Raw genomic sequence first — 57,671 nt, forward strand, 5'->3', positions numbered from 1 at the left:
ATGAGTGATAACAATGAGTTAGCACATCCGTTTGATGTGACCAACACGGATACAGGGAGGACTTATCAACTGAGTCCAAACTCTTCGAAATCGGTCCAACCCATTGCTTTACTGCGCTTAAGTGTTTTTACCCCGGTGGGAACTAAAGAGAAGCGATTCAGAAATTTTGAGGTTGATGCTTCTGATGAGTTGTCGAGCATGGAACTGGCCCGGTCAGAAGGATACGATGACATCCGGATCACTGGCCTTAAGCTTTCGATGTCCACGGACTTCAAGTGTTGGCTTGGGTGCATTATGGCGTTCAGTAAATATGGATTCGCCTCCGAGAAAATAACATTGTCGTTCAATGAGTTTGCAAAAATGTGTGGTATCAGTTCTACAAATATCAACAAGCGAACCCGTTCACGATTTCAGGAAGCGCTGGCAAACCTCGCGTCCGTTGTTATTTCTTTCCGTGATTCTAAAACTGAACGCTTCACTGTCACACACCTTGTGCAGAAAGCTATGATTGACCCTAAGAAGGACACAGTAGAGCTCGTGGGTGATCCCTCGATGTGGGAGCTTTACCGGTATGATCATAAAACCCTATTAAGCTTACAGGTACTGTCGGTTCTCGCCAAAAAAGAAGCTGCACAGAGCCTGTACATCTATTTTGAGGCAATGCCTGCCGGAACGTTATTCGTTAACATGAAGCGTTTGCGTGAGCGGCTTCTTTTGACGACTCCAGTACGTACTCAAAACCAGATCATCAGAAAGGCTATGCTGGAGTTAAAATCAATAGGATACCTTGAATATCAAGAGGTTAAGAAAGGTAGAGATATTCAGTTCCAGATTTTTAAGAGAAGTCCAAAGCTTGCTCTGGCAAAACAAAGCTGATCCTCTGGTTCAGTTCGCAGAAAAGTAACTTTGGATGTAATGAGGCGTACGGGCATTCATCCAAATGCTTTTTTGGACGCCTCTGCTGATATGAATACCCTTCCCTGCTTCCCTGCTTCCCTGCTTCCCTGCTTCCCTGCTTCCTTTCTTACTTTTGCTTAAGCACCCTGGGAATTTTGAGCATTCGATCGAATGCTTTATTTAACTAATTTTCACTGAGTTAGATAACGAATACTAAGCAATTGATTTTGAATGATTTAATCAGAAGTCATTCATCCAGATGCCTTTAGATAAAACTACCCATCAACGTTTGTGCATAGTGGCTATACGTGAAAAATCCCTGTCCTTCTCATGTCACACTGAGATTTGCACAGAAAATTAAAGCCTGTAATTGTCTGGGACATGATTAGAACAGAGGCGTTTTGATAAATATCCAGTTCAAAACAGAGGTCCCATAAGTAAACATAACCTCATGAAAATAAAAGCAAATCGTTTAAAAATCCCATAGTGGTGGTGAAAAGCATTTGCTTCAATGGGGGGAGAAAAGTGACCTTTGTGAAAAGCACTTGCTTCAATGGCGACAGAAAAGTGCCTTTTGTATAAAAGCATTTGCTTGAATGAGTTTGTGTAAGGTGCCTACGTTGGAAACCCCTGGCATGAATGAGGCGGGAAGATGCCTTTAGCTGAAAAGCATTTGCATGAATGGGACAGTAAAAAGGTGCCTTTAGCTGAAAGCATTTGCATGAATGGGGCCGCAAACGGTGGCATTGGTCGAAAAGCATTTGCATGAATGGTGCAGCAAACGGGGCATTGGTCGAAAAGCATTTGCATGAATGGGATAGTAAAAGGTGCTTTTGGTTGACAGGCATTTGCATGAATGGCGCCGTAACGGTGTCTTTGACCGGAAAGCATTTGGATGAATCGACCTGAAAAGGTGCCTTTGGACTGAAAGTACCTCTCTTAATGGGATTCGATAGCTGAATTTCACCAAAAAGCATTTACATGAATGGAATAGTAAAAGTTGCCCTTGGTCGAAAAGCAACTGCATGAATGAGCCCGGAAAAGGTTCCTTTGGTCGAAAAGCATTTGCATGAATGGGTTTCGGATATGTGTCTTTGCTACAAAGGCATTTGCATGAATGAGGCTGGAAAAGGCGCATTGTTTGAAAAGCATTTGCATGAATGGGGCGACACACAGGATGTGGCTGAAAAGCACTTGTATCAATGGGAAAAGTGACTTTTTTAGAATGACATCCTTACACAGAGCTTTCTCAAATATCGGACTGGATGGTTATCACAAAAATGGTGAAGAGATAGACGATGAACTTCTTCCCTATAAAGAAAAAATAACCTGCCTCACCTTCTTCAATCCGATATACACACGGTATTCACATGTGACATTCATAGGCTAAAAAAACACCAGGCGCAATTAAGGGAAAAAAAGGGTGGTTAACAGAAAAATGAAAGAAAAATAAAAAGTATTATGCAAATGCGTTTACGTGAACTCAAATCAACACGGAGTAATTATGGAACTGACATTGAATACTAACGTTGAAAGAGAACAAACTAACGCTTTTGCATTTCTGAAGTCTAAACATGCAAAAGTGCCTTTGTTTATTCTCCTGTTTTTAGCAAGTTGCGGTTTAGCGTACGCGGGTTCCGACGACGGAGCCTTCGGCGATATCTGGGCCTACATGAGCGAAGCATTAACTGGTGCGCCGGGTAAAATCATCGCTTGCGGCATGTTGTTCTCCGTAGCTTATTTCGGCGTTGTAAAACCTAACCTTGGTTTGGCGCTGGTTTCAGCATTAATGATGCTGATTATGGCAAACGGTGAAAAAATTATCAGCACGTTCCTGGATGCTGGTATCCCGCTGTGATTTGTTAGAACAATAACGATGAGGGGGATATTCCCCCTCTCTGGAGTTTTTATGACAAGTCAGTACGAGGTACCTCCACATACCTATCGTTTCCCTTACAGAATTAATATGCCTTTGTTGATTCTATTCTGGGATGCAAAGCAATTGGGTATAACATTCGTGACTATCGCGAGTGGTAATATTTTTGATTTCTTTATAACTTCTGTAGTTGTTGCGGTTGTGTTTTGGTTTGCATATAAAAAAGCAGCTGAAGAAGGAGTTAGAGGAAAACTCAAACACAAACTGTGGTGGTTCGGCTTGTTTCCAGGGAAATCAGTGTTTAGTAGTCGTTACTTTACCGATCCATTTATCAGAAACCTCTATTCTTGATGGAGCTAAGAATGAAACTTCTCAGCAAGCTTAAAATTCCATTCATTAAAAGTGCCAGTAATGGCGATTTTGATAAAAAGGACGAGACTTCGCAAAATGGAGGCGAAGACTCAAAAGGACGCTTTCGGGATTCTAAAGCTCGCTTTAGTAAAGAGATTGAAGCTTCTGAAATTGGAATTACTTATAGTGCATTGATTAAACGTGACGAAAAACTCTTACGTGTGAATTCAATTGCTATATTAGTCATCGCAGTTTTAGTGGTAAAAAATCAATTTCTTACCGATCCTGTGACTATTGTGCTTCCGCCTAATATGACGGAAGAAGTTAAAGTTGTGGGAAATAAAGCCTCAGAGTCATATAAAACTCAATGGGCCTTATTCTTCAGTACTTTAATTGGGAACATAAACCCAACAAACATAGGCTTTGTAACAACAACCATATTGGATGCGCTTTCTCCGGATTTACAGGCGAAAACCCGTGAGTCATTACAGCAGCAGACCAATATTATGCAAGCTCGTGGTGTTGAACAGTCATTTAAACCGATCGATATGTATTATGACACCAAAAATGACATGGTCTATGTCTGGGGAACGAAATCAACGCGTTTGATTAATGTTCCGGACAAAACAGAATCATCAAAATGGACGTTTGAATGGGTGCTGGGTATGAAAAACGGACGACCACGCATAGCCTATGTAAATCAGTATTCTGGTACACCAAATATTAAGAAAATTACAATCAACGGCAAAGAACAACTGGCAACACTCGATAATCCCCCGCCGTCTACAGGTAACTAATTATGACTTCTAAAAAGGGCTTTCGCTGTCACGCGATTACAGCAATGATCTTGCTGGCAACTTCGAATGTAGTCTTTGCTGAAGACTATCAGTTACCGGCGACAGTAAATAACCCGGTTGTTATGCCTGTCGGGGCAGATGAATTTCAGAATGGTGTGAAAAATGCGATTATTAAAGAATCTGGCACCGGCCCCGCGCCTGAGACGTCACAAGCAACAAAACCGACCACTGAACTACCAAGTCTTTCACCTGCAAGTAGTGCCTCCCCAGCTGTCAATGAGATAACTGGCGCATTGTCAAAAAACCCTACGCTTGTCGGTTATCAGCAACAGGTTAAATCCGGAAATTTTGATAGTTACGGAAGACCGGCAGGGAAAGAGCCTCAACAAAATGCACAAAGCACCGGGGCCCCTTCAAAAGCAGATGAGTTATATGTAGAGGCTCGTAATCGCTACAAAGAAGTGCAGCGAGTAAACGTCCCACCGGGTGGGAATATTGTACTGCCAGTTTCACGGGGTCTGCAAAACAGAATTTCAACTTCATTTAAAAACGCATCTGTAAGTACTTCAACGCCAGGTGATGAAGCCAGTATTTTCGTTAACGGCGGCGATGTATTTATTTCAACAAACACGGATAAGCCAATTGGAATAATGCTTTCAGAAGATTCAGTGCCTGAATCGACTTATAACCTGACACTGGTTCCACTGGATGTTCCTGGTGCAATGATTTCGGTCACAACTTCTTTGAGCCCGACAATGCAGGCGAAACGTGAGACATCTTTGGATAAACATAATTATGATGAGATGCTGGCACGATCCCAGTCAGAAGAGTTGGCACCATCTGACCCTCGTCAGGATGACCATAAACAGCGGATCATTGATTTACTGACTCCGGTTGCGCTAGGTGAGGTTCCTTCTGGTTTTAGTTTACAAGAAGACCGCTTGTCACGTATACCGAGCTCAGAGCAGTCCCCGTGTAATTTCAATATGTATTCAAAGTTAGGGCAAAGACTTGTGGGATCTAGGGAATTGATAGATGTCATTCTTGTTAAAAATGACAAGCCTTACGGACAAGTTGTCGCTGATCAGCAATGTATAACTGAAGGAGTAATTGCAAGTGCTTTGTTCGATAAAGCATTTCTTCAGCCTGGAGAGGAAACCGAGCTTTACATTGTGCGGGATAAATTATTTAAAGAGCGCCAGACTCGTGTAACCACACGACCAAGCCTGATTAAAAGATAAAATGAGAAAAGCTACTTTTCTTACAGGGGTCTCATTTGGACTAGTCGTTTTTTTGGGTACCAGTTATTACTACCAAACTGAGTACATTCCAAAAGGAACAGTGAATATAGTTCCCGATGACCACCGACCGGGTGAGACAGTTGACGATGCGTTTGAAGAACATACGATAATTATAAGCGACCCTACCCTTGCGCAAAAATTCGTTGGAAGCTCAACCGAGTTTGAAAGTCGGCGCGGAGTTAAGGAAATTAAAGAAGTTGGTTCGCTTAATAATGGTAAGGATTTTGCCCCTGTTGAATCCGATAATTCAGGATTGAATTTTAAAGATAAATGGCCCAGGGCGGGTGAACCTTATATCGTGCCTCAGATGACAGAAAACGAACGAAATTTGAAAGTTAAGCGCTTCCAGCAACCAAAGAGTGGAGTTAATAATGGACATTAAAAATGCCTGGGAAAATAAAACTGTCAGAATCTCAGTAATTGGTGCTGCGTTGATTGTATTGATTATCGTTATTAGTCAATCAATTTTTTCCACTCCGGTTAAAAAAGAGAAGAAAACCCAGAAAAAAGATATGCAAACTGGGTTCCTGATTGATGATTCACAAATGACTAAGCTGAGTAACGAGGAAAGCCAGAAGACTTATAACGAAATGGTCAGGCAGAACCGCATTGATCAGAATGCGGCAAAGGCAGATCGTGATAAAGCTGAAAAGGCCCAGCAAGAAAGCAAAGTACAGATTGCCAACCTTGCTTCACAAGTCCAGCAGCTCTCGACGCAGTTGACTGACATGCAGACCTCACGAAACGGTAATCGTAATCTCGACGCAGGTGGGTCACGCAAAAACGTCAATGAGCAGGCCCCAGCAACGCCATACCAGCTAAATCCAAATGCTGCGGTGAATGGGGCTAGTTCCGGATACGCTCCGATCACACCGACCCGAAATAGCCCAATGCGGACTATCACGCAGAGTTCAATTAAGACAAATGGTTCTGATGGTGTCATTCAGGTTATGCCGATATCCGAAAGCCGGATAAGAGAGGGGCGTGAGGTCGTTGCTGGCGGTGACAAAGCCCCGACACGAACTATTCGCGGCGACGGGACCGCTCCTGTAGACAGTAAAGCTCGGCATGCGGCACGTAAAGACGAAATGTTTCTCCCAGCGACGTCAATTATCACAGGGGTGCTAATTAATGGTCTGGAAGCCCCAACGAGTCTGTCGTCTAAAGCTGAACCCATGCCAGTCACTATGCGTATTAAAAAAGACATCATCATGCCAAACAATTTCACGATGGATTTGCGGGATTGTAATTTGTTGGGTTCAGCTGTGGGTGATCTGGCGTCACAGCGAGCATACATTCGGGCAACATCAATATCTTGTGTGAACTCGAAAGGAAAAGCTTTCGACGTCAAACTGGAAGCATACGCAGTTAGTGAAAATGACGGGAAAAATGGTATTCGTGGAAATCTGATAAGTAGAAATGGAAATGCGATCGCAGGTTCTGCTTTTGCAGGAGGCCTGTCAGCACTGGCTGGTAGTCTGAGCCCATCTAAGGTGTCTTCGTTAAATATCGATCCTAACTCAACGGCTGAATACCAATCGCCGAACATCGGGGCATTAGGAGCGTTGGCCGGAGCCGGAGCAGCTCAGGGCGGTCTAAACCGTCTTGTGGACTACTACACATCAATTGCTGAGCAGCAGTGGCCAATAGTCGAAGTTAGCCCAGGGCGCCCAATTACGTTTATCGTTCAATCAGGCGCAACAATACCTACAAACCTGACGAGTCGCTGAGGTTAATTATGGAAAATAACATTGAACCAGGAACAAAAAGTGATTCTGCTGAAAACGTGAAGCTTGAGGCGGCTAAACCTGTTGGGGGTATACGTACAACCAAAAAAGTAACTTTGGAAATAGATATCGAGAAAACCCTCAAGTATTTGATGCTAGCTGGCCTAGCTGTGCTTTTCGTGATCTATGGATACAAGGGGGCGAGTTTTGTTTATGAAAGCGTCAAAGCAATGTCGAATCCGTCCTACCAAATTGCAGTACTTGATATGCAAACTTTAAGGAAAGAATTTAATAAGCAGAATCCTGAGCCGGATTTGGTACAGTCTAAAAAAAACTTTGAAAATTACTTTAAAGCATTAATGAAAGTTTACCGTTCTCGTGGCTATTTGGTTATTGATGCATCATTAGCAGTAACAATTCCAGATAATGTTCAAATAGTCTCTTATATCGACCTTGGTGGAAGTTTTGGTGAGGTACAATCTCTACAAGGCGAAACAAAAGAAAGTGAGATACGATAATTGAAAAAGTTACTTTTATCTCTGCTGGTCTCTATGATCACAGTGTGTCCACCCCTTACAAATGCTGCTGAAAATGTATTAAACAACACTGATGCAGCTGCATTAATGGAAAAAGCAAAAGAAGGTGGAGTGTCCACGAAACCTTTAGAGGGCGTACTGGCGAAAATGCAAAGCTATAAGCCTAAAGATGTTATTTACATCCCGACTGGAGGTCTTTATCTGTTCCAGGATGAACGTTCGCAGTTGATGGCTGTGACCACTGATGGACGTTATACAATAACGGGTGGTAGCGTCATGGACATTCTTCAGAGAAAGTCAGTCTTATCCGTAGAAGATGTACGAAAATCCTACTTTATTAATTTAGACGACGCCCCCTTTCCTCTTGATACTGTGGCATTGATCCCTTTAGGAAACCCAAAACTAAAAAGACAAGCCGCTATTTTTATCACGCTTGATTGTGATGGTTGCCAAGATTTAATAAAAAAATTCTATGACGAAAGAGAAAAATACCGGGTTGACATCATTTTAATCCCCTCCCCCGGTGAGCCAAAGCAAGAATTACGTCAACTATGGTGCAGTAAAGAAAAAGGCAAAGTGAATGACCTTGATATCTTGCGTTGGCTTATGGGAAATAAGACCGATATAGAACAAAGGCTCCTGACAAAAAAAGAGGCAGAAACATGTCCGGCTGAGCCATTGGTAGGATCTCTGATGCTGGCAGGTATTTATAAATTACAGGGCGTACCTTCAGTTGTGAGACAAGACGGACTTGCCGGTAATGGCATACCGAAAGATTTTGATTCATGGTTAAAACAAAGTGTCGAACCCTTACTCAAAAACCCATTTGCTACTAATTAAGGTAATGAAATGAACATTAAAAAAGTTATTTTCAGCGCTCTGGTTGTTGGTTCATCTTCATACCTAGCGGGTTGTACTATCGGCAGCTCAGAATCAGAATGTCCGGGAATTGAAAAAGGGGTCGTTTGTAAAGGCCCTCGTGAAGTTATGGAACTAACGAATAACCGTGATGATCTTTCCGGCCTTGCGGAGGAAGAAGCTAATTCGGGAAAGGAGAAATCGGCTGTCAATGACAGCCAGTACCCTGCCCAAATTTCGCCGCCTGGCGCTGTGCAATACCCTAAGTCTGCCGTCTTGGTAAATAAGCCTGTGACATACAAGACGACGCAAATTAAACCTGCTGGCCAAGTCCCCGTTATGTACGATGAGACATTAAAAATGGGCGCGCCAACATCAACAATCGGGCCACGGCCGATAAGCGGCGTTCCAGTTAATTCTAATGTAAGGATGACAACGAGCTACAGCTCAACAGGTGCATCCGGTAACCCTTTTATCCATCCGACTGCTGATGTCATGAAGCAAACAACACAGGTTGTATCTCCGGCACCTGTACCGCGCTACGTTGCGCCAAATTCCGATATCAGTGCTAGTAAAGACCTTTACTCCGTTAATAATGGACAGCCTGTAAACCCTACGCTCAGCTCTGGCCAGATCCAGCAATACCGTACACAAGGGTATAAACAGGCTGTGGTAGCTCCAGAACCGCTTGCTGTACTTCAGCAAGGCCGCGTCATGAGAATCACCTTTGCACCATACACGGACGATAATGACGCTTTAAACCTGCCTGGCTTTGTCTATGTGAATGTCAAACCCCAAACTTGGATTGCGGGTAAAAATTCGACATCAAATCCGGCGCGAATAGTTCCTTTGCAAGTTCAGGATGCCGCTCGTGAAAATATGCAACAGCAACAGCGAGCAACGAAAGCAGTTTCGTCTAACGGTATTATCAGACAACTCTGAGGTCGCGAATGAAATCTGCTAACATCTATAATAAAGAATTAAGTCGCCACCAGTTTGGTGGGTTTATTCCTGTATACGACCAGATTCCTGGCACGAATTATTTTCTAATAGACGGTAATCGGCTTGGGTTTATGTTTATTTGTAACCCCTCACCTGGTGTTTTTGATAATCAGCAGGATGTGTTAGCTGAATTATTTAAAATGGATTTTCCTACTGACACTATCTGTCAGACCTCATTAACAGCACTGCCGGACCTGACCTTGCATTTAAGTGCCTGGTCGGCAGTTCGTGGTGGTCGAATGGAAGGACATGATAAGCTTAAGGGGGACTTACTCACGGCCTACCAGCTGGATTATTATGATAGAAGTCTAAATGAACCCTTAAAACCGGATCATGATAAATTAATGCTTCGTGACTTTCAGATCTGGATGTCATTTTCTATTCCGTTGAAATCTGCGCTTCCTACTGAAATTGAAATTAATCGCATCGATGCACTGTACTCTGACCTAATCAGTAAGTTGAACACACTGGGCCTTTTTCCACATAAAGTTAGCGCCGAAAACTGGCTTTATTGCATGGATAAATTAATGCATCCGGGAAAAACATCACGTTGGGCTGAAGGTCATGTTGAAGTCAACACTATGAGGCGTCTTAACGAACAGCTAAATGTTCCGGGGCGAAAATATACAGTAACTGAAAATAATTTTTCATCTACAACGCAGAGTACTGATGTTTCTGAACATCGTTATTTCAAACAATTATCTGTGGTCAAGTTCCCAGAACATGTAAATTTTGGAAGCATGTATGAACTTGTAGTGAATTGGATGAATGGGCGTAAAACTATATTTAGCCCATTTATGATAACTCAAACAGTCCATTTCGCCGATCCCTTAAAATTAGCTAGAGATAACGTCAGATATAAGGCAATTACTAACAAACAAGCTAGTATCCCAACCGTCTTAACGTTTTGTCCAAGACTGAAGGACATGGATAATGATTACATGGCGGTAACACGTGAACTGGAAGATGGGGCCCGTCTTTTACACAGTTATCTGACATTTACCGTCATGGGGAATTCAGCATTAGATGTCCAGTCTGCCGCAGACCAGTTAAAATCATTTTATCTGGAAAGTCGCGTTAAAGTGGCTGATGATTCATACATCATCTTTCCATCTTTTGTCTCTTGCCTTCCAATGTGTAATGACCCCAAGACGATACTAGATCTGGACCGTTTTGAGGTAGTCAGTAATACTGGTGCAGCGCATATGACCCCTCTATTCGGCCCATGGAAAGGTAATACTGACAGACCTGTACTTAACCTCGTCTCACGAGAGGGCCAGCTGTTGGGGCTTGATATCTTCAAGACTTCTGCCAGCTATAATATGGTTGTTGGGGCGACTTCTGGTGCAGGCAAATCGTTCTGGGTTGCATACATCATTAATAACTATCTTGGTGCAGGGCCGCGTTCTAATAATCTGATCCATTATCGTGATACTTTTGAAGGTTTCAAAAACAATGCTTATGATGCATTTGACCCTGATGGAGCCCAGATTTTTGTAGTTGACGTTGGTCGCTCGTATCAGGGTATTTCGGAGCAATATACAAATAGTCAGTTTATAGATTTTGGTAAAAAGCCTGATTTTACTCTGAATCCGTTCGCATTTTTGACCGATGTCACTGTTGCAGACCGAGTTTTTGATGAAGCGCCTGTTTTCAATGACGACTCAAATAATAACGATGAAGAAAAGGATAAAGTTGCACAGACCATTATGGTCCTGAATCAGTTAAAAATAATGGCATCTGAAAAAGGAAATATTGACGACTTTCAACAATCGGTCATGCTTCAACTGATTGGTGATGAATATAACGAATCACGTAAAGTCGGAAGTACAGGCTCTATTACAGGATTTGCACGCCGCTGTTCTGCCCATGAAGATAAGCGTATTAAAGATATCGGTGAGCAATTAGGGCAATGGTGTGAAGGAGGCATTTACGGAAATCGATTTACCGAAAAGCTCCCGCCAATAAACTTCGGTAGTCGGTTTATAGTTCTTGAGCTTGAAGAGTTGAAGGGTACCCCTCACCTCCAGACAGTCGTGCTCATGTCGATCATTCAAGCTGCTCAGCATGCAATGTTTATCAAAAAGGACGGTCGCCGCCGGTTGTTCATCCTTGATGAGGCATGGGAGTATATTCGCCCGGATAATGCTTCAGGCTCCAGTAATCAGTCAAATCAGTTTTTCTCATCTTTCCTTGAAGCTGCCTGGCGCCGATTCAGGAAAACGAACTGTGCTGGTATTTGTATTACCCAGTCCTTTGAAGATTACTTCACCTCCTCGGTAGGTCGAGCCCTGACGGCCAACTCGCCGTGGAAGATCATCATGAAGCAGGAAAAGGAGAGCATAGAAGCCATGAAGGCTAATAACTACTTCTCCACGACTGATGCTGAATATGAGCGTATGAAAAACATACGAACGATAAAGCGTGCATTTTCTGAGATGCTCGTCCGATTCGAGAATTTCCAGGAGATATGTCGCCTCTATGTAGACAGGAAAATGGAGCTTTGTTTTACGACTGACAGTACCGACCGTGGAAAGCTATGGGAAATACAAAGCCGTCTTGATTGCTCTTACGGCGAAGCAATTGAGATACTGTATGAACAGGAAGTTGCTAGCAATGCAGCTGCATAACGTTTAAGTAGTACTGGATACCTCATCTTTACTGGATGAGGTATCCGTACTTTACTCAAAATACAGGTTTTTAACTGTGTTACACTGCCCTCCCCCGCAACAATTGTTCAGGTTCAGAATTTCTGGATCGAATTAACTCCCCTAAATATCCCTAAATATCCCTAAATTTTATTTGTAGATACTGTTGATTGGCTTCTCTGGGGCTTCTACTTAAGTTGATTGGTGATGTAGCTTTTATACGGCTGATGTTTAATCATGCTCGGCCTGTGCTGAGCTAAATTTCCTGCCTTGGATACGGATGTTGTGGTTGCAAGTGATAACCAAATTTGTCGCGCTACTGTATATTAGATATAAACACTATCTTTATGGTTAGCTAAGCAACCCATAATTTCTTATGTATCGATTTAAAGTTTGGTAAGGCATTGAAAAACAAACAATAACTCATGTCTTGTTGGTTTGTTTAACAAGTTAGAGATAATATTTGTGAGTTGGTTTCTTTTTGTTTTGTTAGTCAATTTTCGTATTTGTGGTTATCTAAACCAACCATAACTATTAAGTTGCAGTTTTGTTTTGAACTAAAATGAAATGCCTTCTATTTAGGTTGGTATAGTCAACCATTTTCAGCTTCAAGTGATTACTAGAATATGGTTAATCGAGATGTTGTAACTGGTTGCTATCTGTAAAACAAGCGTAGTGCCATTTACCAAAAAACCTGAAATTCGCATCTTGAAATTGGGGAAGTTTATTCCTAATAAAACAATTTACTGACGATCCAACCAATTCGCTCCGCCGGGTATGTGCGCCTTAATCTCCAAAATTGGTATATAAACACCTTAAAGTTTATCCCGGGTGTTGAGTAACATTGCTTTGCATAATTTAGCCAAAGGGTTATAGGCTCAGATTCGGCGTGCTTTCTTAGTATTCTGAATGCCATCTTTTGGATCACGAGGTAAGCAGGAAGGATTTAGTTCATTCCTGAATGGCGCCTTAGCCGTCGAAAATTTTGCGGGGGCCTGGCATATTCTACTCTTTTGCCCGGTATTAGAGTCCAGGCTTTAAATTCCAACAAAGTTCTAGCACACCGAAACCTTATTTCGAAAACACTAGAAAAGGTAAAGGAAATTAAATGTTAGTAACATAGAGATAATTAGAACGGCCTACGAGATTTCAGAAGAAGTAATCTGCACAAGTCTCCACAACTTTTGTGAGAACGCCCTCTTATTTTGCTGCGAAGAATTAACATTATTGTCTGGGTTCACGCCGAACCACACGGTACTCTTTCAGTCTGTGCGCTTCAGACCGGACGTCGTCTAACCAGCTTCCCATAAATATGTAGATTTATGTTTGCACCATAAGTCATTACCACTAACGTTAGAGAGGTCCAACCCGCGTTTCATATTTCAACTTTGTACTTTTCAGTTCTTACAACCAAACTTTAATGTTGTTTTGCTTTTATCGTAGGTCATGTATAGATCCCTCCCGGGAACTGATTCATATAACCCCTTAATCGCCAGCTCTAGGCGGGATACTGTCCGGGTGCCGGAACACATTTAACCCCCTTAATCGCCAGCCCAGGGCGGGATGCTGTTCGGGTGCCTGTATATTTAACCCCCTTAATCGCCAGCTCAGGGCGGGATACTGTTCGGGTGCCTGAATATTTAACCCCCTTAATCGCCAGCTCAAGGCGGATACTGTCCAGGTGCCGGAACATTTAACCCCTTTAATCGCCAGCCCAGCGCGGGATACTGTCGGAGCGGCGGTACATTGAACCCTCTTAATCGCCAGCTCAAGGCCGAATTCTGTCCGGGTGCCGGAGCATTCAACCTCCTTAATCGCCAGCCCAGGGCGGGATGCTGTTTGGGTGCGGGAACATTTAACCCCCTTAATCGCCAGCCAAGGGAGGGACGCTGTCCGGGTGTCGGAACATTTAACCCCCTTAATCGCCAGCCAAGGGAGGGACGCTGTCCGGGTGTCGGAACATTTAACCCCCTTAATCGCCAGCCCAGGGCGGGATGCTGTTTGAGTGCCGGAACATTTAACCCCGTTAATCGCCAGCCCAAAAAGAGATGCTTTTGAATACAGGGGAATTGACGTTAGTTGCCACATAGCTGACTCTTGTTAAGTCGGTAGTTTGCTATCGCCAATGTTGAAAGTCATTCCTTATAACTCTCTTTTTACACATAACAAAGTAAACCGATGAGGCTGATATCCCATAATCGACGAAAAAGAAACAGAACGTTAGCGTATAGTTAGAATTACGGTTACAATTAAACGCATAAGGCACGAATGTACGCATTATGCGTAAAGTGTACATATATGCGTTTAATTTCATTATTTAGGTTAAAAGGGATCGGAAGAGAATGAATCTAATTGATAAGATCGCCCTTGTCGGTCAACGAATGAAGAGCGAGCAGATTTCCCTGAAGGAGTCATTATTGGTCTCTTCAAGGGTTTCGGTCTCGGATGATAGTGTTGAAGGTGTAGATCGCCTCATCTATAACCATTGTTTGAATAAAAAAAATCTGTCAGATTTTTTTGGCAAGTCACGCGTCACCTTTAATAAAATCCTTGCCGATCTTGAAGATAGAGGTCTGGTTGGTGCTCCTATCTTTCAGAACAAAAACCATCTCTATACCAGGTGGGACGTCCAAAAAATCATGGATGCTCTGGGCTGTCCTCGGTACAGCGACTATTACCATAGCCGTGCAATCGTAACGCAGAACCATAAGGGCGGCACGGGTAAGAGTACAACTTCAGGGGCTCTTGCTGTAGCCGCAGCGCTTGATATGCATCTAAACGCAAGGACACTTTTGATCGAATGGGACCCACAAGGCTCAATTGGTAGCGGGATGATACAAAGTGTAGCGGAAGATGATGTTTTCCTCACTGCTATTGACGCCATCTTAGGGGTTTATGAAGAGGACTCAGATTACAAAAAATACCTTGATTTAGGGTATTCGGAAGAAGAAATCATTGAGAGTATGCCTTTTTCGACACACCTACCGAATCTTGATGTTATTACAGCATTTCCTACAGATGCGCGATTTAAAGATAAATACTGGCAGTGTTCCAGAGAAGAACGAACAGAGCTATTACTTCGATTCAAAGAAGTTATTCTGCCTGTTTTGAAGAAAAAATACGGCCTGATTATCATCGATACTCCACCAGAGGATTCGCCAATCACTTGGGCAGCTGATGAAGCCGCTGATGGCATTCTTGTTGCCGTATCACCTCGTGAATACGATTATGCTTCCACAACTGATTTCATGTTGACCATCAGCGAGCGTTTCAAACAATCGCCGAGCAAGGGCGAAAATCTGAGGTGGTTCAAAGTGCTGGCTGTTAACGTAGACGATAAGAGTCCATATGAAAAAATTGTTCTGGATAAACTGGTAAGAACAGTGCAGGAACTCTTTATGTCTGCAAATATTAAAAATTCCGAAGCGTTTAAAGCCGCAGCATCAAGGGGCAGAACCGTATTGGATATTAAAAAGTCTGAAGAGCTTTGCTCACCTAAGCAGCTTGATGTGGCTGAAGAATCTGTAATGGCGGTCTACCAGCAATTTATAAATGAGATTAAGAGTTTTTCTGTGAAAGAAAGGAGTAACGCATGAGTGATGAGCAGCATATCGGGAATGACAAATCCCGTTATATTAATGCACCTAAGCGTACTGAAGTCAGCCATCGCTCCGGGCTTCCAGGCCTGAAATCACAGCCTCGACTGAGGAAGCTGTTTGCTTTACATAATGGACGTAAGCTGGAAGCTGAACACATCATTGTACCGGCTGAGAAGGTGGAACTGGAAACCGCAGTACACCCTATGAACCCACGAAACCAGGAAGCTCTCACTGTAAATGCAGTTCGAGATATCCTGGAACAAATTAAGGTACGTGGTGTTGATACAGAAGGCGTTGCTGTCAAACGAAATGGGGTGTATCTGCTTATAGAGGGCAGTCGTAGGCGTTTCTGTTGTATTCAATCTGCGAAGGATTTGCCACTATGGGTGTTGCCGGATGAATTATCCCCGGAAGATATTAATTCCATCATTACAGCAGCACAGACATCACGGAGATTTTCTTACCGTGAAGTTGGATTCCAGTATTTACAGAAAATGAAAGACCTTGGATTTGCAACTAATGAAGAGCTTGCTAATTATCTCGGAATCAGCCATGTATCTGTTTCTAAGCGTATCCAGGCGGCGAAGATAGATAATTCTCTTATTGCTCTCTTTCCTGACTATGAAGGTATTCCTAACTCGTATTACAATCGCTTATCCCGACTACAGAAGTACGTCGAAAAGAATTTATTCTCTCTTGAGGAAGTTGTAGATAATGTTCGGGAGGAAATAAGGAGCTTGGATGTAACCGATATTTCCGAAGCACAGAAGACAGTAATAGATAAAATTACTACAGTAGTTGAACAGCTTGACATAAAACCTCCTAGCAAGGGGTGGGAAACTCGTGAATTAGCCGTGTTTGATAATAAAGATAAATATGCAAGGATTAGCAAAAATGCGTCTGGAAGAAAAATTAGGTTTGAATTTAATAGAATTAATAGCGAATTGATCGCAGAAATTGAGGAGTTTATAAAATCGAAGTTGAAAGAAAAAGAATAATTAAATTTTGCATTAATCCGCATCGCAAGGATGCGGATTTATTACTATGTTGACCTTAATTTCATTCCCTCCATTATCAATACTGTAAAGCCTTAATCATTCTAGATGCGTGTAACTGCATGATCTTTAGAACAAATATCCTTATAAATGAGATTGCAGGTCCCCATGACAGGGACCTAAATTAACTATTGAATGGGTTGATGTACAGGTTCAGAAAGAAAAGGCCTGAGATCTATGTGAACTGCTGCTGCATTACTGTCATTAATTACGTTTAAAGGGGCTTTACCTGGTAAAGACATTGTTGCAACGTCGGGACCTGAAACAGTAAAGTTATTTTCCGCGCTTGGCATTACTGTGAATATTTTTATTGCAACATTCTCATGCCGATACATAGATATCCCGAACGTGGAGCCTGCTTCAGTATTACTGACATCAACTTCAACCGGTGTCCTACCGATCACTTCATTGGTCAGTATATTTTTCACAATGGCACCATCAGGTGCTGTGTAGATGCGATAAGGATAAGCAAAAGCCACCTCGCAGCAGCAAATACAGATGACGGCCAATATAGATTTCATGATTGCTCCTGTTCCAAAAATGCAAGACTTAATGATTGCGTAACTAGCGTTGTGTTTGTTTCACCCGAGCCGGGAAATTCATATCTAATACTGAACAACAATGGCAATGTGGGTCCATCACTCGACTTTTGTGAAATTTTGGTAAATGCGTTATTAATAAACGTTAATTGGTCAGTGTTGTCGTAGCAAAGGCCGAGTAAACCAACAGTCGGAACAGTAAACAATGAAACTGAACCAGGTGTTAATAACAGTTTCCCACGCGATGAATAGGTGCAACGGCTTCCGGCTAGATTTAGATCCGATAACTCAATAAATTCCTTGGTACCATTCTTGGCGAGCAGCCAGACATCAGTGCCTGAACTCTCAATCAGAAAAGTAACTTTTCCGTCGGTATAGGATTCACTTTTGTTGCTCATCACAGGGTCGAAACCTACTGAGGGGAGGTCTGCAATTTTGCTTCCAACCGACTGACAGCCAGTCAAAAGACAGATAAAAATCACTCCGGCTGCTTTAATCATTACTAGCCCTCATAATCGTTTTCTGTATGGTGCTGATATCGAATTCTTCACCTGGGTAAACCGTCAAATTTTTGGAGAAATAATTAGAACCAACGAGGAAGCTGTTACGTTTACCAACCCAAACAAACTCTGAAAACATAAAAGACCTGAGTTTATCAGTCGCTATAATCTCGTAGGTATGTGAGGACGGTAATGATGCAGTCGCGACATCTGGGATTGTGACGGAAGAGTGAATTTTTTTGGGCACATTGAGACGTAGTGCGACTTCTGGTGAAGGGTCATACTCCTTTGAAAAATCCTGTGATTTTGAAGTTTGGGGGAGGGTGAATTTTTTACCCTGGTCTGGTCCAAAAATCGCAATAACGCTTTTATTCAATTTACTTACGGACACTATCGCCTGTAATGGGGTACTGGATAGGTCATTGACGAAAGAGATTGTCAGGCTGGAACCCGGCTCTAACCATAGAATTTTTTTACCGGCTGCATCTTCATCCAGGGATACAATATTTGATAACAAAACGCCATTTTTGGCTATAACGTCAAATGCAATTTTGGGTATCACAAGGTTCAAAGGCGTAAGTGTTGACTGATTTGCGATCTGGAGATAGTTACGCTTAGTCATGCTTGTTTTAATTACAGGTCTTTGTTGACCATTAACAAGCCACATACCGTCGACATATTTTGCAGAAATAGAAATAAATTCATAGTTAGCCTCAGATTTAGCAACTGACTGCTGAGAAGTAGGCATTGGTGTTTTAGTCGATGCGGTTGCATTGATTGATGGCCACACAAATGCCAGCACCGGTAAAATTATCAGTTTTAATTTCTGCATTATAAAGCAGCCTCTATGTTGTTATCTTTTAAATCCAGGTCAAGTGGTGTTGTGTTTTGTGTGTAAATGCCGTTCTTATTAAGGATCATTTGGTGGCAAATTAGGGTTGGTGTTGAGGCCAGTATCAACTCGACCAGCGTTATTGCCGGAACTGTAGTACGAGGTATACCTGGGGCTAGTAGTGCTGGATCGCTAATTGCTGACATGAACAGCGAGCCAGTATTGATATGGAGACAGTTGCCGACGAGTACAGGTAAGTTAGTCAAAGGTAACCCATGAGCCTTTCTGATGCTATTGACCGGATTCCGACCCAGTACAACGAGGTTGACATCGCTAATATTCATTGGGCTGACTGCGTGATCCATACCAAAAAGAAACTGACTCTGAAAGATATTCACGTTTGCCTGATTAAACGCGAGGAGAGCGTTATAGGTATTGTCGAAACCCTGTCGTATGTCCGTGTAGTCGGATGGACAAACACCGATAGTAATATTTCCTTTAAAAAGCACCTTCATCACCGTGGCCAGCTGGGTGGAGAGCAGTTTGCTGATCTCCTCTTCAAGATAACTGCGGTTAATTTGTTTATGCCAACGTCCGCCTCTTGCACACCACCGTTCGTTAAGAAATGTGCTTGGGTAATAAGTCCTACGATCATTATTTGTGGGTAAGAGCTTCTTCATCATCTCTTCACCAGCCCCGGCTGCTGAGAACACTCGCACAGAACGTCCATCAAAAATACCAGTGTTTATCGCTGTCATTAACTCCATGGGCTCAGGACCATAATCAAAGAGATTCCCGGTAGGGAAAATGATTAGTTCCTCATCTGGGCTCGATATCGAATGGATAAGATTACAAAGCGTCGAATAATGTCCATGGGGGTCTGCCAGAAAGAAAACCCTTCCGGAATAATTAGTCAGGTCAATTGTCTGGACGTGCTCAGATGCCATAAATGCCTCTTCTAGAAAGTACAGTAATAATACCGGATGAGTGTCGGCAATATTTTCGTTAAGAGGGCTAATTTCTGCGCTTAGGCAAAATAGAAGTTGAATTCATCTGTAGTATCCGCACAGAGAGACTTTTAAGTGCCGTCTTTGGATAGGATTTTTTAGTGTCGTAAAGCTGAAGAAAACGTCATTTATGTGTGTTTTTATCAAGTGTACATAAAGTAGAGCAAGACAATTTTTAAAAACGAAGGATTCTTTTTTAACAATAACTTACGTGTGTTTCTTGCCTCGTTTTTGTTGACCTAAAGCAACCATTAGTGTATAAATCCCATATCAAAAGTGGTGGGTTAATTAAACCAATTCGAGGGGTTCTGCATGACTGAATTAGTAAAAACAAAACTGGCTGTAGCTGAATCAAACTCTACTGAATTAGAGACACTTAAAGTTGTTATTGATGATGGTAGTAAAGCGGCAAAACTGGTTTGTGTTAACAATCAAGGTGACCTTGTTCCCTTATTGACTCAAAATAGTTTCGTTGCAGATTTCCGGGTAAGCCATGACGGGCTTATTCCGTTTAATTACCTTATTGATGGCCTTCAACGATTCTCTCATCACAGTGAATCTAGTAATGCCCTTGAAACTACCGACGTTGCGCATCAGTACGATGAGATCAGTCGTCTGAATGTTCACCATGCTCTTCATTCCTCTGGTTTAGAGCCGCAGGATGTTCATCTCTATGTAACATTGCCACTTAGTCAGTTTTATACCGCTTTGGGTGAAACCAATGACGAAAACATCCAACGGAAAAAAGACAACCTGATGAAGCCGGTTGAACGTTATATTGATGGTAAGCGTGTTTCATTTAATGTTGTTTCAGTTACCGTGTTTCCTGAGTCACTTCCGGCGGTAACTCGTGCAGATGAAATTGAGTTAATTGAATCTTTTGAATCAAGCCTGGTTATCGATTTAGGTGGGACAACACTTGATGTAGCAAGCATTACTGGTCAGCTGGAACAGATCTCCCGAGTCAAGGGTTTTGACCGTATTGGTTGTTCTATCGTATATGATGAAGTCCGTCGTTATCTGGATTCTTCAAAGCTGAACGCAAGCTACGCGTATATTCAACACTTGGTCGACAATCGTGATAACAAAGCCTCACTAAAGGTTTCTTCCGATGATCTTGATGGTGTCTTCCAAGCCGTAAATAGTGCCGTAGCGCAACTTCAAGAAAAAGTGATCAAAGCAGTCACTCAGGTGGAAGAACGTCCGCACAATGTATTCCTAGTCGGTGGGGGTTCTTACCTGATTGAACCGGCAGTGCGTGAACATTTTGATAAATCGAAAATCATCATGGTAGATAATCCGCAATTCGCTCTCTCACTGGCTATTGCAGATACTGTTTTTGCGTGATGATGGTTTTGTAAAGGGGGGGGGGTATGACAAAAAAAACTGAGAAGGAAAACGATCGCATCCAGATTAGCGCGTTTTGGTTATCGGAAAGGCAATCTCCGTATGCCTATAATTTTCTAAAAAAAAGTGACTTAACACATCGTGGCGAACAGCTTTCCATAATAAGGTCTGCAATCACTACGGGGTTAGTGCTAAATAACCTCTTCCCCGAGCTATCAAGTTTTATTAATGGACTGAATGAGAGATTAACGGCTGCTGATCTAAATCGGTTTTTTAATGATGAATTTAAAAAGAGTGATTTAAGTAATGAACAGTTGAAAGAACAAATAAGTCTTATGCTTGATTCGAAATTCAACGATTTAATTTTAAAGATTAATAATTGCAAGAATCCTGCTGCTGTATTTTCAACTAATTGTCAAACTGATGTCAGTGATGCAGTAAAGCCTGAGACAGCAAAGGAACAGCGGTTGGAATTAATGTCTACAGAACTGGCCAAAAACTCCATGCCTGTGACTGTAGAGACCTTGCCGCCTGTTGCGATCGCAAATCAGAATGATTCAGTTCTAAAAACTAATCATGGTTCTCCGGACGTTAACTTAGCTCAAACCGAAACCATGGCGCTCAGTGAACAAGCGCAAGTGCAGGGTGTGACAACAAAGCAGAAGAAAAGGGCAAATGCAAACCTCGCAAATCTTGCAAAGTAAATATAGAAGTATCAATTGATTAAAATTTGTAATCTCTCAAAAAAGTCAGCTTACCAGCTGGCTTTTTTGTTGGTATATTATTAGTAGATGAGGTTGGATGGTGAACCGGTTACATGTAGTTAATGGAACACTCAATGCTGCATAGCAAGTTAAATAATTTCGTAGAATTATAGATCCAACTCAAAAACTCATTATGAACCTCTTTGGTTGTTTCAGGTCTAACCAGTTTGTTTTATGAAACCTAATTTTAGTTATGTATACTACTAAAAAAAAGGTGGTTTAGCTCCTGTTTATGGTTGTTCGTTTGCACGATTTAAGAACAGGTGTTAAAACGGGTACAGATTTGTCCTAAAGTATTGGTTGAAGTAAGAAATATCTTACTAAAATTGGTACTTATTTATTATTTTATGTAAAAAATCTCTATGCTTTACTGGTCAAGTTAGGTTTTTTTGTTACCCTAGCACCCTATGATCCTAAGAGTTTCTGCCGTGCAATCTGGATGAGCGTAAAGAAACTAACGGCATCATGTGTAACTGTTTGATTATTATAATGAAGGCTGACTGAATGTTATCACGCAACTCACTAATACATGGTTTACGTCGAGATCAGTTAATCGAAGTTCTGTCTATTTCTGAATTCCCAGTTGTCCTGGTCGAGAATCCCTTCATTCAGCCTGAATCAACGGGCAAAAAACCTGTAATTTTTAATATTGATGAATTTCATGTTTCTATCGCTCCAATTTCCTCCCTTAAGTACGACTGGGAATGGGCTCCAATTGATACAATACTCATCGAAGTGGTCATTCCACCTGCGGAAGCAGACCTCGTAAGCGCCGAGAATGATTTTCTTCGCGATGCGGGTATTGGCCATATTCAATGCGAGCCTGGTGGTGTATCGATACGCCGTACAGTGACATTTGTTGGTGGTATCACCGCCGACAATTTGCTGTATCAGCTTAGGCTTATGTGCGTGAGTGCTTTACACCTGATTGGAGAGGAACTGGAGGATGAAAGTTAATTACAAGAAACTATTACCTCTTGTAGTGCTCGGTTTAACAATTGCGGGGGCTTACTCGCTTTTCAACGCAAGACCGGCGGAGCCCGACTTGTACGATTTTACTGGCAAAGTTCTTAAAGCCACGTCTGTTTTCCAACCCTGTGATAAAGAATCCACACCTTCGTTAAACGTTAAAATTGCAGATAACGGAAACATACATATCAATGGTGTTGCATCAAAAGTTACTTTTGTTGAAAAAGTTTCGCCTGATGAAATTTCTGTTAAGTGTGCTGGGTTACCAATCAAAAATGCTCGGCTTGTGCATACGAGCTCTTACACCATGATAATTTCGGAAGGAAAAGGTGGTTTTGTTATTTCGGATTTGATACGCATCCAGGATAATGAAGTCATCTCCGGTATATGGTTCTTTAAGAAGAGAGCATAGCAATGAAAGAACTGGAAGCTATTGGAACGAAGGCTCTACGGGCTAGGGTCTTCAGCCAGTCAGTGGCGATGGCATTTGAAGTGAACGTCGACATAAGTCGGTCTGCTGATAATTCAGCCTTCATAAGCGAGGCTGAAAAATATTACCTTACTCTCCAATTCGCCCCTCCGGCTGACAATAGAGAATATGGGTGGAATTCAGAGGGAAGTATTCTCATGAAACTATCCCAAAACGAAGCCATGGCGCTGGCTTCTGTCTTCCTGAGAATTAAACCTACACTTAAAATTGAAAAGAGAAAAACCACGCATCGCACACACCAGGCTTACAAAAATATCACTATCGGCCCAAATGACCGTGGGGGCTTGTTAGTCACGTCAGGCATTGTTCCGGTCGAAAGGGGTTCATTTAAACCCATAAATTATAATCTTCCCGTAACGCAAATGGATTGTGTTTCAACAGGACTTTTTTTGCTTGGATTCTTGACGCTTAAGATGCCATGGGTATCCTCAGAATCGATAATAACTGCTCTGCGCCTTTCGGAGTCGAAAAGCTGTCAGTGAGTTAAAAATCTTCAATTTTTAGCAAAAAATTAATATTTTTTTTTCCTCTTAACGAACAAGATTTCAGATTTTTTTATCGTAGAGTAATTTTAATTCTGCGTAAAAAAAACAGGTGTTCGTCATGAGAAAATCAGGTTTATGTTTAACCCTGTTGTTTTCTTTAATTGCCTCGATTAAGTCGGTACATGCCGAGGCAATTATGATTTCCGGAAAACTCCAGGCTGATATGCCTGCCGTCACGTTTAATCCCGGCCCGGGCGATTTTGTTGCATTCGTAAACAATAATATAATTACTGCCTCAGGCTCTGGAACCGCATGTAATGTGACGGTTGATGATCGTGCGACATCAACGGTGGATAATCTTGTCTGCTTCTTTGAGTGGCTTCCAAATAGCTCTGGATTTACTGCTAACGGGTTCACGTTAACCGGGATTCCAAACAGCTCAGGAGACCTAAAACTCCCTTACAAAATTTCCTATTTTTCCGGTACAGAAAGGCAAAAAGTAGAAGTAGTGAAAGGGGAGTATACAGTTAATGCTCTCGTACCGGTTAAACCGACGATCACCGGCCTAAAGTCGTCTATGAATGGGCTGGTTCAAGAGGGTTACACACTTAAATCTTATATTAAGGATGAAGTGATCAGGAGTTTTGCCGTCTCAGTAGAACCCCGCAATTTTGTGCAATATATTTCTATCGGATCGGGTTCTGCCTGTGAAGTCCCTATTGGTGGGACCAGTTGCACGATCGATGTAGGAAGTATTAAAGTAAGTGATTCGGATTTATTGATAGGTTCACGGGAAATAACTGTCACCGCTAATTCGAAAAATAATTACTTTGCCCCTCCTGAAGCGCAAAAGCTTACGCTGACCTGGGACTACCGTCCTCCTGTTGTTGACCATACTCTCTGGAATTTCACTGATGAAGCTAAAACTATCAGTATTGGCGGTCAGCAAATCTATACCGGCGCTAAAACGGTAGCTGTAGCCGTCAAAGTGCCCCAGGAAGAGACTGAAGGCGAGTGGTGGCTACCAACAGCTATGACGCTGACGATGGTGCCGGACGGGGTTTTCAAGCCGACAACAAAAGTAACTTTGGATGACGGTACGGTTATCGACTTTAAGCAATCCTGGGTAACACCGATACGGCGTACCCTCCAGCCCGTGAGCGGACCCCAGAAGGTCGGCGATGAGTATCTGTATATCTTTGACTTAACAGACCTGACGAATGGCTCTTATGCCGCCACGTTCACTATAGAGAATACTAGCAAGAATACGTCTACGTACAATGAGCCCGAAAGCAAACTGATGCTTTCTGATAACCCCACACTCATGGTACTTAAGGATGGGGCAGCGCTGGCAAAACGAGCACCTGTTTATTTCTTAAATGAAATTATTGTTGCCGCATTCCAGGGGCAGGCCGGGGTTGCGGATATTAAAGCCGTTACTATCGATAACAAAGTTGTTGAACTCACCCCAACGAACTACAAAGGCATTTATTATCTGCCGGTGGGGGATGATCTAGATGTGAATGCTGACCACGAAATCACAGTCGTGGCGGAAAACCTGTATGGCAAGATTGTGACATTCAATACCACTTTCACGTATCAACCGACAGGGTTTGCGCTTAAAAACTTAGAAAAAGACGTCACCTTGTATTCTCGCGTTCGGCAATATACCGATCTGATGAGTCAGACAGCCGGTGATAAATGCACTCTCTTTACTACGGAAGAGAACGCGCAGGCTTATCTTGAGTGGTATGGCGGCAAATCTGATATCACTGCCTGTTACCCTCAGTGGAACAATGTACCGGACGGGCTTGAATTTTACTTTAAAGGCAGGACGCCAGGACTTACGGGGTTCTTCAATAAAACTGGCGAAAACCTGCTCGATTACCAAGTCTATATGATAAACGGTAGAGGCTCTAAAGCTGTGTCGGCCAAATACCGCCGCGTATTGACAACTCAACTGCCATATAACCCAATCCTTACTTACAAGAAAAATAAGTTGGTAACTGGGATCAACCCTAACACTGCACTAGCGTACACGACAGGTGGGGAAGCTGCTCGCCTCTTGGCAAAAGTGGTACCTGCTGATGTGACAGTCTATGTTTCGCAAAACGGGGGTGAGAACACAAAAACGACGTTTAAAAACCGTTCATCAAACAACGATGCAACTACATTCGTTCAGCGTCTGAAAGTAGCCGCAGCCCCACTGTGGACGAAAAATGTATTCGACATTGCTGTAGAGTACTCGAAGGACCCGACAATGCGGACCGCCGATACACTTAACGTGTATACGGTCCCCGACTTCAGCATTCGGGCTACGATGGAAGTCGAAGACAAAAAGACGGCTACTACAATGGAATTACCGTTGAAGGTGTCAGTTGGGCGCTATAACAATTCAACTCGCAAAAGCTCATTTAGCCGGACGACAATGGGTGACTGGGATGTAACCATTTACGCTCAGAAAAGTATCTATGGTAAAGATCCAGAAACAGGCCGTTTTAAAACGACGTATGAACGTACCCCATTAACCGAGGCATTGCCGGTGAATGATGCCGGGGTAGTCGAAACAAAAATCAAAATCGAGAATATGGACCTTGGGAACATGCGTCTTGTCGGGATAGCTAAAGTCCGTTCGCCTTTCGCTGATTTTGAATTGACCCGGGAAACAAGTGCGGTCGGCATACGTGTGTATAAGGGTGAAGAGCTGGAGGGTAATCTCTCAAAGAGCCTGATTATCGGCCGTATCCCGCTCAGTACGCTTGTGAACTTCAAATCGGCCAGCACAGCTAACTCTGATGCGCTTGCTCCTACCGAGTGGCAGGAGTCGTCAGACAATGGGCAGACATGGACGATGCTTTCGGACATGACTGGGAAGAGAAGTATTTCAATCAGAAAAACTGACGTCGGTAAGTGGCTCTACAGGGCCAAGATGACCAACAAGTTTACGTCAAAAGTGTCTTATAGCGACGTGCTGACAGTTGTAACGTACAAACAGCCTAAGCTAAGTATTGATGTTGCGGAAATTCTTGAAGGCGATGATTTACCAGTCTCGTTGCTGGATAATGATGAGCCGATTCCGCAGGGTACGGCTGAAGTAATGTGGTCGGAAGATAAAATTAATTGGGTCGCGGGTGACACTACCTATACCGTGACTGCCGCTGAGAAGCTTCCGCCAACTATCTACGCCCGGATGCGCTATCTGGATTCAGACGACCTGGCTGAAGAGTCCTCCTGGAAAGAGACGTCTGCGCGGTTAACGGTCGCTAAACCCAAGCGCCTTTCCGTTTCAGTGAGCAGCATTTCAAAGGTAGAGGTGGGAAGTAAAGTTACTTTAGATGGTAAATACTCCAACCCGAACAGTCGGTACCAGAACGGAAATGACGTCATTGAAGAATGGACTGCCCCTGACGGACAGAAAATCAGAGGGCCTAAGTTGTCGATGACGCTGACAGAGGAGATGCTGGATAAGCAAGGCTATGCGGCATTTACATACAGTGCATGGCTCGCTGACAGCAAGGAAAGTACCATTTCCACGCGGAAAGTATCGATTAAGTCCTGGGTGTATAAGTTCCCTGAAATGAAAGTCAGTACGAAGCTAAAATACACTATGGCCCCGTCGACCTTACACGTCGCCCTGACCGGAATAAAAGACGGTGACTATCCGGGAGTAACTTATTCACGGGAGTGGATCTACGATAAGGAAAATATCTCCATTTCAAAAGATGAAGGAGATACGAAAGAGTTTGCAATTGCGAAGCCGGGTAAATATACGTTGATGATCGTTTTCCGCGATAACCGTAATAACGAACAGCGTATTGAAAATACCTTCGTCGTCGATGAGCAAACTCCGATGACTGTTGAAATGACCCCAAAATTCTCTAATAAGTTCATGAGGGCTCCTCTTGATGTCACACTAAGATCTAATATTAAACTGGCGCACTCTGCTGACAGTATTGATACGGTGACGTATAAAGTAAATGGAGAGGTTGTCCAGGGTAGTAAAAACTATTGGGCTCAGGGAATTCCCGGTCTTACTGAGAAAAAATATGAAATCACGCTGGATGTTGTCAGTAAAATGGGACAGCGTGGTACAGCATCAGTAGATTTTGATGTTGTAAAAAACGCCGCTCCGCAATGTGTGCTAAGCCATACAGAATCCAATATGAGCTGGAGTTTCACAAATAAATGTGTCGATACTGATGGCAAACTGGTTCGTTATGAATGGTATATCAATGATGAACTAAGGAATGTTTTTGGCAGCACTGCGACACTATCGAAAAATCTTAATCGTGGGAAGCAAGATATCCGTGTAGTCGCATATGATGATAGTGGAGATTCAGCAACACAGCGCACGGTCGTATATGGCCCAGATGAGGAAAAATCAAAGGCTGTAGAAACAACTGGTACATCGCAGTAAGACAAATTTATGTACTGAAATAGAAGCCGGGACAGTAATGTCCCGGCTTTTTGTCTTTGGTCTTTTGAATTGATTTCGTCGGAAAAGTTACTTTGCATGAACGGTGATACAAGTCTCATGAATCACCAATCAATGGCAATAATGAAAGAAAAAGAGGGGCGTAAATTATCAGAAATAACTGGCTTTGTAGAAATAATGACGGTCCAAAACATGGATAATAGGTATTAAGGTAATGTAAAAATTAGTCCTTTGGTTCCGGTATCTGAGAGAAGCAGGTTATGAGCGAATACATACCTAAGAAGCGTGGGTTACTGAGTTTTGATTGGTACGTGCCGATCAATTTGGCAATTCTGATACTGGTACTGGCCATCTTCTTTACTCGATTTACATTTGGACATGGGCTATTAAATGGTTGTTTACCTGCTGATTTTTACATGATTGACTTGAAGGATAAATCTGTCAAGGCAGGAAACATCATTGCATTTCATATGCCAAAATCAGTCCGATTTATACGTGAAAATGAGAAGGTTATTAAAATTGTGGCGGGGGTAGGCGGAGATCGCCTAAGAGTCACAATGGATGGCGTTTATAACGGGAGCAAGTTTTATAAAGCTAATGCCAGACGTATTTCAATGAAATACAACATACCTGCTGAGTCTATTGAAAGAGAATTAACTATTCCGAAAGGAGAAGTTTTTTTAATTGGCCAAACGGATCACTCATGGGACTCACGATTTTGGGGGCCGGTTAAGTTGACTTCAGTTATTGGGAAAACATATGCGATCTATTGAATTAAAAACAACGATTAAGCCTCTGGCCACCTGCCTGGCGTTTTACGCCTTGATGTCCACCGCTACGGCTAGCCCCCAGTATCAACAGGTTGCTGACGACATTGCTAGGCAAGCTCAAGTATTGGGCGCTCAGTCAACGCCGCCGGAAACAGCAGAAGGCCCGCTCTCGTCAGGCTCTCTGGATTCTCCGGATGTCCAGAAGTACGTCCGCCAGGCTGAAGCTTTGAAGCAAAACAGGGACATCAGTCAGCCAACGAATCGGGGCTATGTACCGGGTATGAATGCTGACAGTGTGCAGGCGGTTATCGATCATACTCAGGCTATACGCGCTCAGAATAATAATTCTGAAGCAGTTAATGACATTATTCGCAGACGTGATGAAATTCAGGGAAATATTCAGCTGAACGACTCAGCACTGAAGTCTGTCGAAAATAAACCAGAAGTAATGCGCAGCCAGTCGACGAATATCGAAAAAATGTTTGGTACCTCAGGGATCACCGCCGCTGACTTCGAACGAAAAATAGATAGCAGACGGGAAGAGGTGCTTTCGACAGAAAACGGTATCACTATCTTTGCGTCATTTAGCCTGCCTGATTACGTCCTAGAAGATCTACTCCGTACCGCGTCACAAAATAAGGCGAGAGTGGTTTTTAATGGTCTGAAGAAAGGCACGACGCGTCTTCCGGAGACTCAGGCTGCAATCAATCAGTTGGTGGTGAAGGGGAAGTTTGACTCTCCACTGATTACGATTGACCCTGATGCGTTTGACCAGTACCAGGTCACGCAGGTCCCGACAATTATCTCCCGTGAGGAATCCCGATTCGCTAAAATGGTCGGTTCGTTTAACGTTGATTTCTTCCAGCGAGAACTGGCCAGAAATCCCGATCAGGATATTTTACCTAATGCTGGTACGACCTATCCGGTCGAAGAGAAAAGCATTATTAAAGAGCTCGAAGAGCGAGCACAAAAGTATGACTGGGAGGGCGCCAAGAAGCGAGCTGTTGCAGACACATGGAAGAACCAATTCATGGTTAATCTGCCTCCGGCTCAGGAGCACAAGGAATGGTTAATTGACCCGACTATCAGGGTCACTCAGGACGTGAAAGATAAGCAGGGCCGCGTCATTGCTTCTGCGGGCGAGCTGATTAACCCGCTGAGCAGGTTCCCGCAGAACCTCACCATGATAATTTTTGACCCATTGAATCCGGGGCAGCTTGATTGGGCTGAGAAGCAATATCGCCAACTTCTTGGCAGCGGACAGGTTATGCCGATGTTTACGCGAATTAAACAGGAAAATGGTTGGGACCATCTGAATGATCTGCGCGAGAAATTTAACGGGAAAGTATTCAAAGTCAATGAGCAAATTATTTCCCGCTTCCAGATTAAAAACACTCCAGTGTTGATTTCAACTGAAAAAGATAAATTCCGGATAACGCAATTCAGTGAAGCTGAAATACGTGGTGTTGGAGAAAAAATCTCGGCAGAGGAGAACTGATATGAAGATCGGATTTATTTTAGGGGCGCTGCTGGCCACATGGCTGACTCTGAATTACCCGGACCTGATGAGAGAGTATTTCAACAAAGTGGTTACGTATATGGAAAGCGTGACAACATTCATTACTAAATAGTGAGCGTGCCGGTGAAGAAGCTAAAAAAGTTACTTTTGGAAATTTTGGTTGCTGTCATGCTGTCATTTTCCCTGCCTGCAATGACCATGGCCGCAGATACCGGCGTCCCGGGAGCAATGTGCCAGTCAGCTGGTGTGTGGCAGGGACTAATCAAAAATATCTGCTGGAGTTGCATCTTCCCGATGCGGATCATGGGAATTGGTGCGGCACCTGAAGGTGCCGCACCCTCACGCCCCGGCTGCTATTGCACAGACCAAAATGGGATACCAGAAATCGGATGGCAGTTAAGTTTTTTCCAGCCAGTTAAAATCGTAGAAGTAGTGAAAAGCCCATGGTGCAGCCCATTTTTGGAGGGAACCATGTTGCAAAAATCACAGTTCGATATTGGCAAGAGCAATACTAACCAGCCTATGACTGCTACAGAAGCCGGATTCTACGACGTACATCTCTGGGAATTCCCGATCATGACAATGTTGAAATTGCTGATAATCGGTGAATGTACAGCAGAACCTTATATTGATGCCAGTCTGACGTATATCAGCGAAGTTGATCCAATGTGGGAAAGTGATCTGTTGACGCTCGTGCTGAACCCCGAAGCTGTGGTATTTGCAAACCCTATTGCCTCAATGGTATGTGCTGCTGACTGCGTGGCAGTGACTGCCGGAAAGGATAATTTGGCTGCCTATTTTTGTGCCGGTTGTGATGGTAACTTGTACCCGCTTACAGGGCACGTCTATGCGAATGATGATGCCGTCAGAACCAGTTCCCTTATTACACAACGACTACTAACTAAGTTACATCGGCAAGGAATGCTAATGAGAACAATGGGAGCAGATGCAATGTGTGAGAAAACATGGGAATACTTCACTCCTCGTTCACAATATAGACTTTCAATGCTTTACCCAACGCCAGAAGCTAAAGGGCCTGATTGCTGCCATAGGCTTGGTGACTCCGTACATGATTGGTCAACGCTGAAAGGTGGACGAAAGAAAATAGGCATAGATAATTATGTCTATATGCTATGGAGATATAATGACTGTTGCGTGCGTTTTAATCCCGGCGCTTAATTGCAGGAGGCTTTTAATATGAAAACTAGGAAATTAATTGCTTCAACAATTATTGCGTCTATGCTCGCAAATACTATGAGTTGGGCATTTTACGTTTCGCTCATTAACATGGTTATGACACCAAAAATATACGCAGCTGATGCGATATTTGATCAGTTGGAAAACAATTTTGACCTTGCGAACCCCAACGCAAATCGAAATGCAACAACAAGTGCTCAGGATATTGTAGAGAAGTACAAGAATGCTGATTCCGGGGAAAACCTGAGCGGAAAAATATCAGATAAATATGTAGGTAAAGCAGATTCAATAAACTTAGACGTTGGGAAGTACGGGGCGCTGAACTCAAACGAAAGTGTTATGAGTAATGCTGCATCTGACGGCAAGTCGATCGGTAAGACCGTACAGTTACCGAGCATGACGGGCGGTACGATCAACTCTAATTATACGAAAGAGGGGGCAAAGTTACTTTCCAGAGACAGTAGCGGTAACATTGGTATAAGTAACAACACGAATACAACGGCAGGAACCAAAACCAGTACAGGAGAGCTATTCAGCTCAGAGCAGAAGCACAGTGATATTCAGTTTAATTCCGGTGGCCGGTATGGAGATGAGGATGGATTCATCAATGACATCAAAAATCGAAAAAGTCAGCTGTTTGAAGCGCAGAGTTACGATGGGGTTGCCTACCGTACACTGGTGAATGCAAATAAAGACAACCCAGCATCTAATATTAAACCTAACGACCCTATGTTCAATGCTGGCCGAAATGAAATTGGTAATGCTGTAGCCGGTACAGGCAACTGGCTACAGAGTTGCAATACGGAAACAAAAAAACAAACTATTACTACACACTATCCAGATTATAAAGAGTTTTACTGCAACTCACCCAAGAAAGATAACTTTAATAGTTGCACAATAACTCGTGATTTTTCCGTACCTGTTTATATCTCAGGTGGTAATGGTGATATGTCTATGTGCGGGGATAATTGTGTGAGGGTCTGGTTCGGCAGAAGAGACGACAACTATTGGAACGATGGAGTATATGACAACTCATTAACCTTAAAATTTCATCCTGATGCAAAGCTTGCAACTGCGAAAATAATTAATGCAGAGTGGGATGATCATATGAGGGTCACGCTTGATGGAACGCAGATTTTTGCTCACATAGATGGAGAATATAGAAGTAGCAATTATCCATCACCACAAGGGCCATGGGAGCTGAAAAAATCATGGAAGCTTGACAAAGTCTACGATATTACCGACCAGGTAAGAAACTCTGTATATCAGGAGGTGGACCGTGAAGTGACAATGGCGTCACGCGTTTGGGTAGGTGGCGGTGGGGAAGGCTATTTTGAAGTTGAGCTGACTTTTGAAAATATGAAGCTGGAGGATAAACATATACAGGAACCCGCAGGTTGTTTTGATGCAGTACAAACGCCGAATTCATTCTGTCGGTTTGACCGGTTTGTGAACATGGATGTCGGTACAAAGCGGCTCCCGGAAACTGTGCTTAAAATGGCCACACCGCTTTATAAAGGCGATACCGGGTTCTTAACCTGGAAAACAAACCTTGAAGGTTACTTCTGTGATCCCCTGGCGAAGGAAAAGCTGTGCTCATATGATGCGAAGGGAAACATCATGAAAGACGCCGCAGGAAAAGACCTCTGCTACAACTACGACGACATTAAAAATATGCCTGACGCTTGCGGCACATATAAAAATGATGCTGCGTGTGTGCTCGATACACAGACTTGTGCAGAAGGTTGGTTCGATGAAGGCACAAATACATGCTACATGTATGAGCAGAAATATACGTGTGACAGAGGTAAGGACGTCGTCAGAGAGGTAGAGTCACAGACTAACGCCTGTGTAGGTATGATCCCATGTTCTGGTGGAACATGCGAAACCGGCCCAAAAGAGGAAAACAATGATTTTGGGAAAGTGGCCGCGTACTCAAACATGGTTCAGTACATGCAGGGTGAGGCAAAATGCGAAGATCCCAACGACCCTAATTCCTGCTCCGTCTTTGAGGGGAAAGCAGAATGGTGCGGCAGGTCCGTTGGTTTTGTGAACGGGCTGGCCAAAACAGATTGCTGCGAACAGCCACAGGGTACCGCTGGCTCACTAGAGGCGATTATGCTGGCTGGGTCGATGATCCGAAACACGAACTGGACACGAGTGAATGCTCAGCTGGTAAGCTGGACCGGTGGGGAGAGTGGAACCTGGGCTTCAATGGCTAACTCGGTTGGTGAATGGACAGCATCGGCAGGTAAAACTGTTGGTCAGATGTGGAACAATGTCACCAGTTCGCTAACCAGCGTCTACGAAAATGTGGCCGGTAACCTTGGGCGAACAGTAGGTTCATCCACTGCTGGTGGAAGTGGTCAACTTGCTAAGGAGACAATGAGCTCTTTCGGGCTTGGTACCCTTAAGAAGATGGCCATGGAAAAAGCATATGACTTGCTTCCCGATACAGTAAGGGACTTCGTTTTTAAAAATGTAGCGACAACGGGTGGCGAAGTAGTCTTTTCAGCAGCAATTCAAAACTTTATGCTTGCATTAAATGTCATTGGCTGGATTTATACCGCATATCAAATAACAAAAATGTTGCTTGAAATGCTTGTGGCCTGTGATCAAAAAGAAATGGAAGCGTCTATTCATAAAAATCAGAAATCCTGTTTCACACTGGATACTGAACGCTGTGTTAAATATCTCAATATGGGATTTACAAAGAAGTGTGTTAAAAAAGCAACAGACATGTGCTGCTACAATTCAATGTTATCTCGCGTGATTATGCAGCAGGCGTATCCTCAACTTGGAATAGATCCGGTTGCTTCGAGTTGCGTTGGATTATCAATTAGTCAAATACAGAGATTAGATTTTGATAAGATCGATTTAACTGAATGGATTAACGATGCCGTCCAGGTCGGAGAAGTTCCTGATCAGTACGCTACATTCTCCGAGTCATCGATAACAGAAAATTTGCCATTTAAAAATGAAAATTACCAACTTCCATCCCAAAGAACGAAAGAATCAATGGGTGGTGAGGATAATATGATAAAAGCTAGACAGGAAAATAATCAGGCAATTAAAGAGGAGAATGTGGACTGTAGCTATCTACCACGGCCCGCGATTTGTGAAGTTGGGTCAACTTATGTAGACCCAATTACTGGGAAGGAATTACCAAAATACTAAATGTAGGGGCTGTAAAGCCCCTTTATTTTTATTTTGCTTTAAGAGTTTTTTCAGGGAAACCCTTCTGACCATATTCTCCTGCGAAAAGATAATAATCTTTACCGTTAATAGATGCAGCAACGCCACCTGGGGTAGTGAATTTTGGACTGTCAGAACGGAAAATAATACCTGAGAAGTTAGTACTAGATTCATTGCCTTTAAATGGAATGAATACGTAACGAACTACTGAATAATCACCGGCAGGTAGATTAAGTTGAGGGATTTCAGATCCAGACGCTGGGCGAATAACCTGGAAGCTGTACATGGACTTAGTCGGCATTACGTCGGCAGCTGGCTTTGAAGGGAGGTCGCAGGTACTCCATTTATTCATCACTGCCATATCAATCTTGCATGAAGCCAGAGCCGCACTTTGCTTCGAAGGATTGAACCCGAGTGCCACCTGTGACTCTTTGGTGTGATTATAAACATATGCAGCACCGGCACGTACTAAGCTTTCATCGTTATAAGGAAGTTTTTTAGGGTTCGGGACAAAGACGACGTATTGGTTAACCTGGATATATTCAGCGTCAGAGGAGCTGTACATTGATCCCAAACTCATAATACTTAATCCACTGAGCCCTCCTGTAACATAGCCCATAGAGCCACTAATTAGCAGTTTGGAAAGCAAGTTATCTGCATCGCCACCCGGCTGGACTGTTTCTTCATTAAAAGTAACGTCAAAACCGGCCAAAGAGTAAGCATTTTTGGCTACCGAGTCTTTAGAATTAGCATGCCAGTAGAGCCCATGAGTGTCGCTGTGCTGTGCAGAATTCGGGGTTTTACCAGCATCCCGGGCACAACCAACCAGCGATGCACTGGCAACAAAAGCAGAAACCAGAGATACAAAACGTTTAGTTTTCATTTGAGACCCTTCTTTGAATGATTTTTTTGTCTAGAAGCATTATTTCATACTCGTCAGTTTCTCAAACAACCAAAATGCAGAAAAAATGAAAAAATGTGAAGCGAACAAAAACCAGCCTTGTAAAGAAAAATCCCTCTAAATTAAATCGTATAATCAGTGGGACTAAATATTCAGAGGCTTTTATGGGTAAACCAACAGATGAGCAAAGGGTCATCATTGAAAATGCAAACGCAAATAATATGGTTATTGCAGCACCAGGGTCTGGGAAGTCATTTACGATGATCGAGGCTGTGATCTCAATCCTCAGGCAGTTCCCATATGCCAAGGTTGGAATGGTCACATTTACTCGCGCTGCAACAAATTCATTGGCTGAAAAGCTGAAAAGTCGGTTAAGTAAAAAAGACCAGGATAGGGTGCTGGTAAATACTTTCCACGGCTTTATCCGGATGCAACTGGACATGGTCAACTGGAAGGGCAAGATGCTGATTAGCTCGGCACAGCGTTCTGTAATTCATCGTGCGTTAAAGGAGTCAGGCGCGCCTTTCCGTTACCCGGAAGCTGAATTTGCTATTGATGCGATTGGAAGGGAAATGGATACAGACATCATTTCAGTTCGCCATACGCGTCAACAAATCCACTTGTTCAACACATACCAGGCAATATGTCAGAAAGACCACGTAGCTGACTTAAATGCACTCTCACGTTTTGTCGTGGGCCAGATGCACTCAGGAAAAATGCAGCCACTAAATTTGACGCATTTAGTTGTAGATGAGGTGCAAGACACCGACTCGATTCAGTATGCCTGGATCGCACTACATACAAGGGGTGGTGTTAACACGAGCATCGTAGGGGATGATGATCAGGCAATCTATTCTTTCAGGGCCTCCGGCGGGGTAAAAATATTCCAGCAATTTGAAAAACAATTCAGGCCAAACATATTTTATCTAAATACCTGTTTCAGGTGTGAACCAGAAATTCTTAAGGTTGCAGGGGCATTGATTGAAAAAAATGTTTACAGATACGTTAAGGATCTGCGTTCAGCTAAAAGTGGTGGTGGAAAAGTTAATTTCCGCTCATATGTTGATATGGATGAACAGATTCAAGGCATCCTCAATCTAATTAACCAAGACCCAAATGGCTGGGCAATCCTTAGCAGAGGTAATGCACATCTTGATCAGCTTGAAAGCCTCATAGAGCAGCCGGTTCTTCGTTATGGAGGCAAGTCCTTTTGGGATGAGAAAGAGACGAGCGACGTACTGCATCTGATGGCTTTCTTTCGGCAGTCCAACGATGTTCGATTAATGAAGAGGGTGCTGGCGCTTTTCGGTGAAAATGAAGAAGTTTTGGATCAAACAGCATTTAGCATGAAAGGGAGAAAAGTAACTTTTGGTGAACTGAGCATCCCAGATGCAAGTTCCCTGGAAACAAGAACACTTCACTCAAACTTCACCCGGTTTACACAGGAGACTCGGGATAAAGTTGAAATCGAAAAGCGCTTCGCAAATCTGATTAAATGGATGGAATTGTCATCAATAAAAATGAGGACTCAGAAAGGTTCACCTTCACTGACACGAATTGCGTTAGATACCTGTAAGCAATGGGCTGAGAAAAATGGCTGGCAAAACATGATAAATCGAGCTGCGGCGATGTGTTTGGGGCCTAAAAAGAAGGATGAGGAATATACGCCGGATAAAGTAGTTTTATCGACATTGCATGGTTCGAAGGGGCTAGAATGGAAAAAAGTCATTATTATGAGTTGCAATGCTGACCAGATCCCAAGCAAGAGATCAGTGGGGCAGGAAGCGATTGAAGAAGAGAGAAGACTTCTATTTGTAGGATTTACACGAGCAGAACAACAGCTGCATGTAATGTGGTACGGTGATCCGTCCTTCTTTTTAAGCGAATGCGCCGAAGAAAAATTGAAAGAGGCAGCGAATATGAGAATAGAATCAAATTTAACAGAAGAATTTTCCAATCAGTATTTACAATAATGACTCTATGTTGTATAAGAATATTGAGCTTTGTATTATCGCTCCCACATTTCAAGTAACTGACAAAAGTTACTTTGCGCATTAAGCGCGGATTCAGCCGTGAAAAGCGGCCAGCTTACTTAAGCTGCAAGGCACCACCGGCAAAATGTCACCTTTGTCGCTGGTGCCTTTCCTATGCCCGTAAAAAGGCAAACCGAATTTACCAAATCGTAACTAATTTAGCTCTTGATTGAGCTATTTTCGTTGCGTACTTCTAATGCCAGAAAGTATAAATCAGGCGGTTCATAGCTTACGGGAGATGAATGACAGGCTTTGCCTTTGTGTTGGAATATTCCATTATTCCTTCCTTCTTACTATATATAGGTGACCCCAAATGTCTAAAAGCAAAGCACGCAGTAAAGCCCTTCTTCTGGCCTTCGCCGATCTGATTCCGGATATGGACAAGGCAGTTAACAAGAAGTTATTGGAATCTCTGATTATTTACTCAGGGCATGATAATGACCTTATTGTTATTTTGAATGAAGACGGACCAACTATAATTGAACTGAACTCTTTAAAATCGGTTTCTATGCTGGCCCAAAAGCTTTCAGCTTTTTCAACTTATTATCATGTAGAAATGCAGCAAATTCATGTCAATCCAATTGACTTTGAGAAGGCTTATAAGCTACTCAAAGAAGCACCTGCAATTCCCATGTTTAAAACTTTAGCTGAACTGGATAAGTTTTTAAATGAAGAGTTTGAAAAGTATGGGTTGAACACATTCCTTGATGTGGATGACCTAGATTATTCACTCGATAAATCCAGAGAGTTAAAAAATGATCAGTTGATTGCCTGGGTTTCTGAAATTATTGTGAAGCGCGATAAATTAGCATTGCGTAATCGCTTTAATGAAGTGACAAAGGCACATTATGAAACTGTAGATGCATTGTATGCAGCCGTCCGTCCCTTAATGAAAGAATTAGGTTTTCCTGATGAACTCATGCTACATACCTTTAGTGAATTGAGCGTTTTCGATTCCAAAGGCTGGGACCATGCTATCAAATCTAAAATTGAATTTCTCACAAAACGAGAAGCGCAATATTTAGATGACAAAATGAAGGCAGAAAAACGGCAGTTAACAATTGATGAACTTTTGACTCAAGTCAATAGCGCTAAAACAGCTAAAGAACCAAGACCTTTTGGTCAGACGTTTTGTTTTGCTGTTCTTGGCATGATGTCATTGATGTTCATTGTAAATAAATTTATTTAATCCTGTTAAGGGGGAACCCTGACAGGGCTTCTCTTTGATTAAAATGAGGAGAGAAGAAATGTCACATCTTGAATATGTTAATGAAGTTAAAGTGTCCGGGATAGTTATCAGTGCAATGGAGAAAGAAATGACTGACGGTAACGTTGGGTTATTAATAAAGCTCAAAAACAGAATGAAGACTGAAATTAATGGTGAAATCGCTGAGAGAGAATTTTCTATTCAAATCAAAGTGTCACCAGAAATGTATTCAGGCTGTTTCACTGGTATAAATCAAGGTGATGAGTTAATGGTCTCCGGTTATCTTGTTGTGGATATTGTCACGTTGGAAGGGAGAGAGCACCCTCTTGACTACATGAGAGTCGTTGCAACAAGTAAGTTAGCTCACATACCTAAACCCCCCAAGGGTTTTGGGCAAAGTAGCTTTAGACAGATCTGACATTTAAACCACCCTAAAGGGGAGAAATCCCTTCATGGGAGATCTCCCTTTGGAGGCCCCATGAAACAAAAAATTAGCTCGACATCATTTATTGGTAAACAAATGGATTTTTTCTCTATATTCGATTTTGAAGAAGAGGAAAATGAAATAATACCCATAGTTGAGTCTCCGCTTGAATATATAAATAATGCAATAGCCCAAAAGCAAAGCATGCAATCAGAAGAAAAACATTCTGGCCCGGAACTGGTGCCTCATGTGTCGGATGATGTTGCATTGCTAGGTCATTGTTCCAAATTACTCAACAATCAAATTCTGCATGGAATTAGTTTTGCTTCTGAAACTGATTATCTCTTCACTTTAGAAGAATACAATGCAGAATTAGGTGGTCTGGTTATCGACTGGGCTCCTGAAGATGTATATCAGTTATACGTCGTCGCAATGGAAGAGTCGTTGGAAAACGTTAAATATCTTGTCTTTACAAAATCACTCTATACAACTGATGAATTCGGAAATATCAAAGTGAATCCGCTTCTTGAAGCAGAAACACGTTGGTATATGTCGCAGTCATTTGAGCTTACATGTGCCACTCATGGTATAGATGCTATTGAGTTTAGGTCAGAGCTTAAAAAAAGCTTGTATGAATACACGCACAGTTTTGAAAGTGAAAATGTTAAATTATCTCAATATCATCAGGATAAAGAGATTATTTTGCATGATTGTAAGGAAGATATGGGATGGGATATCTTTTTCGACCGTGACTATTTATTGGCAGAAAATAAACTGGCAGTAAAATGGACTGATCGGGATATAATGGATGTCTATTCTAAAGCATTTAAATCAACAATTAATTTGTTTGAAAAACTTGTCGTAAATAACAAGTTAACATTAAGGGATACATCAGGTTGGGTTATCGTAAACCCTACATTTGAGCGCCAGTTCGAATGGATTGAATCTGAAGTATTCGAAATTGTAGGGACTCATCTTGGTTACAACGTTGATGCTATCAGAAAACAGATGGTTACAGCGTGTAAGATGACCTTCAACTAATATGCCACTGGCAAACATCTTCCAGCGGGCGGTGTTTGCATTTTACCGGAGTTTTAAAAATGACTAACGCCGCAACTATATTAGAAACCGAAAATTCATTACTGGAAGAAAATATTGGTAATCTGTTACCCGCAAATGTTATATCTACAAAAGCATATGCGAATAAGGAACAATATTACCTGGTTAAGGCCAAAGATTTGTTTGGTATTCCTGAAATGTCCGAGGATATGATAGTTCCAGTATTTAAACGTTTATCTCCACATCGTGCAAACCTGAATAAGGATTATATACCGAATGCTCGTATACTTGAGCAAGTAGTACAATTGCTCGTAAGTAACGATATAGATTTAAGTGTATGCCTGAAAGGGGAGTCTGGTTCTGGTAAGACTGAAATGGCAATGTACATTAGCCATATGCTGAATTGGCCGCTAACCATAAAGCAAATCAACAGTAATATTCGTGCTGATGAACTTGAAGGTGAGCGTAGTCTCATTAACGGAAACACCAGTTTTGTGCCCAGCGAGCTTGTAACGGCGTTTCAGGAAGGCCACCTCATTCTTCTGGATGAAGTGGACAAGATTGACCCTGATACCGCCGCGAAGCTGCATATGCCTATAGAGCGTAAGCCCTGGTCACTAGCCGCCAACGGTGGCGAAGTGGTTAATGCCAATAAGTTTACGCGGTTTATGGGTACAGCAAACACAAACATGAGTGGGGGATCTCGTAAGTTCGTTTCATCACAGCGGCAGGATGCAGCGTTTATTAAACGCTTCCTGATTGTGGAGATGGAAAGGCCTTCAGAGGTTGCATTAACCAACGTTTTGCTTAAACGCTACAATAGCCTGCCTATGCTGGTAATTGAAAAATTCGTTTCGGTAGCCGTTGCAGTAAACAACATAGGAACTGAAGACAGTGTAATGGATATTCGTCAGCTTGTGGCATGGGTTGGAACGTCGATGACGTTAAAGACCATGTCCTTACTGGATACGTTTAAAATTGCTTTTGCGTCGGCTCTGCCTGCACATGCCAGTGGTATGGTGCTGGAAGCCATCGATTTAAAACTCGGTGACGATAAGAACCGTACAATGGAGTATTACACTGCAAAAAAGTAGTTATAGATGGGACGAGTTATCAGAAGGCTGAATGCCTTGTGACAGACTTTGCTCATCTTTCGTTTTACGGTTTTTTGAGTGCAGACGGGGATGAAACTTTCGCGATTGCACAGGAAGGAAATCAATATATAGGTCTTAAGCAGCACAATAATGACTATTCATTTATTTGTTATCAAGATTGTGACAAAGATATGGAAGCCATGATTAAGGGCCTTGAATCAAAAGGATTCATGTATCAAGGAAGTATTCAATCGACGTCTGTCGAGAGTGAATTTCCTGGAATTCTTTTAACAACACTTGAGAAGTAATAATCTTAACCCTATCGGGAAATCTTTCCCGACAGGGAGGTTTTCCCATTTTTTTAATCTGGAGAAAACCTATGACTTTCAATACTTCTAAACTTAATAAAGTTTCCGCTAAGCAAATCTGTGATAACTTTGTAAAAGCACATCCTGATTTGTTGGAAGGTGCTGTTATAACAAAAATCGAAATCAGTGGTTGTCAGGGCTCTCGGCGTACCGATAAAATCGAACTGTCCTATGGCGGCGATGATATAACGGACCAGAAGAGCGTGTCTAAAAGTGAAGTTCGCTGGATAGACATAAAGGCACTGAGTTTCAAAAGCACTATCACTAGTCGAATTTCAACACTCTGTTCACGGTTGTGTATCCGCTATAGCAATATGTGGATTTTGCCTGTCGAAAGAATGGAGGAGTTTCTGGAAGAGGCACAAGAAATTGAACGTGAATTTCAAGCCGGTATCCAGAATGTGGTTGATAACTATGACACTCATATTCAGGCTGAGAAAGATCGCAGTCCGTTGATGTCAGATTTAATCGACCAGTTGAAATTAACGAAAGATGATTTTATTAAATCATTCCGGTTTAATCTGGCGCATTTCATTCCGTTTTCACCGATTAGTGTGGAGGGGGATGAAACACAGGACTTTTATCAGGAACAACTGATAATCGATTTGGCCGATGAAGCTATGAAGGTTTATGCAAAAATCAGTAAAAATGATAATTTGCGTTCCAGCACGATTGACCGATTAAAACAGATGCAAGATAAAATCATTAGCTTTATGTTCATTCATAAAGAGGCGGTTGTTCTTGCAGAAGCTATCAAGCACGTCATGAATAATTTACCCAAAGGCGCCATTTCTTCTCCCCGTGATGTTGCGGTGTTAAAGCAATGGTTCTATTTCATGAGTGATGCGTCAATGCTGAAACGTATTATTTCTGGTGAGCAGAAAGTAACAGATTGGCTGGATTCCATTACCCGGTCATTCAATATTGATTCACAGGATAATACGGCTAACTCTCAGAATGCTTTTGAGGATGATGTTTTTTCTTCAGCAAATGTGTTCAGAGAAGATCCGCTTGAAGAAGTTGAGAAAAACGCAGTAACTGCACCTTTGTCTGCTGTTGTCCCTGAAGAAGATGTTTCCCTTCAGGCCAGTGGTAGTAATAGTGCTTTTAACAGCGAACTCGAACTGAACGGCTGGTGATTTAGTCTTGTAAAAATAACCCCAGATGGGTACTTCACCATCTGGGTGAGTACCCTTTATTAATTAAAGGTACTCAAATGAAATTTGATTTGAAATCTTCACCCCGCCATATTCAACGCCTGACGAATATAGCCAGCGTGATAAGCGGTATAAGTGGTCTTAATGTTGTAATAGACAATAAGGTACATACACCTTATTTCAACAGCGAAAAGAACGTTTGTGTATTACCTAATGGTGATTATAGCGATGAGAAATTCGTCAAGCTAATTGAAGGGTTTATATGTCATGAAGCTGGACACGGTCGCTATACAGAACATGAAGTATACCGTGAAGCTTTTGTTGGGGAACTGATTAATGCAGATGGCTTCATCAGTATAGATGATAAGCTGAACGCTGAATTTCAAACCCTTAAACAAAAGAAAATCGCATATGCCCGGGCTTACCGTCTACATGGACTTATTAATCTCTTTGATGATGTCCAGATGGAAGAGAAAACGGGTATTAACTATCAGGAGGCAAAAAAGCGCCTCGCGGTAAGTTATGCCTTGATGGTTGAAGCTGGGCGAATGACGGTTGATGTTTCTTCAAGCCCTCAAAACCCTGTTCAGTTTATTGAAATGTTCCTGCTTAATACATTGCGGGTTAACGTTCTCCAGCAAGAAGGGCATAAAGAAACGCTTGATCCATTTTTCGATTATGCAAAGAAAATCCTTGAGCCTGTAATTTTAGAAGTTGATGAGATTATTCATCAGGCTCTAAGTTGCAAAAGTACGCAAAATTGCGATTCTCTGGCGCGTAAAACCTTGGCTCTTTTAGAGCGTTTACGGGATGAAGCCAAAGAGAAACAGCAAGAAGAGGATCAGAATAAAGACCCGCAAAACGACACAGACAATTCATCTGGCTCTGAGAATGAACCTGATTCCGAAACCAATGGTGACAACCAGGGTGAAGGGGATGGAGATTCCGAAGAGCAAGACGATGATGCTGGTAATGGTAAAGCACCTATGGAAGATAATGAGCCGTCAGAGCAATCTAAAGGGGATGAAGAAAGTGCTGAGAGCGGTAACGGTGAACCTGATGGAGAGCCCGAAACCGATGAATCGGCTAACCCTGACTCGTATGATGCTGACGGAACTCCTTCCCAAATCGACAGTTCCAATGGAAATCCTTCCGATGGGGAAAGTAACTTTTCTCCTGAGCAGTGGAGTATCCTTGCCAAATTGCTGGATGATTTTCTTAACAGCGATGAGGAAAGTGAAGATTTTCATGAGGCTCTTGCAAATGAAATCTCCGTAATTGCTGCCAGTGTGTCGGATGAGGTTAAAGCTGAATTTGGTGCAAATGAGTGGGATCTTCCAGATTTGCTTATTGATCTGAATGTCTACAATGAAGCATTAAATATCAGTCAGACTCTTGGGGCAGACTTATCTGTTTTACAGCAGGTAAAAATGCGTGGTCAATTTAAAACCCGTGATAGAGGCTTGTCATTCGACATTAATCGATTGATCCAGTCTCCGATGGGTGTGAGGGATGTATTCCGGTCGCAAAGCGAATCTAAAAACCGGGGCCACGTCGGCTTGGTTATTGTTCGTGATATTTCAGGTTCTATGATTCTGGATCACCGTTATATCCACGCAATTAAGACTGACCTTGCATTAACTTTGGCGATTGAAGCTAATTCAAAAATGCACGTTGCTAATGTGATTTATCCGTTTGTCGACAAAGACTTTGAAGTTATCAAAATGTTTGATGAAAACGCGGAAGAGACGCTTTCAAAATTTTCACTCGGCTGTAAAGGGAATAATACCCCAACGGGTTCCGCCTTAATGGCTGCTGTAGAATTGTTACTTGAAAGCCAGTTTGACAGGAAAATTGTTTTCCTTATTACTGATGGTTATCCGACAGAGTCTGATTACACCATTAGTGATGTTCTTACGGTAGCTGAAAGTAACGGTATTGAAATCGCTGGTGTAGGCATTAAAACTGATGAGTTAATTGGTTTTGATGAGGGCACCTTCGTAAATGTTGATGATATTTCTTTACTGCCGAATGTGGTCAGTAAATTAGTACATCAAATTCTATCTAATTAACTCTACCCAATCGGGGCAAAATGACGCCCGGTTGGGTCGTTTTGCTCCCTGAAGGATTAAGGAGCAATATATGACTCAGATAAAGACTTACCGTGTCGAGTATGAAAAAGTCGGGATGATGCATCGTGTCCGTATTTTTGGTCGCATGGGTGAAGTTGTCAAAAGTGAATTGCCAAAAGAAGTAATTCTCCGGGATGTATCTATACCGGAGGGTAATGTAAAAATGGCAACATCAATGGTTGATGGTTTTATCCAGCGTCTTGAAAATAATGGCTTCAAGTCTGAAGCGTAATTGTTAAGGGCCATTATGGCCCTTATTCTTAGATTCTGCGTTGTGGGTTTCTCCCTGTTTTCTGCATCGCAGAGGGCATTGAGAAACCCACAATGCCAGATAAGAGAGAACAAAATGACTTATGCATCACCGGCTGTTAAGCGTACACCACATGAAGTATCTGAGCACTTTATTAAAATGGTTCACGCTCGTGTTGCGGAAGCCTCTGGCTGGCGCTATGTATTCGATAGAATACCGGCATTTAAAGATGCTTGTGATAAAGCACCTAGCCAGGTTCCTTGCCCCTTCACCGGGGACGGGAAATCAAAGTTCCGTTTCCGAAAAAAAGACCTCTATACCGGTTGTGCTATTCACAATGATTTCCCTGTGAATGCATTTTGTGACGGTATTGATGTGCTGGCAGAGTATTACAAGTTGAGCAAAACCCAGACTTGTAAGAAGATCTTGACTGATTTCTTTGGTATGGATCTGTACGCTCCGTTAACTGATGCGGATCTCGAAAGTGAACGGCGTTATAAATCAACAGTTCGTGCAACCGAAACGCTTGATAGCGATGAAGTTGAAAAACGGCTGCGTAAACTTGAAGTGTTATATCACTATACAGGTGAAATCAAGCCAGGGAGTCCTGTGGGCATGTATCTCCGAAATCGTGGTCTTAAACGAATTCTGAGTAATCTGCCTAAGGATCTTGGTCTGAACAACCGACTTTACTATATGGATAAGTCACTAGAGAAACCGTCAACTTACCCGGGAATGATCGCAATTTATCGTGATACACGGGGACGTCCTCTGACAATCCATAGAACGTTCGTAGAGAAAAATGGTGATAAGGCTCGGGTAGAGAATCCGAAACTGATGATGAAACCGCCTGCCGATATGACCGGCGGCTCAATTCAGCTGTACGACCCACACTACAACTCAGGTACCCGTACCTGGACGTTAGGTGTGGCTGAAGGCATAGAAAACGCGCTGTCAGTAACTGAAGCGACTTCAACACCGTGTTGGGCTGCGAGCTCTGCCTGGTGTCTTGAAAACGTTGAAGTGCCGGATAGTCTACTGCCTCCTCCGGATGTGAAAGAAATACAGTTTTACGTCTGGGCGGATAAGGATGTTGTGAATTCAAGAGGCGCTTGCCCGGGTATGGAGTCAGCAATACGACTTCAGGCCCGAATGGAAGAGTTTTTTGCAAAGCGATATCCCACTTCAGAGCTGACAATTAAAGTCTTTGAACCAGATTTCGATATTCCTGAAGGGACGAAAGGAATCGACTGGAACGAAGTATTGAAATTAACAGGACCTGATGGCTTCCCAGTAAAATGGGCTCCTGAATGTCTTGCTCAGCTTTAAACCCGATAACTCCCCCGCCTTTTTAGGTCGGGGGGGGTTATCTCTTTAGTGTTTAATTTCATAAATACTAAACAGATAATTAGATTTCCTTCGTGAAAATCACCTGTTATTCAGGTTTTTTTTACGGCTGAGATGCTTGCTCAGTTAAATAAATGTGCGGTACATCTGGCTACGGTCGGTTGTATGACGTGGTATATCCATATAACTCAAAACCCCTGACGGGAGTATTACCGTTAGGGTGATGCTCATCGTTTAATATAAGAGAGCATTGTTATGAAAACTGAAAATCAAGACTTATTTAATAAGTTTGCTGCTGTGATTTCATCTCGTATCGTTGAGCAACCATCATCATGCTATTATCTTCATGATAGTGAAGTTGACCTTACGATTTTAAAACACAGCATAATAGATAAGGACAAAAACCTGTTGTATGTAATTCGCCCTTCAGGTACATGTTTGTTACGCTGTGATAAATATTTTTTTCCGAATTACTATCTTACCTGTCGTGGAGATTATAAAGCATTCATTTATGTGCATTTTAATCTTGCTACAGGAAAAGCGGAAGATATCACGTGGCAACAAGCTTTAGAAGTTTTGTCCAAACCGGGAAGGCCCCCATTGAGAGGTTCTCTTGGAAGATTTGATTATTTAAAACTTGTGGTTGATGATCTTCGTACCCGTGGTTATGCCGATTTTCTACCGGCATATAATCTGGATGGACTTCGTCATTTTGCAGTAAAGGATGAGCGACCATCTCTTGTCAGTTATATCGACAATGTCATAGCTCTTTGCGCATAAACATATCACATATTTTAACTACATCCCTGATGGCCAATCCCATCGGGGGGGCCCTCAGCATTTAACCTGGAGGCCTTATGAAATTAGCTACAGATCTTGTCAATGCAGTTCTGATAAAGGATGGTGTTGTACCGGTTTCCATTACTGAGATGCCTGTACAGTCTCTTGTAAATCCTTTGACACAAGTGCATCTCAGCCTGTACCTGAAAACAACGCATTTATCGCGGTTCGTCCCTGACTATGTCGAGACTCTGAAAGATTGTCCGGTATCGTATGATATCGGCCTTGAACTTCAGCAGTGTATCAGCAGTGCTGAATTGCTCTGCGAAGACATGGAATCGCTTGAATTTATCTCTGTATGGATAGAACTCTATACGTGTAATTCAAAGCAACAACGGTTTGAGGAAAGTAACTTTTCTCTTCGTTCCGAAGATATCGAGCTGGCTAAGATGCTAGCTTGTTCCCATGATCTCTTGATTAGCCAGGCTGCTTGTTTCTGGCTTTTATATTTTGATGACTTCATGAGATATGTGCGTAATAGACTCTGTACTTTACTCAGAGAAGTTTTAATACTGATTGCCGGACTGCGGAATGCATTCTTGCACCGTAATGAAGATCAGTTAATTAAGAGAGTGAAGTACGGGAATGAAATGCTGGAGGTAACTCTTAAAGCTATTGCACTATGTTCAATGGACCGGTATCTGAAATCATTTACCTCTTTACGAACAGAAGCGGCAGCTTCGGGTTTTATCAAATGTGTTAAGTCTTATATCAGTACAGGGTGGAGACATGGTTATATAGTCTGTCACTATTATCGAAATGGACAGTCTCTTGGTAAGTCATTACCACTTTTTATAAGTGAGACGTCTGAATACAGTATACAGAAACGAGTAAATCGTCTTATATCTTCCACGATATCAGGGCGAAATAAAGATTTAGGTCTTTCTGATTTCTGATTAACACTACCCATCTGGGGATTACTCCCCTGATGGGCGTAATCCCTTTTTATAACGAGAGGATTACATGAAAATTATCGAGAAAATCATTAATGCATTTCTGATGTCACGCAATCACGCTGTGAAGGTCAGCAATGTTATCTGCTTAACTGGTTGTGACGGTAAATTTACTGGTATACGCTGTGACGCCGATGTTTCATTTGATTTTCTTCATTCGTATGCTAACGCATACAGTTCAATATTTTTAGATATCCCGTTCCCTGGGTTCGAAGACCAGAACATTACGGATTGTGTTAAACGTCAGTTAGATGTAGTGAAAAATAAGCAGAATCGGTCTTTCTTTATTGACCATATTAGATTCCCGGTTACTGTCAAGGAAGGATTCACTCTACAGCGCGGTGGTAGTTACGACGTGACTGATAGTGAATATAACAAGCAACGATTGCTGCATTTAACTCGACATGGACGTTTTGGTGAAGACTATCTCACGTACAAAGAAGGACTGAGTCCCTTCTTTTCATTTGTGAATGTAGAATTACATGAAACTATGAAGGAAGGTATTCGTTTAGCACTTGATGTTTTAAATAAGATAACAACTGACCAACCTGACCGTCTTATAAAGGACTTTAAATATCATGACTGTTACAATAGTTATAATGTTCAAATATTTTGTAAGGGGTTGCCAGTTGATATTCTGGAAACGATGATCGCACCTGACTTTTTGTCATCCGACATGTCTGGTAGTCGTCAGATCATCAAAAATGCACGCCGCTATCTTAAAGGCTTTGCCCACAGTAATCGTGTTTACATGAAGTACGGTTGGCGCTTAGCGGATATCGACACGTCTGATTATGCTAAAGTCATGTCAGATAAAGAAATGCATGCCAGAGATGATCTTAAAATGTTTTGCGGTGTCTTTGTTAAAGAGTGCTTCGCATCCGGAAAAGATGAATACGAAGCCTACCTTCAAGAAAGACAACACGCTATTCGTTACGGGTATTAAAACTTATTTTCAACTTATCTAATCCCTGAGGGAACTCTTCCCTTGGGGAGAATTCCCTCTTAACCGAGGGCAATAAAATGAAAGCTATTTATAAATTAATTGAAGCGATGCTGGTGAAGATGGGTTTTGAAGGTGCTGCGATCCAAAGTGTCAATCTGGAAACCGGAGTCATTCAGAGTCTTGTTGTGAAGGTTGATATTCCAGTCCGGACTTTAAAACCGCATTTAATGCGTTATCTGCGCGACTGGGAGCCTTTATGGGGCCCTGACGTGGATAACCATCCTGTTGCACAATATTGCTCAGGAGCTGCGTTGTTGAAGGCTGGGCCGGTCACTCTTGAAACCTTGCAGTTTGAGGTTTCAGTGTCAGCAGCTCACCTGCGTCTTGTTGATGTTGAGCCAGACTGGCTGAATGAAGGTGTGAACCGTGAAAAACTGGACTATGTCTATTATCGTTCCAGCAATGCAGACAAGGATTTAATCCTTGGTATGGTTGAAAACGGTCACAATTTCATCAGCCATCTTCATGGCCAGTTACGGTCACGCTTATCTCAGGTTCTTCCGCTTATTTTCGCAGTTACAGAAAAGGTTGCGGAAAGTTCAGTTCCACAAGTGTTAACCAGGTTCTTCAGTGTTGACCATCAAATCAATACTCAGATAGTAGTTGAACCGGTACCCGTTTCAGTTGCAGACCAGATAATTTCTGCCAACTGGGATGTGAGTAGTATTTCTGGGGCTGACAAGTTCCTGAACCATGTTAATCGTTACCTGTCGGGTAGGGTGATGAAGCGGCGCATTTACGCTGTTATTGAATCTTGCAACGATGGCCCTTTAACTCTCGACGCGAATCTAGGTTGCTTTACTTCACCTCTTCTCGTCACTGAGTACAAAATGGTTCAATCGCATTCTTCATCGCTGTACAGAAAGGCTATAAATAACTCGCTTAAGCAAATCAATTCGTATGCTCCAGAGCATTCGGATGATCTGCTTTACATGTAATTAATAAATAACCCTAAGGGAAGCTCAATCCCTTTAGGGGATGCTTCCTTTATTCTTTCAAGAGGAAGTAGATATGTTTAATGAAAACGATGATATAAATTTTGTTAGCGCCATGCTTAAAAAACAACTTGGTCTGACAGTAATTCAACAGGATATTAAACTGTTTGATAAGTCTAATTTCTTTGAACAACTCTCATTCAAAGCAGAAGTGGCGACTGATGATTTGTTATTCTATCTTGATTCATATATCGAAGAGTTGATAAAACATAAAGCGCCGTATTCTGAAACCGAAGTTCTCCGGAATAAAATCAAATACCTTTTTAAAGTATATGAAAAGTCTGGGTTTCAGAAAATAACAATTCGTGGTTATCATAATGCGCATAGCACTATGAAATTTTTCGATATAGCAACATCAATATTGGCGGCCTCAGAATCGTTGCCTGAATATGATGAATTTCAGAAAGGTCTCAGAAAGGAAATTTATCAGAATAGAATGAGTGTTGACGGGAAAGTTCTTATTGCCCGGTATGCACTGAAGCAATTTTTCCATTCTGATTTTGGCGACTTTATCTATGAGTTTGAGAAAAAAATAACAGAGTGTCTATTTAATTCTCTTCAGGTTATCAAGTCTGTTAAAAATTCATTTCATAGTTTAGGTCAATATCAATATCACCGTCGTGTAAATCATGAACTGATGTTGCATCTTGAGCTGAACACTGATGAATACCCGGCTTGCATGCCTGATCTTTACATTGGTTTCAATGAGTCTGAAGGCACGACGGGGGCGTATTGCGATGATGAAAAACTCATTCGTCTTTATACCTGCGTAAGTTCCGGACACGATGTGCCGGTTATGATGAACGTTCGTTTCACTGGCAGTGATGGGAGTGTTAAGTGTGAATCCTCGCACGGAACCTTCTCTTCTGTGGGACCTTGTGGCCGAGTACAAATCTGTGACAGAGCAGCGTTGATCCATGAAGCGATTGAAGAGTTTCGGGACGGTGTTTAACCGGTCCTCATTCTCACCTCATCGTAAAAAGTAACTTTGTTCGACTAAATGATTGCGTTCACTTTCCTGTTTAACTGGCAGGATAGAATGATTTAGAAAAACATATTTTTATCCACCCACTGGGGAAGTTGCTCCCCTATGGGGCACTTCCTTTCAATTTTCCTGAGGAAGTGAAAATGACTAATTATACTGATAATCAAAACTACGTTCGTGCAGTACTGGCAGACATTGGCATTGATTTTGATGAGACAGAGATTCATATCAATGTCTCTCACTGCCAGGGCGACGAGGTTTCTTTTTCTTGCAGTATATCAGCCAGTGAATTAAGACAGTCTGTGGACCATTATGCGGAAACGCTTAATGCTACTCAACTGGATGGACTGGATGCTAATACCCTCAAGAAGCGCCTGGTTTACTTCCTTGAGGTCTTCGACCAAGTTTCCGGTCAGTATCTGGATATCTCTGGTAAACACTACGCGACTAGCCGCTTTGAATACGATGATGTCTGTTGTGATATCCTAAGTCTTTCTGCGGATAGCACACAACCTGGTGGCTATGATCGTGAAGAATACAAAAAACTGATGGAAGTTGATGGACAGGTTTTAATCGCCCGTTTTGCACTGGAACAATTCTGGAATACGCATTTTATTGGGCTTATCAACTATGTATCAGATGAAATAACATCCGGTCTTCATGATGCTTATCGCACTTTCAGTGATATAAGCATGGCCGCTTATACATTTAGTGAGTATTCATATTCACGTCGAATTACCGACGAACTGAGTCTGCATATTTCACTTCAAGAGGACGATTTCGACGATCAATTAACCGATTGTTATATGGATGAAACAACGCTGCCGTCCGGCAAAGTAGTTTTACGTCGTAATAATGAATCGATTATTGATATTTATGAAAGTTATGCTGCAAAATCTTACTTTCATATGGTTGCTCATGTTCGAGTCCTTGATCAAGATGGTGAAGTCGTTAATGAACTTTACCAAGGGGTGAATGTATCTGAATTGACTGGTGGCCGGGTTAAAATCCATGACCGTCAGGATCTAATTTATGAAGTATTCTCCACATTACGTAAACTCATCCCCGCTACAGAGGTTAAAGTCTCCGTTGCGGCATGAGTGCTGAAGATAGTTTTATATCTTCAGTTTTTTATACTCCCAAGAAGGCACGGTTATCCGTGCCTTTTTTTATTCCTCAAATCTGTTCTTTAATCCGCTATATTTCAACGTACTCATTGACCGATATGATTAACTGCATTGCTCTCCGGTCACAGCTCTTCATAAACCATCCGTTACCTTCCGCATCAACTCCAATCCAAAATGACACTCTTTCTGCTGCTTCCTTTCCTGCTCCGGTTAGTTTCAATTTTTTGACACGTGTTTCCGTTTCCGGCCGCAATCAGTCTACATGCTGGAGACTGCATAAATAAAATTTACTTACTTTGTTTTAGTTTCGCGAAAATAGGTCTCTTATCCGAAAAATGGAACGATAGAGATTTGTATACTGTTTAAAACAAAGGAGTGACTATGCCTGCCACCATAAGTCTGAGCAATATCCCTGTGAACTCGGTCTTTTCCCACGACCAAAGCCAGTTCTCTTATCGGCATGTTGATTTCAGTATTGAGTTGCTGCTTTCTTCGGGAAGTGACTCACAGCTGGAGTATCTTTTTCTCAAACCGGCAGCTGAAGTAAAGGCCGATCTACAGCGTCGTTTAGGCCGTGGGGAACTCTTTGTGACAACAGACAGTTGCGACAATTTTAGCGAAGTCTATGGCTGTATGGGACACGATTGCTGAGGGCTTTATAAAGGCAGGCGTCCGATTTTATAACAATACGAGACACAAGCACCTAATGATGACTGAATCGTTCTATGACTGGGTTGTGTACTGCATCACGGGCGTAATAATGGCGTCGGCGCTCCTCGAAGGAAAAAGAACCCGTTTCCCGGCTGCATTTTTTTACGGAAGCATTGTGCTTCTGGTTGTTTTGATTGTGGCCGGTGGCCTGAACTGGTGGTTTTACCGGTCAAAATTCGGCTCAGTCGTCGTTATTTTTGCTGCTACAACACTGTTAATGACCCGATTCAGGATGGTCATTTATGCGCTCAGGTTTCGGTCGCTGGTTGCAGGTCTGCAATCACACGTTAACAAGGGGTTCAGGATAATCCTCGTTTTACCCGAAAATGAGGACGAGAAGATCGTATTAATGAGCATGTTGTCTAAAAAAATACCCGCAGGCGCGTTGTTTTATACCCAAACTGCTCTGGGTCCATATTCAGGGGATCTACTGCATGCATTGGGACAAAAGCATCTTATGGGCGAAGGTTACCTGCTTCTCTGTGAGCAACAACTTCCTGCCCGAACCTGGCTAAGCACTGTGGAAAACGGTGAACCAGAGACGTCTCTTGCAGTCAATTTTCATTCGATCCCTGATATGGAGTGATACCCCTATGTACAATACCGATTCACAGACCGTACCAGCTGACACCCTGTGTGAAAGCAGTTCTCAGGTGAAAATTCAGTTAAGTCGAAGTGCCTCCCGGGCGCTGACGACGGCGAAAGAAATTCTTGAAACCCGGGGACTGGAATCTGTATCAACTGAAGATCTCGTTCGGGCATGCCTCGAAGAAAATCATCCTCTCGATCTGGCCAGCATCTATCTTGAGCATCGACTAAAACAGAAGGGGACCAGCATCTGCGAATTTTAGCGTTTTGCAACCTATTGGGGAAAATCCGGAATGTGTTTAAATAGCTGTAAATAAAGCAATCTACAGGTAAATCATGAAAAGCAATCTTCATCCTTTTGGAGCGTCTGGCACGAAACGAGTACTCAAAACGGACATTGCGTTGTCGCTGCTCTGTTGGATGTTTACCAGTCCCTTTAGCAACTGGACCGAAAAATATTTTACCGGCACAGAGGTGCCTGAAGCACCGATGCCCGAGTTGGGTCAGGCACCTGAGGCTATCTTTCGATTTGTGCTTAATGATGATGGTTTTGATGTTGGTTATGACGCTGTGGGTATGGATCTCTGCTGTTTCTCTATCCCACTATCTGCAATGCCAACAGTAAATCTCGACGAAGAAGAGACGTTATCCAGGCTGACTGGCGAAATGATCCACGGCGTACTGCTTTCTCTGCCTGAGTACCTTGAGATGCCAGACAGGCTTGTCTATCAGCTAAATGATGAGGTAATGGCGTTCAATTCACACTGTGGCAACGGAATTCTCCATGGATGGACGTCAGCGCAAGAGCTGTGGCGAAACGAGATCTTGCCACGCACACCTATTTTGATGCAGCACACCTCAGTCATTCACTGAGTTCCGGGGGCTCTGGATGAAAAAGCGACTTTACCTGTTGGAATGGAAACTTTGTGAGACACGAGCCTGGTTAGGATGGATGGTTTTTTGGTTGATCATCAGTTTTATGCTGTTATCTGCGATGTTGATGACAGGGCATTTGCTAAACAAGTTTGTCCTAGCGCCCGTCTGGCTGTTTATCTGGTGCTCTCCCTGGTTATGCTTCTTGTTGAAGGTACGCGTGACCGAGATTGATAAAGGGCTGGTGAATACCCTTCAGCTCGGAGGTTTACCGGTTTGTCGGTGGAGCCGTCCTGTAGTTCCCGGCATTTGGTCTGTTGATCGAATGAACGGCCGCTACAGGCTGAACCGTATTGGCACGGATGGCCTAACGGTACATTATCCGTGGCGCTTGCATTATCAGCCTTTGTTCCTGACTCCGGATAACCAGATTTCTGATATTAACGGGGGTAAACATGAATGAAAAATATGACGCTGTAGTGAGTGCAGCTACCTCCTGTCTGTTGTATGTCCGTGAAAACGGAAGGTCAGGCCTCGGGGAATGCCCGGTGGCGTATTCGAATGAACTCATCAACAGATGGCTTAGTTCGGCTGAACGTCGTAATTTGCATTCTCGTCAGTGTTTGCGTTCGATCCGAACCATTCTGAAGCAAGCCAGAAAGTGTCGTCAGCCTGATTTTAAGAGCGTGATGCATTTGCTGGTGGAAGGTAATGGCGTTATCCCGGATGTTACAGTATCGGATTTGGGTAATGTGCAGAGTATACGAAATGAACTTATTGGACTGGGCTGGTGGGTGAAGTTCGGTGTACCGCTGGACTGGCAGCGTATCAATCTGCAACACAGGCCTGTCAGTTTTGGCCTTTTGTCCGACCTTAATCGTTGTTTCAGGCATGACGGCCAGCAGGCTGAACCTCTGCCCCTTTATACAACAGGCAATTCCGATGAACTGCGGAAGGTGTTGGAAAAGTACAGCTACCGGCTGCGTATCGCATCTTCAGAAGTGGTTGAGGATGTAACGGTGTTGCGCTGTTTTATTGAAACCGGAGTGATGAATGTCCAGTGAAAATTTACCTTTCTACCGTGATCGGATTCTGGAGCGAATTGAACAGCTCAGAGCCTTTCTGAATAACCATCAGCCGGTGATGGCGGAACTGATGACTGTGGGGGCCGTCACGCGCCACGAAGAGCGGCTGAAAGAGGTTACCCCAATTGAGGTGAGTACTATTTCTGATGCCTCTGTAGATGACATTATCCGTGTATTTCAGGATTTTTGTATCGATGACATCGATGTACTCAGCAGGAATTCAACGAAAGTAACGACCAAATATCCGGGGCTGATTATTGTTCCTGAGGGTGCCGAACTGCTGAGCAGAATTATTCGCGATATCAACGACGCCAAAACTGACTTTGCCTCAGCTATGAAAAGGGTAAATGATCAGAAACACATCCGCTTTGAGGAAGTTCACCGTAAACTTCCCGGCCTTGTGACAGTGGCGTCTACTCGCAAAATTATGTTTGTGGAGGCACGGCTTAAAAAAGTTACTTTTTGCTGGCGACTAAACCGGAACCAGGTAAAAACCAACGCCAGTGAGCTCATCGCGATGCTGGATAAGCGTCGTACGGCAGCGGTCAAATCGCCAGCGACCACTGACCTGACAGTGGTTGCGAACATCGATAGGGCGAAGGCATTACTTGAAAGAAAGGTCCTACAAGACGGGGATGCGTTACGTCTTTGTCGGACCAATACCTTCCCGGTTCCGATCGCGCATCTGTTCTCATACCGTCCTGAAGGCACGGAGCGTGGAAGTAGCAAATACGCCGAGACGGATTACAAGGTGGTGAAAGCCTCACTGCCCATTTTCGCTGTTGGACAAAAGCCAGCATTTAAAGGTCTTCAGAACTGGGTGCCTGCGTCGGATGACGCACCGTCAAATGCACGAAGGATCAACCATAGCTACACGGAGCTTGTACCCGGTGCGGATCTTGGCATTTTCATTATGAGTAAGGTCTGAGGAGAAAAGCATGCAATGGATCTCCACTACCAGCCAGAAGCTCGATGAGAGACTTTATCGTGTCTGTGTCTGGGTGAAAAAATACCACGAGGACGCTATTAACCGTGTTGTATTGACGGTGGATCTCAGTAAAGCCCGACATGACCCGGGAGAGGATAAGGTACGGTCCGAGTTACTGTGTGGCCATTACTTTCTCATGAGGAAGGAAAACAATGCGAAATCGGCGCCAGCGGATCAAAACTTTGAATTTTTACCTGACGGCCGCAACCTGAGCTGGCAGACGTCGACCCCGGGGCTTCAGCAGCTTCTGCTGAACAATAATGTACCGGAGTCCCTCAGGACCCTGGCTGATTATATTCACATACGTCTGACCAAACTGACAATGGTCCCGATGTCGGGAACCATAATGAAAGCTGCACAGGAAGACAGTATCAGCTGGGTGAAAGTGGATCTGCGATATTTCTGGCAGTATGAACTGGTTGATTCCCATCTGGGACCTGTCCAGGTGTCTCATAAGGCGCTTGTGCGTTTTGGCCGTCTGGCTAAACACGATGAAAATGCCAGCGCTATTCGTATGCTTCGCCAGCGGTTGTCATCACCATTTATTCAGGAATATGAGATGCCTGAGGAGGAGCTGAAGCGTAAGCAACAGATCATGAATACCGCCGATGTGAAAATGCTTTTTCATGCTCATTATCCGGGGCAGAAATTGCTGTTGGCCCGGTATGCCAATGGCTGGGTGCTGGTGGATTGTTTCCTGTTCCACCATATCAAACCCAAAAAGAAGGCGAAAAACAAAACCAAAGCAGGCAAATCAGAAACACAAAATATAAAAACGACGGGGAGTGAGGATCATGGAACTGGGCATTATGGTGTGCATCGTGTTGTTACTCTCACTGGCAGCGGTGTGGA

At 42.8% G+C, this 57,671-nt stretch carries 55 protein-coding genes (2 of these 55 only partly in view); 50 read left to right on the forward strand and 5 right to left on the reverse strand.

The genetic code is table 11. The features are described from left to right. The 14 genes from ACQG11_RS23075 to ACQG11_RS23140 all read left to right on the forward strand — a co-directional run. Positions 1 to 876: RepB family plasmid replication initiator protein (locus ACQG11_RS23075; RefSeq protein ID WP_015063098.1), on the forward strand; the 876-nt coding region annotated here is incomplete at its 5' end. Between the two features lie 1,050 nt (positions 877 to 1,926). Beyond that, positions 1,927 to 2,112, forward strand: a complete 186-nt coding sequence (locus tag ACQG11_RS23080; RefSeq protein WP_032610388.1) for a hypothetical protein — start codon at positions 1,927 to 1,929, stop codon at positions 2,110 to 2,112. Between the two features lie 289 nt (positions 2,113 to 2,401). Next, positions 2,402 to 2,755: a hypothetical protein gene (locus ACQG11_RS23085; RefSeq protein WP_015063100.1), complete on the forward strand. Its 354-nt coding sequence runs from the start codon at positions 2,402 to 2,404 to the stop codon at positions 2,753 to 2,755. 51 nt (positions 2,756 to 2,806) lie between these two features. Beyond that, the gene (locus ACQG11_RS23090; protein ID WP_022652151.1) at positions 2,807 to 3,124 is read left to right on the forward strand and encodes a type IV conjugative transfer system protein TraL; all 318 of its coding nucleotides are present in this window, start codon (positions 2,807 to 2,809) and stop codon (positions 3,122 to 3,124) included. 11 nt (positions 3,125 to 3,135) lie between these two features. After that, a complete protein-coding gene (locus ACQG11_RS23095; RefSeq protein ID WP_022652152.1) occupies positions 3,136 to 3,921 on the forward strand; it encodes a TraE/TraK family type IV conjugative transfer system protein in 786 nt (261 codons plus the stop codon). Positions 3,922 to 3,923: 2 nt separating this feature from the next. After that, the gene (locus tag ACQG11_RS23100; RefSeq protein ID WP_015063103.1) at positions 3,924 to 5,162 is read left to right on the forward strand and encodes a TraK domain-containing protein; all 1,239 of its coding nucleotides are present in this window, start codon (positions 3,924 to 3,926) and stop codon (positions 5,160 to 5,162) included. Position 5,163: 1 nt separating this feature from the next. Then, the gene (gene htdO / locus ACQG11_RS23105) at positions 5,164 to 5,604 is read left to right on the forward strand and encodes a plasmid transfer protein HtdO (RefSeq protein WP_015063104.1); all 441 of its coding nucleotides are present in this window, start codon (positions 5,164 to 5,166) and stop codon (positions 5,602 to 5,604) included. Continuing rightward, positions 5,594 to 6,952 carry an IncHI-type conjugal transfer protein TrhB gene (gene trhB / locus ACQG11_RS23110; protein ID WP_022652153.1) on the forward strand — a complete coding sequence of 453 codons (1,359 nt, stop codon included), beginning with the start codon at positions 5,594 to 5,596 and terminating at the stop codon, positions 6,950 to 6,952. Before htdO ends, trhB begins: the two co-directional genes overlap by 11 nt. Positions 6,953 to 6,960: 8 nt before the next feature. Beyond that, the gene (locus tag ACQG11_RS23115) at positions 6,961 to 7,467 is read left to right on the forward strand and encodes a transcriptional regulator (protein WP_134390576.1); all 507 of its coding nucleotides are present in this window, start codon (positions 6,961 to 6,963) and stop codon (positions 7,465 to 7,467) included. 105 nt (positions 7,468 to 7,572) lie between these two features. Further along, entirely contained in the window at positions 7,573 to 8,325 is a 753-nt protein-coding gene (gene htdT / locus ACQG11_RS23120) for a protein-disulfide isomerase HtdT (RefSeq protein ID WP_185757620.1), read from the forward strand. Positions 8,326 to 8,334: 9 nt separating this feature from the next. Next, positions 8,335 to 9,285, forward strand: coding sequence for a TraV family lipoprotein (locus ACQG11_RS23125; RefSeq protein ID WP_015063108.1), 951 nt, complete (start codon positions 8,335 to 8,337; stop codon positions 9,283 to 9,285). Between the two features lie 8 nt (positions 9,286 to 9,293). After that, positions 9,294 to 11,975, forward strand: a complete 2,682-nt coding sequence (gene trhC / locus ACQG11_RS23130) for an IncHI-type conjugal transfer ATPase TrhC (protein WP_015063109.1) — start codon at positions 9,294 to 9,296, stop codon at positions 11,973 to 11,975. A 2,360-nt stretch (positions 11,976 to 14,335) separates the two neighbouring features. Beyond that, the gene (locus ACQG11_RS23135; protein WP_015063110.1) at positions 14,336 to 15,589 is read left to right on the forward strand and encodes a ParA family protein; all 1,254 of its coding nucleotides are present in this window, start codon (positions 14,336 to 14,338) and stop codon (positions 15,587 to 15,589) included. After that, the gene (locus ACQG11_RS23140) at positions 15,586 to 16,590 is read left to right on the forward strand and encodes a ParB family protein (RefSeq protein ID WP_022652164.1); all 1,005 of its coding nucleotides are present in this window, start codon (positions 15,586 to 15,588) and stop codon (positions 16,588 to 16,590) included. The genes ACQG11_RS23135 and ACQG11_RS23140 overlap by 4 nt, the downstream gene beginning before the upstream one ends. 185 nt (positions 16,591 to 16,775) lie before the next feature. On the opposite strand, the gene ACQG11_RS23145 is transcribed toward ACQG11_RS23140, so the two are convergent. From ACQG11_RS23145 to ACQG11_RS23160, 4 genes are read right to left on the reverse strand one after another with little or no spacing between them, the layout of a single operon-like run. Then, on the reverse strand, positions 16,776 to 17,168 hold the full coding sequence (locus ACQG11_RS23145) for a hypothetical protein (protein ID WP_022652165.1): 393 nt from the start codon (positions 17,166 to 17,168) through the stop codon (positions 16,776 to 16,778). Further along, on the reverse strand, positions 17,165 to 17,686 hold the full coding sequence (locus ACQG11_RS23150; RefSeq protein WP_015063113.1) for a hypothetical protein: 522 nt from the start codon (positions 17,684 to 17,686) through the stop codon (positions 17,165 to 17,167). Before ACQG11_RS23150 ends, ACQG11_RS23145 begins: the two co-directional genes overlap by 4 nt. Continuing rightward, the gene (locus ACQG11_RS23155) at positions 17,679 to 18,518 is read right to left on the reverse strand and encodes a hypothetical protein (protein WP_015063114.1); all 840 of its coding nucleotides are present in this window, start codon (positions 18,516 to 18,518) and stop codon (positions 17,679 to 17,681) included. Before ACQG11_RS23155 ends, ACQG11_RS23150 begins: the two co-directional genes overlap by 8 nt. Further along, positions 18,518 to 19,465: a metallophosphoesterase gene (locus ACQG11_RS23160; protein ID WP_015063115.1), complete on the reverse strand. Its 948-nt coding sequence runs from the start codon at positions 19,463 to 19,465 to the stop codon at positions 18,518 to 18,520. The genes ACQG11_RS23155 and ACQG11_RS23160 overlap by 1 nt, the downstream gene beginning before the upstream one ends. Before the next feature lie 372 nt (positions 19,466 to 19,837). Between ACQG11_RS23160 and parM the strand changes: the two genes are divergently transcribed. The 11 genes from parM to trhN all read left to right on the forward strand — a co-directional run bounded on the left by parM (position 19,838) and on the right by trhN (position 34,678). Then, positions 19,838 to 20,872 carry a plasmid segregation protein ParM domain-containing protein gene (gene parM / locus ACQG11_RS23165; protein ID WP_015063116.1) on the forward strand — a complete coding sequence of 345 codons (1,035 nt, stop codon included), beginning with the start codon at positions 19,838 to 19,840 and terminating at the stop codon, positions 20,870 to 20,872. A gap of 26 nt (positions 20,873 to 20,898) precedes the next feature. Further along, positions 20,899 to 21,576, forward strand: coding sequence for a hypothetical protein (locus ACQG11_RS23170; protein ID WP_015063117.1), 678 nt, complete (start codon positions 20,899 to 20,901; stop codon positions 21,574 to 21,576). A 564-nt stretch (positions 21,577 to 22,140) separates the two neighbouring features. Beyond that, entirely contained in the window at positions 22,141 to 22,593 is a 453-nt protein-coding gene (locus tag ACQG11_RS23175; RefSeq protein ID WP_015063118.1) for a hypothetical protein, read from the forward strand. Continuing rightward, positions 22,583 to 23,017, forward strand: a complete 435-nt coding sequence (locus ACQG11_RS23180; protein WP_022652166.1) for a hypothetical protein — start codon at positions 22,583 to 22,585, stop codon at positions 23,015 to 23,017. The genes ACQG11_RS23175 and ACQG11_RS23180 overlap by 11 nt, the downstream gene beginning before the upstream one ends. A gap of 2 nt (positions 23,018 to 23,019) precedes the next feature. After that, positions 23,020 to 23,577, forward strand: coding sequence for a hypothetical protein (locus ACQG11_RS23185; protein WP_022652167.1), 558 nt, complete (start codon positions 23,020 to 23,022; stop codon positions 23,575 to 23,577). 121 nt (positions 23,578 to 23,698) lie between these two features. Next, on the forward strand, positions 23,699 to 27,997 hold the full coding sequence (rsp, locus tag ACQG11_RS23190) for an IncHI-type conjugal transfer protein RSP (RefSeq protein ID WP_040113304.1): 4,299 nt from the start codon (positions 23,699 to 23,701) through the stop codon (positions 27,995 to 27,997). Positions 27,998 to 28,275: 278 nt separating this feature from the next. After that, positions 28,276 to 28,788: an IncHI-type conjugal transfer protein TrhF gene (gene trhF, locus ACQG11_RS23195; RefSeq protein ID WP_015063122.1), complete on the forward strand. Its 513-nt coding sequence runs from the start codon at positions 28,276 to 28,278 to the stop codon at positions 28,786 to 28,788. Continuing rightward, positions 28,775 to 30,283 carry an IncHI-type conjugal transfer protein TrhW gene (trhW, locus tag ACQG11_RS23200; RefSeq protein WP_015063123.1) on the forward strand — a complete coding sequence of 503 codons (1,509 nt, stop codon included), beginning with the start codon at positions 28,775 to 28,777 and terminating at the stop codon, positions 30,281 to 30,283. Before trhF ends, trhW begins: the two co-directional genes overlap by 14 nt. A 1-nt stretch (position 30,284) precedes the next feature. After that, positions 30,285 to 30,416, forward strand: a complete 132-nt coding sequence (locus ACQG11_RS23205) for a hypothetical protein (protein WP_022652169.1) — start codon at positions 30,285 to 30,287, stop codon at positions 30,414 to 30,416. An 11-nt stretch (positions 30,417 to 30,427) separates the two neighbouring features. Next, positions 30,428 to 31,483: an IncHI-type conjugal transfer protein TrhU gene (trhU, locus tag ACQG11_RS23210; protein ID WP_022652170.1), complete on the forward strand. Its 1,056-nt coding sequence runs from the start codon at positions 30,428 to 30,430 to the stop codon at positions 31,481 to 31,483. Positions 31,484 to 31,501: 18 nt separating this feature from the next. Then, positions 31,502 to 34,678: an IncHI-type conjugal transfer protein TrhN gene (gene trhN, locus ACQG11_RS23215; RefSeq protein WP_015063125.1), complete on the forward strand. Its 3,177-nt coding sequence runs from the start codon at positions 31,502 to 31,504 to the stop codon at positions 34,676 to 34,678. A gap of 28 nt (positions 34,679 to 34,706) precedes the next feature. Here trhN and ACQG11_RS23220 read toward each other — a convergent pair whose 3' ends face one another. After that, entirely contained in the window at positions 34,707 to 35,579 is an 873-nt protein-coding gene (locus tag ACQG11_RS23220; protein ID WP_015063126.1) for a hypothetical protein, read from the reverse strand. 182 nt (positions 35,580 to 35,761) lie between these two features. On the opposite strand from ACQG11_RS23220, the gene trhI reads away from it, so the two are divergent. Further along, positions 35,762 to 37,570 carry an IncHI-type conjugal transfer helicase TrhI gene (trhI, locus tag ACQG11_RS23225; protein ID WP_015063127.1) on the forward strand — a complete coding sequence of 603 codons (1,809 nt, stop codon included), beginning with the start codon at positions 35,762 to 35,764 and terminating at the stop codon, positions 37,568 to 37,570. A 373-nt stretch (positions 37,571 to 37,943) separates the two neighbouring features. Next, on the forward strand, positions 37,944 to 38,819 hold the full coding sequence (locus tag ACQG11_RS23230) for a hypothetical protein (protein WP_015063128.1): 876 nt from the start codon (positions 37,944 to 37,946) through the stop codon (positions 38,817 to 38,819). A 58-nt stretch (positions 38,820 to 38,877) separates the two neighbouring features. Further along, the gene (locus tag ACQG11_RS23235) at positions 38,878 to 39,255 is read left to right on the forward strand and encodes a hypothetical protein (protein WP_022652171.1); all 378 of its coding nucleotides are present in this window, start codon (positions 38,878 to 38,880) and stop codon (positions 39,253 to 39,255) included. A gap of 60 nt (positions 39,256 to 39,315) precedes the next feature. Next, the gene (locus tag ACQG11_RS23240; protein ID WP_022652172.1) at positions 39,316 to 40,302 is read left to right on the forward strand and encodes a hypothetical protein; all 987 of its coding nucleotides are present in this window, start codon (positions 39,316 to 39,318) and stop codon (positions 40,300 to 40,302) included. Positions 40,303 to 40,361: 59 nt separating this feature from the next. Beyond that, positions 40,362 to 41,414: an ATP-binding protein gene (locus ACQG11_RS23245; RefSeq protein ID WP_022652173.1), complete on the forward strand. Its 1,053-nt coding sequence runs from the start codon at positions 40,362 to 40,364 to the stop codon at positions 41,412 to 41,414. A gap of 38 nt (positions 41,415 to 41,452) precedes the next feature. Continuing rightward, the gene (locus ACQG11_RS23250; RefSeq protein WP_032610391.1) at positions 41,453 to 41,722 is read left to right on the forward strand and encodes a hypothetical protein; all 270 of its coding nucleotides are present in this window, start codon (positions 41,453 to 41,455) and stop codon (positions 41,720 to 41,722) included. Positions 41,723 to 41,793: 71 nt separating this feature from the next. Beyond that, a complete protein-coding gene (locus ACQG11_RS23255) occupies positions 41,794 to 42,921 on the forward strand; it encodes a DUF3150 domain-containing protein (RefSeq protein ID WP_015063132.1) in 1,128 nt (375 codons plus the stop codon). A gap of 77 nt (positions 42,922 to 42,998) precedes the next feature. Further along, positions 42,999 to 45,011, forward strand: coding sequence for a VWA domain-containing protein (locus ACQG11_RS23260; protein WP_134390574.1), 2,013 nt, complete (start codon positions 42,999 to 43,001; stop codon positions 45,009 to 45,011). A gap of 70 nt (positions 45,012 to 45,081) precedes the next feature. Next, a complete protein-coding gene (locus ACQG11_RS23265; RefSeq protein WP_015063134.1) occupies positions 45,082 to 45,303 on the forward strand; it encodes a hypothetical protein in 222 nt (73 codons plus the stop codon). 114 nt (positions 45,304 to 45,417) lie between these two features. Continuing rightward, positions 45,418 to 46,650: a DUF7146 domain-containing protein gene (locus ACQG11_RS23270; protein WP_032610499.1), complete on the forward strand. Its 1,233-nt coding sequence runs from the start codon at positions 45,418 to 45,420 to the stop codon at positions 46,648 to 46,650. Between the two features lie 273 nt (positions 46,651 to 46,923). Continuing rightward, a complete protein-coding gene (locus ACQG11_RS23275) occupies positions 46,924 to 47,448 on the forward strand; it encodes a hypothetical protein (RefSeq protein ID WP_022652175.1) in 525 nt (174 codons plus the stop codon). Between the two features lie 77 nt (positions 47,449 to 47,525). Further along, positions 47,526 to 48,404, forward strand: coding sequence for a hypothetical protein (locus tag ACQG11_RS23280; protein ID WP_015063137.1), 879 nt, complete (start codon positions 47,526 to 47,528; stop codon positions 48,402 to 48,404). A 67-nt stretch (positions 48,405 to 48,471) separates the two neighbouring features. Then, positions 48,472 to 49,407, forward strand: a complete 936-nt coding sequence (locus tag ACQG11_RS23285; protein ID WP_015063138.1) for a hypothetical protein — start codon at positions 48,472 to 48,474, stop codon at positions 49,405 to 49,407. A gap of 77 nt (positions 49,408 to 49,484) precedes the next feature. Next, a complete protein-coding gene (locus tag ACQG11_RS23290; protein ID WP_022652176.1) occupies positions 49,485 to 50,405 on the forward strand; it encodes a hypothetical protein in 921 nt (306 codons plus the stop codon). Between the two features lie 73 nt (positions 50,406 to 50,478). Continuing rightward, a complete protein-coding gene (locus tag ACQG11_RS23295; RefSeq protein ID WP_022652177.1) occupies positions 50,479 to 51,414 on the forward strand; it encodes a hypothetical protein in 936 nt (311 codons plus the stop codon). Positions 51,415 to 51,590: 176 nt separating this feature from the next. After that, positions 51,591 to 52,547 carry a hypothetical protein gene (locus ACQG11_RS23300; protein ID WP_022652178.1) on the forward strand — a complete coding sequence of 319 codons (957 nt, stop codon included), beginning with the start codon at positions 51,591 to 51,593 and terminating at the stop codon, positions 52,545 to 52,547. A 408-nt stretch (positions 52,548 to 52,955) separates the two neighbouring features. Further along, positions 52,956 to 53,225: a hypothetical protein gene (locus ACQG11_RS23305; protein ID WP_015063142.1), complete on the forward strand. Its 270-nt coding sequence runs from the start codon at positions 52,956 to 52,958 to the stop codon at positions 53,223 to 53,225. A gap of 109 nt (positions 53,226 to 53,334) precedes the next feature. Further along, positions 53,335 to 53,871, forward strand: a complete 537-nt coding sequence (locus tag ACQG11_RS23310; RefSeq protein ID WP_223203164.1) for a hypothetical protein — start codon at positions 53,335 to 53,337, stop codon at positions 53,869 to 53,871. 7 nt (positions 53,872 to 53,878) lie between these two features. Beyond that, positions 53,879 to 54,136, forward strand: coding sequence for a hypothetical protein (locus ACQG11_RS23315; RefSeq protein ID WP_015063144.1), 258 nt, complete (start codon positions 53,879 to 53,881; stop codon positions 54,134 to 54,136). A gap of 73 nt (positions 54,137 to 54,209) precedes the next feature. Next, complete coding sequence (locus ACQG11_RS23320) at positions 54,210 to 54,746, forward strand: hypothetical protein (RefSeq protein WP_015063145.1); 537 nt, start codon at positions 54,210 to 54,212, stop codon at positions 54,744 to 54,746. Positions 54,747 to 54,762: 16 nt separating this feature from the next. Next, the gene (locus ACQG11_RS23325) at positions 54,763 to 55,209 is read left to right on the forward strand and encodes a hypothetical protein (protein ID WP_015063146.1); all 447 of its coding nucleotides are present in this window, start codon (positions 54,763 to 54,765) and stop codon (positions 55,207 to 55,209) included. Then, positions 55,202 to 55,810 carry a hypothetical protein gene (locus ACQG11_RS23330; RefSeq protein ID WP_015063147.1) on the forward strand — a complete coding sequence of 203 codons (609 nt, stop codon included), beginning with the start codon at positions 55,202 to 55,204 and terminating at the stop codon, positions 55,808 to 55,810. The genes ACQG11_RS23325 and ACQG11_RS23330 overlap by 8 nt, the downstream gene beginning before the upstream one ends. After that, a complete protein-coding gene (locus tag ACQG11_RS23335) occupies positions 55,800 to 56,759 on the forward strand; it encodes a DNA replication terminus site-binding protein (RefSeq protein WP_022652180.1) in 960 nt (319 codons plus the stop codon). The genes ACQG11_RS23330 and ACQG11_RS23335 overlap by 11 nt, the downstream gene beginning before the upstream one ends. Before the next feature lie 10 nt (positions 56,760 to 56,769). Beyond that, positions 56,770 to 57,671 carry the 5' portion of a hypothetical protein gene (locus tag ACQG11_RS23340; protein WP_022652181.1) on the forward strand. 7 nt of this gene lie beyond the right edge of the window, so 902 of the gene's 909 nt are visible here — the first part of the coding sequence; its start codon is at positions 56,770 to 56,772; its stop codon lies off the right edge, out of view. After that, positions 57,614 to 57,671 carry the 5' portion of a hypothetical protein gene (locus ACQG11_RS23345; protein WP_015063150.1) on the forward strand. It continues 287 nt past the right edge of the window, so only the first 58 of its 345 coding nucleotides appear in the window; its start codon is at positions 57,614 to 57,616; its stop codon lies off the right edge, out of view. Before ACQG11_RS23340 ends, ACQG11_RS23345 begins: the two co-directional genes overlap by 65 nt.

This window comes from Enterobacter cloacae complex sp. 372C4 (assembly GCF_050030615.1).
Lineage (GTDB): Bacteria > Pseudomonadota > Gammaproteobacteria > Enterobacterales > Enterobacteriaceae > Enterobacter > Enterobacter intestinihominis.

Coding starts and splice junctions, on each gene's coding strand:
- ACQG11_RS23080 (WP_032610388.1), top strand. CDS start 1,927: ATGAGCCCGGAAAAGGTTCCTTTGGTCGAAAAGCATTTGCATGAATGG.
- ACQG11_RS23085 (WP_015063100.1), top strand. CDS start 2,402: ATGGAACTGACATTGAATACTAACGTTGAAAGAGAACAAACTAACGCT.
- ACQG11_RS23090 (WP_022652151.1), top strand. CDS start 2,807: ATGACAAGTCAGTACGAGGTACCTCCACATACCTATCGTTTCCCTTAC.
- ACQG11_RS23095 (WP_022652152.1), top strand. CDS start 3,136: ATGAAACTTCTCAGCAAGCTTAAAATTCCATTCATTAAAAGTGCCAGT.
- ACQG11_RS23100 (WP_015063103.1), top strand. CDS start 3,924: ATGACTTCTAAAAAGGGCTTTCGCTGTCACGCGATTACAGCAATGATC.
- htdO (WP_015063104.1), top strand. CDS start 5,164: ATGAGAAAAGCTACTTTTCTTACAGGGGTCTCATTTGGACTAGTCGTT.
- trhB (WP_022652153.1), top strand. CDS start 5,594: ATGGACATTAAAAATGCCTGGGAAAATAAAACTGTCAGAATCTCAGTA.
- ACQG11_RS23115 (WP_134390576.1), top strand. CDS start 6,961: ATGGAAAATAACATTGAACCAGGAACAAAAAGTGATTCTGCTGAAAAC.
- htdT (WP_185757620.1), top strand. CDS start 7,573: ATGGAAAAAGCAAAAGAAGGTGGAGTGTCCACGAAACCTTTAGAGGGC.
- ACQG11_RS23125 (WP_015063108.1), top strand. CDS start 8,335: ATGAACATTAAAAAAGTTATTTTCAGCGCTCTGGTTGTTGGTTCATCT.
- trhC (WP_015063109.1), top strand. CDS start 9,294: ATGAAATCTGCTAACATCTATAATAAAGAATTAAGTCGCCACCAGTTT.
- ACQG11_RS23135 (WP_015063110.1), top strand. CDS start 14,336: ATGAATCTAATTGATAAGATCGCCCTTGTCGGTCAACGAATGAAGAGC.
- ACQG11_RS23140 (WP_022652164.1), top strand. CDS start 15,586: ATGAGTGATGAGCAGCATATCGGGAATGACAAATCCCGTTATATTAAT.
- ACQG11_RS23145 (WP_022652165.1), bottom strand. CDS start 17,168: ATGAAATCTATATTGGCCGTCATCTGTATTTGCTGCTGCGAGGTGGCT.
- ACQG11_RS23150 (WP_015063113.1), bottom strand. CDS start 17,686: ATGATTAAAGCAGCCGGAGTGATTTTTATCTGTCTTTTGACTGGCTGT.
- ACQG11_RS23155 (WP_015063114.1), bottom strand. CDS start 18,518: ATGCAGAAATTAAAACTGATAATTTTACCGGTGCTGGCATTTGTGTGG.
- ACQG11_RS23160 (WP_015063115.1), bottom strand. CDS start 19,465: ATGGCATCTGAGCACGTCCAGACAATTGACCTGACTAATTATTCCGGA.
- parM (WP_015063116.1), top strand. CDS start 19,838: ATGACTGAATTAGTAAAAACAAAACTGGCTGTAGCTGAATCAAACTCT.
- ACQG11_RS23170 (WP_015063117.1), top strand. CDS start 20,899: ATGACAAAAAAAACTGAGAAGGAAAACGATCGCATCCAGATTAGCGCG.
- ACQG11_RS23175 (WP_015063118.1), top strand. CDS start 22,141: ATGTTATCACGCAACTCACTAATACATGGTTTACGTCGAGATCAGTTA.
- ACQG11_RS23180 (WP_022652166.1), top strand. CDS start 22,583: ATGAAAGTTAATTACAAGAAACTATTACCTCTTGTAGTGCTCGGTTTA.
- ACQG11_RS23185 (WP_022652167.1), top strand. CDS start 23,020: ATGAAAGAACTGGAAGCTATTGGAACGAAGGCTCTACGGGCTAGGGTC.
- rsp (WP_040113304.1), top strand. CDS start 23,699: ATGAGAAAATCAGGTTTATGTTTAACCCTGTTGTTTTCTTTAATTGCC.
- trhF (WP_015063122.1), top strand. CDS start 28,276: ATGAGCGAATACATACCTAAGAAGCGTGGGTTACTGAGTTTTGATTGG.
- trhW (WP_015063123.1), top strand. CDS start 28,775: ATGCGATCTATTGAATTAAAAACAACGATTAAGCCTCTGGCCACCTGC.
- ACQG11_RS23205 (WP_022652169.1), top strand. CDS start 30,285: ATGAAGATCGGATTTATTTTAGGGGCGCTGCTGGCCACATGGCTGACT.
- trhN (WP_015063125.1), top strand. CDS start 31,502: ATGAAAACTAGGAAATTAATTGCTTCAACAATTATTGCGTCTATGCTC.
- ACQG11_RS23220 (WP_015063126.1), bottom strand. CDS start 35,579: ATGAAAACTAAACGTTTTGTATCTCTGGTTTCTGCTTTTGTTGCCAGT.
- trhI (WP_015063127.1), top strand. CDS start 35,762: ATGGGTAAACCAACAGATGAGCAAAGGGTCATCATTGAAAATGCAAAC.
- ACQG11_RS23230 (WP_015063128.1), top strand. CDS start 37,944: ATGTCTAAAAGCAAAGCACGCAGTAAAGCCCTTCTTCTGGCCTTCGCC.
- ACQG11_RS23235 (WP_022652171.1), top strand. CDS start 38,878: ATGTCACATCTTGAATATGTTAATGAAGTTAAAGTGTCCGGGATAGTT.
- ACQG11_RS23240 (WP_022652172.1), top strand. CDS start 39,316: ATGAAACAAAAAATTAGCTCGACATCATTTATTGGTAAACAAATGGAT.
- ACQG11_RS23245 (WP_022652173.1), top strand. CDS start 40,362: ATGACTAACGCCGCAACTATATTAGAAACCGAAAATTCATTACTGGAA.
- ACQG11_RS23255 (WP_015063132.1), top strand. CDS start 41,794: ATGACTTTCAATACTTCTAAACTTAATAAAGTTTCCGCTAAGCAAATC.
- ACQG11_RS23260 (WP_134390574.1), top strand. CDS start 42,999: ATGAAATTTGATTTGAAATCTTCACCCCGCCATATTCAACGCCTGACG.
- ACQG11_RS23265 (WP_015063134.1), top strand. CDS start 45,082: ATGACTCAGATAAAGACTTACCGTGTCGAGTATGAAAAAGTCGGGATG.
- ACQG11_RS23270 (WP_032610499.1), top strand. CDS start 45,418: ATGACTTATGCATCACCGGCTGTTAAGCGTACACCACATGAAGTATCT.
- ACQG11_RS23275 (WP_022652175.1), top strand. CDS start 46,924: ATGAAAACTGAAAATCAAGACTTATTTAATAAGTTTGCTGCTGTGATT.
- ACQG11_RS23280 (WP_015063137.1), top strand. CDS start 47,526: ATGAAATTAGCTACAGATCTTGTCAATGCAGTTCTGATAAAGGATGGT.
- ACQG11_RS23285 (WP_015063138.1), top strand. CDS start 48,472: ATGAAAATTATCGAGAAAATCATTAATGCATTTCTGATGTCACGCAAT.
- ACQG11_RS23290 (WP_022652176.1), top strand. CDS start 49,485: ATGAAAGCTATTTATAAATTAATTGAAGCGATGCTGGTGAAGATGGGT.
- ACQG11_RS23295 (WP_022652177.1), top strand. CDS start 50,479: ATGTTTAATGAAAACGATGATATAAATTTTGTTAGCGCCATGCTTAAA.
- ACQG11_RS23300 (WP_022652178.1), top strand. CDS start 51,591: ATGACTAATTATACTGATAATCAAAACTACGTTCGTGCAGTACTGGCA.
- ACQG11_RS23305 (WP_015063142.1), top strand. CDS start 52,956: ATGCCTGCCACCATAAGTCTGAGCAATATCCCTGTGAACTCGGTCTTT.
- ACQG11_RS23310 (WP_223203164.1), top strand. CDS start 53,335: ATGGCGTCGGCGCTCCTCGAAGGAAAAAGAACCCGTTTCCCGGCTGCA.
- ACQG11_RS23315 (WP_015063144.1), top strand. CDS start 53,879: ATGTACAATACCGATTCACAGACCGTACCAGCTGACACCCTGTGTGAA.
- ACQG11_RS23320 (WP_015063145.1), top strand. CDS start 54,210: ATGAAAAGCAATCTTCATCCTTTTGGAGCGTCTGGCACGAAACGAGTA.
- ACQG11_RS23325 (WP_015063146.1), top strand. CDS start 54,763: ATGAAAAAGCGACTTTACCTGTTGGAATGGAAACTTTGTGAGACACGA.
- ACQG11_RS23330 (WP_015063147.1), top strand. CDS start 55,202: ATGAATGAAAAATATGACGCTGTAGTGAGTGCAGCTACCTCCTGTCTG.
- ACQG11_RS23335 (WP_022652180.1), top strand. CDS start 55,800: ATGTCCAGTGAAAATTTACCTTTCTACCGTGATCGGATTCTGGAGCGA.